Here is a 57671-nt window from a genome sequence, read left to right as displayed (position 1 = left end):
TCGAACAACAGCGGCCACAGGTAGCGGTGGCGCCATTGCCAGATCCCGCGGATGTTCTTGAACAGCACCTCGGCGCCCCCCTGGGCCCAGCGCAGGCGCTGCTTCCACAGGCCGCGCAGGGTTTCCGGCATGAGGATCCAGCACAGCGCCCGTGGCTCGTAGAAGATGCTCCAGTGATCGAGCTGCAGCTTCCAGCTGATGTCGATGTCTTCGGTGATCATGTCCGGGCTCCAGTAGCCGACCCGGTGCAGGGCCGAGCGGCGGAAGGCGACAATCACCCCGGAGACCGTGAAGATCCGCCCGAACACCCGCTGGGTACGCTTGATCAGGCCGATGATCGAGGAGAACTCGCCTACCTGGACCCGGCCCACCAGGGTCGAGCGGGTGCGAATCCGCGGGTTGCCGGTCACCGCGCCCAGGCGCGCATTCTCCAGCAGCGGCGCCACCAGGTAGGCCGCGGTGTTCGGCGCCAGCAGCGCGTCACCGTCGATACACACCAGGTATTCGCTGCGCGCCGCCACGGCGCCCATGCGCAGGGCCACGGCCTTGCCCTGGTTTTGTGCCAGGTGCACCACCCGCAGCCGCGGATCCTCCAGCGCCAGGGCGTCCAGCACTTGCGCGGTGTTGTCCTTGGAGCCGTCGTTGATCGCGATGACCTCGATATTCGGATAGTGCTGGGCCAGCGCCGCGTGGATGGTGTCGGCCGCGTTGTCGCCCTCGTTGTAGCAAGGGATCAGGATGCTGATCAGCGGCTCGCCCGCCAGCACCGGCGGCAGGGTGTCGTCCTTCCAGGGCCAGTGGCGTTCCCAGTGCAGCCAGAAGTACAGGCCGCCGGCGATCCACAGGCCGGACATGAACAGCGGGTAGAAGAACACGAAGTCCATCAGGAACTGGCCGGTCACCAGGAAGATCAGGCCCAGCGGCACACCGAGGACAATCGCCAGGACGAGCAGGGCTAGCAGTCGATCCAACATGATTTAGGGATTCCACTTGGTGGAGAGCGCGGGACGGATGGTCTTCAAGTCCGGCGAGTTCTCGAGAAAGTTATCCGGGTAATAGCCGAAGCTGGTCGCGCCCTGGCGCTTGAGCCGGCCCATCCAATCGGCCATCTGCGCGGCGTCGATATCGCTCGCCGGTTTTTGCGCCCAGTCCCGGGCCTGCAGTTCGAAGACGGTACGGTTGAGCGCGCCGGGGCGTGCCTTGACCGTGGCCACCAGTTGCTCCAGCCAGGCGCCGGAAGCCTTGCGCGGCTGGCCCTCCATCAACGGCATGGCCATCGGCGCGGTCCAGTCGTAATGGGCGAGGAAGTCGTCGAGGTTCTGGGCGAACCAGGCTTCGCTCTGCGGGTTGAGCATCGGTTCGGCGAACAGGTTGCGCGCGGTCAGCACCTGCGGCCCGCGGATCGCCTTGACCTTGGCGGTCAGCTCATGGGTGAAGTCGATCAGGTAGCGGCTCTTGAAGCGGGTCCAGCGCTGCAGGGTCGCCGGATCGGCGCGCAAGGCGGCGATCGAACCGGGCAGGCCGTTGGCGGCATAGGTACGTAGGGCTGCGGGGCTGGCGTCTTCGAAGTCGGAGAACACCGCGTCGTCGTGGTAGAGGATGCCGTCCACCGAGGTCAGGCGCGCCACGTCTTCGTAGATCTCACCGATGATGCGCCGCACCTGCGGGTCGAACGGCGACAGGCGCCGGTACTGGTCCGGGTCGACCGCGACCTGGCCGGTTTCCGGGTCCCAGCGGGTCACGCGCGGCAGGCTCGGGTCGAGGGCGAAACTCAGCACCGGCATCCAGGCGAACACCTTGACGTTGGCCCGGGTACGCAGTTGCCAGGCGACCCGGTCGAAGATATCGGCGCGCACCGGCAGGTGGCGGTTGGCGAAGTACAGCGAGTGCACCAGGCCATCGCCCTTGGGGTCGGCGAAGGCTTGCAGGAACACGGTGTTGACGCCCAGGTCGGCCATGCGCTGGACCAGCTTGCCGAGGTTGATTTCCTGCTGCTGCGGGTCCGGGTCGTAGACGTTGTCCAGGTCGACATGGGCCACGCGCATCGGGTTGCTGGCCTCGACGCCGACGATGCTGTTGGAGAAGTGGATGGCGTCCGGGTCCGAGGACACCAGGAAGCGCGGGCTGCTCATCAGGTTGTCGAGGGCATCGAGGCCGTCGTCGAGGGTCAGGGCCATGTCGTAGCCCTCCTCGCCCACCACCCGCAGCGCGGTGCCGTCGGCGGCGCCATAAGGCCAGACCCAGACCCGTGGACTGTAGCCGGTGGCGGCGCGGATTTTCTTCGAGATGGCGGCCACGTCGCTGCGCAGGCGCGCCTCGAATTCGGCTTCGCTTTCATAGCGCCCGGTGCTGGCGTCATAGCGCCGGGTGGCGGCGGCCGGTTGCAGGTTGCCCTGGGGGTTGGCCAGCACGCCCTTGTGGTTGGCATCGGTGTGGGCGGCGATTTCCACCAGGCCGGAACGGGAGATCTCGCGGACCTGCTCCCAGGTCAGGAAGTCCGAGCGCTGGCGCGGGGTGCCGGCAAAATCCACCGGCTGGTTCAGCGGGGTATCGACCCACGCCCCCACCGGCGCCAGCAGGGCATGCCAGTTGTAGCTGCGCAGCACCGGCAACACGCGGGTGTAGAAACTCGCATAACCGTCGTCGAAGCTCAGCAGCACGGCCTTGGCCGGCAGCTCGGGGCCGCCTTTGCGCGCCGCCATGATCTGGTCCACGGTGACCGGCTGGTAGCCGTTCTCGCGCAGCCAGGCCAGCTGTTCGATCAGGCGTTCGGTGCGCACGGCCACCACCGCCTGGTCGGGGTCGCGGTCTTCGACGTCGTGGTAGGCAATGCCCAGCACGTGGTTTTTCGGCCACGGGGTTTCGCTGGCGAGCACCGGGCGTTGCGCCGGCGCCAGGAAATCCGCGGCGGGCTGGGCGCAGGCGCTGAGAATCAGGGCTCCCAGCAGGAGGATGCAACGGGTCATCGGAGGCATCTTCGGACTCTTCTAGAAGCGGTAGGTAAGGTCGAGGAGCAGGCGCAGGTCGGTTTCCCGGTCGCCGTCGTAAGGCCGGTTGAGCACGCTCAGGGCGGCCCCGGCTTCGAACACGTCGTTCCAGGTCACGCGCTGGCCATAGCTGAGCAGGCCGATCGCCCCGGTGGAGTAATCGCGCTGGCTGTAGGTACCGGCGCCTACCTGGAACTGCTGGCTCCAGGAGGTTTCGTAGCGGTGATAGAGCACGTGGTTGACGTTCACCGTCGGCAGGACCGTGAAGTCCGACTTGGGGTTGAAGTACGGCGTGTCTTCCTTGCTGTTGCGGCTGGCGCCGACTTCCAGGCCCAGGTCGACCTGCACGTGAGGCGTGGCATAGACGCCCTCGCGACCGGTGAGCAGCGCTTCGAAACGGTTGTTGCCATCGCTGAAATGCGAAGGACTCAGGGCCAGTCGCCATTCCCGGCTCTCGTTGGCCCGCCAGCGCACGAAGCCGCTGCCGCCATTGGCGTAGATGTTGCTGTTCAGCGCCCGCAGCGGCGTGTTGGCCGACAGGTATTCCAGGCTGGCGCCGTACTGCCAGTGATCGTCGATGTCGCGGGCCAGGGACAGCCGCGCGCCCTGCTTGTCGTCGAAGCCGTAGGAGTGGTTGGAGACTTCCGCTTCCAGGGTCATGTCGCGGGTCCGGCGCTCCACGCCGATACGCTGCCAGCGGTGATGCCCGGTGCCTTCCTGGAAGTCGCCGGTGGCATAGCCGAGGCCGCCGAACAGGCGCCAGTCTTCATTGATTGGCGGGCTGTAGAGCACCGTCTCGATGCCGAAGTCCTTGCTCCCGGAAACCGCGCCGGCGCCGTTGTTGCCGCCGCCGTAGCTCTTGCCGCCATAGGTCTCGACCCGCAGCTCGGCCATGTCGTGCACTTGGCGCTGGCGGGCCAGGCGCTGCACCTGACGGTTGTCGGGATAACGCTGCACCACGTCGTCGGTCAGGGCATCGAGCTGACGCCACTCCTGCAGGTCCTGGGCGGTGTGGCCCTGGGCAACCTCGAGGCCGACATCGCGCGGCGCCATGCTCTCGGTTTCCTTGAGCAGGCCCTCGGCGCGCCGCGGCCAGTCCCGGGCCTGGTACAGGTTGGCCTGGGCCACGCGCAGGCCGATATTGCCCGGCGCCTGGTCCACCAGGCTGGCCAGGCGCTGCTCGCTGCCCGGCAGGTCGGCGCTGTAGGTGCCGGACTGCGCGGCGAGCTGCTGGGCGTCCATCCATTCATCGTTGGGGTTGCCCACCGGCAAGCCCTTGAGCTCGACCCGCGGCTTCTGGTTCCTGGCCAGGTCGTCGGCGACCTGTTGCGCTTCCTGCGGGCGATCGCTTTCCAGCAAGGCGTAATACAGCGCGGTGCTGTCTTCGACGCGGTCGCTGACATCGGCATCCGGCGCCGCCAGCACCTGGCGATAGAGGTCGCTGGCGATCTCTGGCTGGCGCTGGTCCAGATAGGCGGCCGCCACCCAACGCCGGGCGTAGGTGGGGATGGCCACGTCTTCGGCGCTCAGCTTGTGGTACTCGTCGATTACCTGGGCGGTGCGCGCCCGGGCCTTGAGCGCGCCCATGCGGTCGATGCGCCAGCGAGTCACGTCGTCCCTGGCCTCCGGGTCCGGGGTCCAGGTGGCGAGCAACTGGTCGTAATCGGCCAGGGCACGGTCGGCGATGACATAGCGCTCTTTCTCACTGCGGGTCGCCAGTTCGGCCAGGCGCACGCGCTCGGCGGCCAGGTCGCCTTGCAGACGACGTTCTATGACGGGATCGATCAGCCCCGGGCGCTGGCGGGCCAGGCGCAGGGCCGGCTCCGGCAGGCGGGCCCGTTGCAGGGCGAACACGTATTCGCGGGCGACTTCCGGCCGGGTGCCGGCGCGGACGAACGCCTGGTCGAACTCGAACAGCGCGTCATACGGCGAACCGGCGCGAGTCAGGGCGTAGCCCAGGGCCAGGCGGCGGGTGGCGTCGTCGGGCTTGGCCGCCACCAGCTCGCGGGCACGGCGCACGGCCTCCTCCGGCTTGCCGGCGTCGGCCTGGGTCAGGGCCAGGCCCAGTTGCAGGTCGGGGTTACGCGGGTCGCGTTCGAGGGCCAGGCGGTACACCTGGATCGCCGCGTCCCAGCGCTGCAGGTTGCGGTAGGCCCGGGCGGTGGCAGTCAGCGCCTGGATCGGCAGCACCCGGCCACGGGCCTGGGTTTCATAGACATTCACGACTTCGGCATCGAGGCCGGCCCAGCTGGCGATCTGCAGGTGATCGCTGACCAGCCCGGTGCTCAGCCGTTCGGCCGGCACCTGGCGCAAATGGCTCAGGGCTGGTGCATAGCTGCCAGCGCGGGCGTCGAGAATCAGGCGGTCGTACGCCGGGTCGGCGAGGGCCAGGGTCGGCCACAGCAATTGGCTGCATAACGTCAGGCGCAGCAGCGGTCGCAAACCATAAAGGCGAACAGGATGAACAATGAACCGCATTTCTTCAGCATCCTTACATGGCTAGCCGGGGTCTTGTGTCCCCCCGCCTGATACGTGCCAGGAAGCCGAATCAGATGACTCGGCCAGATTGGGGCGGAGTCTTCCATGCAAGGCTGATGCGGATGCGCAAATGCAATATTTCTTCAGATTCGTTTCTGCGCGAATCCGCGAACGACGTGGCCTGTAGCCATGTTCAAGGAGGCTCTGGGGGGGAACTCTCCAGCCAGCTACAGGCAAAAAAACGCCCGGCGACTCCGTGGTACGGAGGCCGGGCGTTTCTGGCTGAAAACCCCGTGGAGGGGTTTTGCGCGGTTTACTGGATGGTGACCGGACCCAGTTTGCTCATGACAAAACCGACGAACTGCTCAGGCGTCATTTTCTGGCCGTTGAAGTCCACTTCGTTGTTGGCATAACGCAGCTTGGAGACGATGTCGTTACCTTCCAGCTTGGCCAGCTGGGTGCCCAGCGCCATGCCGCTGACCATGTCGGCGGCCATGCTGCCCTGGTCGGCGATCGCCTTGGCGTCGGTCACGCCGTCCAGCTGCGCCTGCACCGATGCCATGTCGGCGATCATCGGCTTGGACAGCAGCAGGTTCAGGTCCAGCTGGGTGAGCAGTTGCTTGCTCAGTTCGGCCGGCGGCAGCTCCATGGATTGCGGCTTGTTCAGGTCCACCACCAGGCTCAGGCGGCTTTCGCCATTGGTGGTCTTGAACGAGAGGTTTTCCAGGGCGATATGCGGCTGGGCAGCCAGCAGCTTGTCCAGGTCAGCCTTGACCTGGGCCTGCTCGGCCTCGCTCAGGTTCAACTCGGGCGCTGGCTCGCCGGCGGCTTCGGCCGCGGCGACGGCGTCTTCGTAGGGTTGCAGCTTGTTCTGGTAGACCTGCATCAGCGACATGCCGGAGGCGATGTCGAGGTTCTTCATGCTCCAGGTCATTTGCGCCGAACCGACGGCTTTGCCGTTGAGGGCGACTTCGCCGATCTTGTAGTCGGCACGACCGGCCAGGTGGGCGCCGGTCTCGTCGGTGGCGCTCTTGATCTCAGAGTTCTTGAAGCTGAGCACCGACTGTTTCTCGCCGAACGTGGCCTTGGTGCTGGTCAGCTCCAGGGTGTTTTCGCCGACGTAGAAGCCATAGTTGCTCTTGGTCAGGTTGCTGGCCAGGGTCAGGCCGTTGAGCTCGACCTGCACCGGCGTCTGGTCTTCGGCGACGCTGTTGAGCTTGAGGCTGTCCATGTAGCCTTCGGCCTTGACCTTCTGCGCTTGGGCGCTGGTCGAGAGGTCCAGCTTCAGGCCGGAGAACTTGAGGGTCGACTTGTCGTCCAGGGCCGTCTCCAGCGGCAGCAACTCCAGGTTGCCGGTGGCGGAGCGGTCGTAACCCAGGTTGACCACGCCCTTGAGCGGGGAAACATCCTTGGTGGCGGCGAACCATTTCTCGGTCAGGGTGTTCTTTTCCAGCTCGTAGTGACTGGTGGCCATGACCGGCAGCCATTTCAGGGTCATCAGGCGCGAGAACGGCAGCGGGCCATGTTCGATGCGGTCGACGAACACCAGTTCGACGCCCTCGGCGCTGTCGCCGAACATCTCGCCCTGGCCCTTGAGGCGGTAGCGCGCGGTGCTGCTGAACAGGTTGCGCTCCAGCGATACCAGCTCCAGGCTGGCGGTACCGTTGGAACCGACCATGGCGGCCTGGAGTTCCTTGTTGGCGTCGGCGATAGAGGTTTGCAGCACCCCTTCCAGCTTGGTCCCGGTATACCAGGCGCCGCCGGCACTGATAGCGCCCACCGCGACGACGATTCCTAACAGTACGCCTGCTGATTTATTCATTATTTGACCCGATCGATCCGTTGTTGAAATGTGTGGTCGTCTTCCCTGAACCCGGCACGGGTTGTGGCTCGACTGTGCGTAAAACTGCCGAAGATTAGCACCGGCCAGGCCAGGCGGCCCAACCTTTCCATGTGAAAAGTAGTGAATGCGCAGGGCAGAAAGCTATAGCGCGTTTAGCCAGGTAAATCGCGGAGTCAGGATTTGCGGTTGCTCTGCAACCGGTCGCAGCCTCGCGGGCTCGGCAGCGGCTACGTAGGCGCCGCGTTCCTGTAGCCGCTGGCGCAGCCTGCGATCGGCGGCGCAGCCGTCGCTGGGCCAGACGGTGCGTTTCTTCAGGCAGATCGCGGACTCAGGGTTTGCGGTTGCTCTGCAACCGGTCGCAGCCTCGCGGGCTCGGCAGCGGCTACGTAGACGCCGCGTTCCTGTAGCCGCTGGCGCAGCCTGCGATCGGCGGCGCAGCCGTCGCTGGGCCAGACGGTGCGTTTCTTCAGGCAGATCGCGGACTCAGGGTTTGCGGTTGCTCTGCAACCGATCGCAGCCTCGCGGGCTCGGCAGCGGCTACGTAGGCGCCGCGTTCCTGTAGCCGCTGGCGCAGCCTGCGATCGGCGGCGCAGCCGTCGCTGGGCCAGACGGCGCGTTTCTTCAGGCAGATCGTGGATTCAGGGTTTACGGTTGCTCTGCAACCGGTCGCAGCCTCGCGGGCTCGGCAGCGGCTACGTAGGCGCCGCGTTCCTGTAGCCGCTGGCGCAGCCTGCGATCGGCGGCGCAGCCGTCGCTGGGCCAGACGGTGCGTTTCTTCAGGCAGATCGCGGACTCAGGGTTTGCGGTTGCTCTGCAACCGATCGCAGCCTCGCGGGCTCGGCAGCGGCTACGTAGACGCCGCGTTCCTGTAGCCGCTGGCGCAGCCTGCGATCGGCGGCGCAGCCGTCGCTGGGCCAGACGGTGCGTTTCTTCAGGCAGATCGCGGACTCAGGGTTTGCGGTTGCTCTGCAACCGATCGCAGCCTCGCGGGCTCGGCAGCGGCTACATGGCGACATGGCTACGTGGCGTGTTCGGAGTATTCGACCTCCAGCGCGTCGAGCTGGTGATCGAAGCTTTTCAGGCGCGCGGTCCAGGTGTAGACCAGCACTTCGAAATCGCGGTTGATCACCGCGCCGCCCGGGGTTTCCGAACGCGGGTCGCAGAAATCCAGTTGATAGCGTTCGCGGGCCATGGCGGCGGCGACATCGGACAGTTCGCGGGCATTGTTCAGCCAGTGGCGACCGTCGGCGGCCTGTTTATCCAGTAATACGCACTGTTTTTTCAGGGCTTCGAGGCTTTTTTCCAGGGGGGTACCGGTCAACTCGCCCATGACTTCCTGGAAGGTCCGCCCCGGCTGCCAGTAACTGCCCCAAAAGTAACGGTCGAACACCGTCTCGACCCGGCGCAGGGCGACTTTGGTGTCCCAGATCGCGACCAGGGTCTTGCCCTGCTCGAGCTGCCTTTTCTTGATTTTCTGGGTCTGGAACGACGTCCAGGCCACGAAGACGATGGCGCTCACCGCAATCAGCGCGCTGGCGCTGTCGAGAAAGATCATGGCCTTGTCGATCTGGTGCGCCAGCATGACACCGTAGAAATAAGTCGCAGAAAGCAGCACCAGTGCGACGATGGCGCACCAGAAGCCGAGAGCATAAGGGTTTTTCATTATTGGAATCCCCATGACCATCACGTGCCTGACCGCTGGCCGAGCACTGGACGCAAGGTGCTCAGCCAACTGTTCAAAGCATAGCAACGGCCTCAGGGTTTGGCGGGGTTCGAGGCTTGCGTTCGTCCGCTTTCCCAGCCACCGCCCAGGGCCAGGAACAGGTCGATCTGACTCATCGCCACCTGGGTGTTGGCCGCGGCCAGCTGGGCCCGTACGTCGGTATAGGTGCGGGTCGCCTGCAGGTCGGCGAGGAACGACTCGCGGCCGGCCTGGAAGAAGCGATGGGTCTGGTCGGCGGCCTGGCGCGCCGACTGCTCGGCCTCGGCCAGGGCGTCGCGACGCTGCAACTGGGCACTGTATTGGGCCAGGCCGGTCTGGGTTTCGCGGATGGCGTTGAGCACCACCCCGTCGAAATGCGCCAAGGCGCCCTGGCTGGCGGCTTCGGCCTGGTGAATGCGTTCGCGGGCGCCGTTGGCCGGTACCGTCCAGCTGATCAGCGGGCCGAAGCCCCAGCGGTTGGTGGAGGGTTTGCCGAGGTTGTCGACGATGCCCACGGTGCCGACGGTCGCGCCAATGCTGATGTCCGGGTACAGCGCGCCAGTGGCGATGCCGATATCGGCGGTGGCCGCGGCCAGGCGACGTTCGGCCTGGCGCACGTCGGGGCGGCGCTTGAGCAGGGTCGCGCCGTCACCCACCGGCAACAATTGCGCAATATGCGGCAGCTCGGCACAGCTGTCGGTGCCGGCCGGCAACTGGTTCAGCGGCTTGGCCAGGAGCATCGACAAGCGGAACAGGCCGGTCTGGCGCGCCGCTTCATAGCGCGGCAGTTCGGCGCGCAGGGACTTGAACTGGGTCTGGGAACGGGTGACCTGGGTTTCGTCGCCACGCCCGGCGTCGCGCAGGCGCTGGATCAGCGCGGTGCTCTGGGCCTGCAGGTCCAGGGAGTGCTCGGCGATCTCGCGCTCTTCATTGGCCGCGCAAACCTGGGTGTAAGCCCGCACTACGTCGGCCACCAGGGTGATGCGCGCGGTGTCGGCCGCGGCCTGGGTGGCATCGGCGTTGGCCTGGGCCGCCTCGATGCCGCGCTGCAGGGTGCCGAACAAATCGAACTGATAAGAGGTGCTGACGGACAGGTTACCGACGTTGGCCACCGGTACTTTCTCCGGCAGCAGGAAGGCTTCGCCGGACTCCTGCAGGCGCTCGACCCCGGCCTTGACCCCGCCGCTCCAGCCGCCGGCCGCCTGGGCCTCGTCGACCTGGGCGCGGGCCCGCGCCAGGTTGGCCGCCGCGACCCGCAGATCGGTGTTGGAGGCCATGGCCTGCTGCACCAGCTGGTCCAGGCGCGGGTCCTGGTACAAGCGCCACCAGTCTGCCGGGACCGGCGCCGAGACCACCTTGTCGCTCGATCCGGCCAGCTCGCCCTGTAAATCGCTGCGGTGCAACGCCGCGTCGTCCGGCAGGTGGTAGTCCGGGCCGACCATCTGGCAGGCCGACAGCAGCAGACCGAGCCCAGCCGTGGCCACACGCAGGGCGCTGTTCATTGCGCCGGCTCCGAGCGGATTGGCGCCTGATCGTCGATGATCGACACGGTGGCGGTGCGCCCGGCGATCATGCGGAAGTCTTCCGGCACCTCGTCGAAGGCAATGCGCACCGGAATCCGCTGGGCCAGGCGCACCCAGCTGAAGGCCGGGTTGACGTTGGGCAGCAGGTTGGAGCCGCTGCTGCGATCGCGGTCCTCGATGCCGGCGACGATGCTTTCGACATGCCCGCGCAGCCGCGCGCGATCGCCGACCACGCGGATATCGACGCTCTGGCCGATGTGAATGCCGTCGAGCTTGGTTTCCTCGAAATAACCGTCGATGTGGAAGGAGTTGCTGTCCACCACCGACAACACCGGACGCCCGGCGGTGACGAATTCCTGGGTCCGTGGTGCGCGGTCGTTGACGTAGCCGTCCACCGGGCTGCGGATCACCGAACGGTCGAGGTTCAGCTGGGCGCTGTCCACCGCCACCTGGGCCTCGGCCAGGGCCGACTGGGCACGGGCCACACGGGACTGGCTTTCTTCCAGTTGCTCGCGCGGCACCAGGTTGCCCAGGCCGAGGTTGCGCCTGGCCTCGCGCTGGGCCTGGGCCAGGGTTTCCTGGCGGTCGGCCAGGGACGCCTTGGCCTGGCGCAGGGCCAGGCTGAAACGGTCCTGGTCGATGCTGAACAGCACCTGGCCGCGCTTGACCAGCTGGTTGTCACGCACCTGCACCTGCTGGATCAGCCCGGAGACGTCCGGGGCGATCTGCACGATGTCGGCACGGATATGCCCGTCCCGGGTCCAGGGCGCGAACATGTAGTACATCACCATGCGCCAGACCACCACGACCGCGAAGCTCACCACCAGCAAGGTCAGGACCACACGGCCAATGGTCAATAAAGGTTTTTTCATGTCATCAGGTATCGACTGAGTGAGTCCACGGCGCCGAGCAGCAAAGCGTACAGACCAACGTTGAACAAAGCCCGGTGCCAGACCAGGCGATAAAAATGCAGGCGCGTCAGCAGCCCGTGGACCACCAGGTACAAGCCATAGGTAAGGCCCATCAGCACCAGCAGCGTGGGCAGGAACACCCCGCTGATATCCAGGTCACCGATCATAAAGGCGCTCCATCGATGCCATGGGGCAGCGGTTCCTCAAGCTCGCCACCGCCGACGAACTCCACACCGGGCAGCAGGGCCAGGCGCAGGCCGCTGAGGGCATGCAGCAGGTGCAAACGGGTTTCGCGGTCGTCCTGGCTGTGGGCATCCAGGGTGCGACGGGCGCGGTCCAGGGTCATCAGCAGGCCGCTCGGCGCCGGCAGGCGTTCGCCGGCCTTGAGGCAAGCCTTGAAGTAGGCGCCGACCTCGGCCACCACCTGGCGCAACAGCACCTGCGCGTTACCCTGGGCCCGCGGCGCATAGGCCAGCAGGTCCAGCAGGTTCAGGCCGACGCGCACTTCGCGCAGGGCGCCGCCGGTGTCCTGGCCGGTCATGGCCAGGCGCGGCAGGTGCTGCATCAGGCGGTCGAGCATCTGCACCCCCAGATGGCGGTGTTCGGCCAGGTTGGCGGGCTCGGTCATGCCGACGATGTCCTGCCAGCTGAAGCGGGTCATGCGCTTGGCCGCCAGTTCCGAGCCGAACGGCCGGGCGACCAGGGTCCAGACAAAGGCGAACAGCAGGCCCATGGGCCCGGCCAGGTTGGAGTTGGCGAAGCTCAGGAAGTCGGCGTCGTAGGCGCCCTGGATGCTGATGAAGGACGAGGTGTTGACGATGGTCAGCAGCATGCCCAGGTAAAAGCGCGGCTGCACCGTGAGGGTGCCGACGCAGATGAATGGCACGGCGAAGGCCAGCACCAGCATCGGGAAATCGTGCAGGTTGGGCAGGATCAGGAACAGGTAGAGGCTGGCGAACAGCACCGACATCGCGGTCCAGAAAAAGAACCGGTAGATCTGCGGCGCCGGGTCGTCCATCGAGGCGAAGAAGCTGCAGGCCACCGCCGCGAGGATCACCGCGCTGCCGCCGTCGGTCCAGCCCAGGAGAATCCACAGCACCGAGGCGACGATGATCGCCAGGACGGTGGAAGCCACCGAGTACAGCATCAGCCCACGGTCGAGGAATGGCGTCAGGCGGCCCAGGCGCCAGTGGCGATAGACCGCGCGCCAGATGTCCTGGCTTTCGCACTGGATGGCGTGTTGCAGGCTGCGGCAGTCCTGCCATAGGTCGATCCACTCGCCGAGGCGGTACAGGGCGTTGGAAAACAGCAGTTGGCGGCGGTCGTCGAGGGCTTCGGCGTCCGGTTGCAGCGCTTCGAGCTCACTGCGCAGGGCCTGCCAGCGCTCGACCGAGGCACCCTGGGCGGTGCTTTCCAGCCATTGCCCGGCCTGGGCCAGCAGCGGCGCGAACTGCTCCACCAGCTCCGGGGTGCGTCGCTCCAGGGCGTACAGCGCATCGTCCAGGGCGTCCACCACGGGCAGCAGGTGGATCATGCGCCCGCGCAACTCCTTGGTATTGCGCACGGTCTGCGGGCGCGCGCCCTCATGGGGCAACTGGCCGATCATCAGCTCCAGGCTGTTGAAGGTGGCGACCATGGACGCACGCAAGGCGCTGACTTCTTCGGGCTGCACGTTGCGGCTGAGAAAGCGCTGGCTGTAGGTGGAGGCATCGGCGAACCATTTGCCCGCCGAATCGACGAACACCGGCGCCAGCCGCCGTGGCCAGAACATACTGCCGATCACGGCCGCGCAGACGATGCCGAGGAAGATCTCCTCGGTGCGGGCCTCCGCCACGTCCCACACCCCCAGCGGGTTATCCACCACCGGCAGGGCGATCAGCGGCAGGCTGTAGCCGGCCAGCATCAGCGCATAGCTGTTGGCGGTGCGCAGGTGCAGGGAGAGGAACAGCAGGATCCCGGTCCACAGGGCGATGATCACCACCAGCAGATAGGGGCTTTGCACGAACATCGGCACGAACAGCACCGCCGCCGAGGCGCCGAGCAAGGTGCCGATTGCACGGTACAGCGCCTTGGAACTGGTGGGCCCGACGAACGGGCTGGAGACGATGTACACCGTGGCCATCGCCCAGTACGGACGCGGCATCTGCATGAGCATGGCGATGTACAGCGCGATCATCGACGCGGCAAAGGTGCGCACGCCGTAGAACCAGTCGCGCGCCGGCGGCACGCCGGTAAAGAATCCGCTCAAGAAGGCACCGCCGACGGCTGGGCAGCCGACTCGAAGGCGCGGATCACCTTCAGCGCCGTCTCAAGGTCCGCTGGTGTGATGCCTTCCAGCACCTCGCGACGCAGGCGCACCAGCTCGGCTTCCACCGACTGCACCAGCTCGCGGCCGGTGTCGGTCAGGCTCAGGCATTTGGCCCGGCGATCGTGGGGGTCCTCGGTACGGCAGGCGTAGCCGGCGCTGCACAGCTGGTCCAGCAGGCGCACCAGGGACGGGCTTTCCATCCCCGCCGCCTGCGCCACCGTCACCTGGCGCACGCCCTCGCCCAGGCGCCCGATCATCAGCAGGGGCACGGCGCAGGCTTCGGAGATTCCATAGTTGACCAGCGTGCTCTGGCAGATCCGCCGCCAATGTCGGGCGGCGACCACCATGCCACTACTGATATTCATCTGGAGTGATTCGAGAGAGTCGGGCAAAAGAAGGTTCGCACACTGTTAGTTTGCTAACTATCAATGGTGCATGGGGGGATAATCTCAGTCAAGTTTTGAAACAATTGAATGACCATTAACCGGAAAATACCTCAGCGCTTTCGTGCCCGCTCATACACGGCGCTGCGTTCACGTTTGCCCACGGCCACCACCGAAACCACCACCTGATCCTCGATCACTTGGTAAACCAGGCGATAGCCAGAGGCCTTGAGCTTGATCTTGTAGCAGTCCGCCATGCAGTGAAGGGCATCCGCGGGCACCCGTGGCATTTCCAGGCGCTCGGCCAGCTTCTTCTTGAATTGCTCGCGCAGGGTATGACCGAGCTTGTCCCATTCCTTACGTGCCGAAGGCAGAAACTGGAGCTTATAAGTCATCCAGATTTACCGGGACTGGGGTCTCGTGCCGACGGGCACGGACAATCTCCGCCAGTTCAAGATCGTCAAGACGCTCCATCATGGCTTCAAACACGTCGGCCGGGACCATATAGCCCATGACCCGATTGTGATTGAGCACCGCAACCGGACCACCGTGTGCGCCGCTCAGGACAGCCGAGGGGTTTTTTTTCAGTTCAGACACGCTGACAGCTTTATCAGCCAATACGCTTTGCATGATTAAGACCTCTAATTTGGTCTTAATTCTGGTCTATTTCCATGGCAACATCAATTCGCGCCTCAGACACCCCGCCCCTTCCTCAACAACACATCCAGCTGATCCACCACTTCCGCCCAGTCGGCGTCGTCGAGGATCTCGTTGCGCAGGAAATCCGCCTGGCTGCTGGTCCAGAAGAAGGCATCCGCCAGGTGCAGTTCCGGCTTGAGCGGCGAATGGGTGGCGATGAAACGGTCGATGCCCTCGGGGTCGTCGGGCAGGCCGAGTTGTTTGAACAGGGCGGGCAGGCTGTGGGATGGGGATTCCATGGGGGCTCCTGAACGGGTTGGGTGTTGGTTGAACCACTGCTGCGCAGTCGATCGCAAACAAGCTCGCTTCTACAGAAAACAAGCATTTTTGTAGGAGCGAGCTTGCTCGTGAAAGGTGGTTACATACGCCGACGGCGCTAGTAACTGACCTCGCACACCTCGGCATGAGGCACCATTTTCAGGTACTCGTCCATGCTCAGATGCACCAGGTTGTTGTGGTTGCCGGCTTCCAGGTAGATGTCTTTCTGCCGGGTCAGCAGCGGATCGATCACCACGTCCAGCCCATAGGATTCGCCCAGGGCCGGTACCGCGCCGCGTTCGCAATCGTTGAACAGATGCGCCAGGGTGCTTTCCCGGGTGATCTGCCATTCGTTGCTGCCGCGCACCTTGCTCAGGTCCAGGTGGCGGCTGGCCGGCAGCACGGCCATCAGGTAGTGGCCGTGACTGTCGTCGAGGATCACCGACTTGGCCACGCGCTCGGCGGGAACTCCCGCCACCCGGGCGGTCTCCAGGCTGCTCGACGAATGTGGATGAGCCACCACGTCAAAATCGCAATGCGCCTGTTCCAGGCTGCGTTGCACGGTTCTTGCCATACGCATGATGCACCTCGGTGTCCTGAACGGCTTTGCAGGACTATGGGTTAACGACTGTCACTCCCTTCACAAAGTCTAGGCCGCGCCGCCCTCGCCCACCGACGAACTTCCGAACGGCACGCGGGCGTGAGACTGCTCAAAATTTGCTCAATCCCACGCTCTACTAGACTCAAGGACAAGGCCAGCGAACGGCTGGCAACCGAGGCACATGACTCTCCAGGAGGGTCGGATGAACGAGCGTGGGTGGCGGGCGACACTGAAGGGGCTGCTGCTGGCTGTGCTGATCGGCCTGCCGACCGGGCACGCCCAGGCCGTGAAGCCAGTGGTGGTGCTCACCGTCAACGATGTGATCAGCCCCGCCAGCGCCGACTACGTGGTGCGCGGCCTGGACAAGGCCGCCGACGAGCACGCCCAACTGGTGGTGCTGGGCATCGACACCCCGGGCGGCCTCGACACCTCGATGCGCTCGATCATCAAGGCGATCCTCGCCAGCCCGGTGCCGGTGGCCAGTTTCGTCGCCCCCAGTGGCGCCCGCGCCGCCAGCGCCGGCACCTACATCCTGTATGCCAGCCACATCGCCGCCATGGCCCCGGGCACCAACCTCGGGGCCGCCACCCCGGTGCGGGTCGGCATGCCGGGGCAGCCCGACCCGGGCGGCAACCCGCCCGCCGCGCCACGCTCGGACAAGAACCCGGAACCGGACACCGACACCCTCAGCCACAAACAGATCAACGACGCCGCGGCCTATATCCGTGGCCTGGCGCAATTGCGCGGACGCAATGCCGAATGGGCGGAACAGGCCGTGCGCGAGGCCGTCAGCCTGCCGGCCCAGGAAGCCTTGAAGCTGAAGGTGGTCGACTATGTCGCCGATGACCTGAACGGCCTGCTCAGGCAACTCGACGGCAAGTTCCTCATCGCCGCCGGCCAGGCGGTGCAACTGCATACCCTGGGGGCGGCGGTGATCCATCACGACCCGGACTGGCGCACGCAGCTGCTGTCGGTCATCACCCACCCCAGTGTGGCGCTGATCCTGATGATGATCGGCATCTACGGGCTGTTCTTCGAGTTCGTCAACCCGGGCACCGCGGTGCCCGGCGTACTCGGCGGCATCTGCCTGCTGCTCGGTTTGTACGCCTTGCAACTGCTGCCGGTGAACTACGCCGGCGTGGCCCTGATCCTGCTGGGCATCGCCTTCATGGTCGCCGAAGCCTTTCTACCGACCTTCGGCGTCATCGGTTTCGGCGGCATCGTCTCCTTTGTCGTCGGCGCGGTGATCCTGATGGACACCGATGTCCCGGGCTATGGCATTCCCCTGCCGCTCATCATCGGCCTGGCGGTGGTCAGCGCGCTGCTCCTGGCGACGCTGGCGAGCATGGCGCTGCGCGCGCGACAGCGCCAGCAGGTGGCCGGCGACGCGGGGCTGGTGGGCAGTGTCACGGCGATCACCGCGGTGCAAGCGGGCAACCCTTACAACGGCTGGGTGCTGTTGCAGGGCGAACACTGGCAGGTCCTGAGCGCAACGCCGCTGCAAACCGGACAACAGGTACGGGTGGTGGCGCGCAAGGGGCTGCTTCTGGAAGTGACGACGGCCGAGGCCGCGCCGCGAGGAGGATGAAATGGGTCTGGAATTGGGTTTTGGCGCGCTGCTGGCGCTGCTGTTGGCGCTGGCGGTCTCGACGTTTCGCATCCTGCGCGAATACGAGCGCGGGGTGGTGTTCCAGCTCGGGCGCTTCTGGAGGGTCAAGGGGCCGGGGCTGGTCCTGCTGATTCCGGTCGTCCAGCAGATGGTCCGCGTCGACCTGCGCACCGTGGTACTCGACGTGCCGCCGCAGGATGTGATCACCCGCGACAACGTCTCGGTCAAGGTCAACGCCGTGCTGTATTTCCGCGTGCTGGACTCGCAGAAGGCGATCATCCAGGTCGAGGATTTCCTCATGGCCACCAGCCAACTGGCCCAGACCACCCTGCGCGCGGTGCTGGGCAAGCATGAGCTGGACGAACTGCTGGCCGAGCGCGAACGCCTGAACGCCGATATCCAGCAGGTGCTGGACGCCCAGACCGATGCCTGGGGCATCAAGGTGGCGAACGTCGAGATCAAGCATGTCGACCTCAACGAATCGATGATCCGCGCCATCGCCAAACAGGCCGAAGCCGAGCGGGAACGCCGGGCCAAGGTGATCCACGCCGAAGGCGAATTGCAGGCCTCGGAGAAACTCATGCAGGCCGCCGAAATGCTCGGCCGCCAGCCCGGCGCCATGCAACTGCGCTACATGCAGACCCTGGGCGCGATTGCCGGCGACAAGAGCTCGACCATCGTTTTCCCGCTACCCATCGAATTCCTCAAGGGCATGGCGGACTTGTCGCCGAAGAGCTGAGACGCGTTTGCGGGACTGCGCTGACCGCCCTGCTGCGCCACTGTTCCAGCGCCGCGTAAGGCGCCTGCGCCCATTGCTCCAGCTGCTCCCGCAGCCACGCTGAAGCCTGTTGCTGCTTGTCCTGGCGATCATCGACAAAGGCCTGCGCCGGCTGCTTGGCATGCTGGCCGATACGGGCGAAGGCCGCCCTGCGTTGCTCGGCGCCCAGGCCGAGAAAATCGCCCAGGTGGCCGTCCATGGCGGCGGGCAGCTGGCTGTAGTTCAGTGCCAGGCCATGGTGTTCGCGGCAGTGTTCCAGCCCCAGCTGCAACAAGCGCCCCAGGCGCCGGGCGACCCAACTTTCCCGGTCCTGGAAAGGCTCGCCGTCGTCCAGCGCGCTGGGCCCGATCAGGCCCGGCGTCATGTGCATGCCGGCCCGGCGCAGATGCGACACGGCGATTTCCAGCGGGTCGCGATACACAAACAGCCACGGCGTATCGGCGAAGCACTGGCGCAACAACGGCAGCTCGCCGATGTTCCAGGCATCGAGCTTGATCACCAGCCGCTGCTCAGTACCACGACGTACCTGCCCATAGGCCGACAGCAGGCCCACAAGCGCGGCAGCCTGCTCCTGTGGCGCCAGCGAGCCGCGCAGCAGGGCATCCAGCGGCGGCGGTTCGGACACCACGATATGGTCGTCCAGGCAGGCCAGCATCTGGCTGAGCAGGGTCGAGCCGCAGCGCGAGGCATGAAAGATAAAGGCGCTGGGAGCCAGGCCCGGGCTGCGTTGGCGCCATTCGGTCAGGGCAGACAAAGGCGTCTGGCGGCGGAACGCCTGATTGAACGGCAGGCGCAGGGCCTCTTCGACCGCCTCGCGGAAAAACGGCTGCGACAGCGGCCTGTCGCCGAACCAGCACCAGTCGACCCGCCACTCGTCACCCGGCTGCCAGAGGCGGATCGGCAACCAGCCGTGCAGGTTCAGGCCATCCATTGTTCATTCCACAGACGCCGCCCCTGGCGCATGGCCGAACGCAGGTCTTCGCGGGTGAACGCCAGGCCACGCTCGGCCGCCAGGGCCAGGGTGCGCTCGATAAAGGCTTCGCTGTCGGTCGGCGCCTGCAAGGCCTGGCACAGCGCGGTGTCCTCTTCAAGCAGTCGGCAAAACCGCGCGAAGTCCAGGGCCGCGCGGCCCAGGCCAGGCGCCGGGGTGGTCGGCAGGCCCTCGGCAATCGCCTGCTCCAGCCAAGGGTCGGGGCGACAGTCGAGTACCAGATGAATACGTGCCTGAGTGTCGTAGTTATCCACCCGATGCGGGCGCGACAGGTCGAGAAACCAGCACTCTCCCGCCAGCATCGGCATGCGCTGCCCGTCGAGCAGGAAATCCACCCGCGGCGGGCTGAGCAGGGGGATATGCAGGCGCAGGTCGGCGTCCGGGCCGCCCAGGTCGTAGTCGTGGTGTTCATGGATGCGCGCCCCCGGCCCCAACCGCAGCAGGCGCGCCGAGACGATCCGCAAGGGCAGCTGCCGCAATGCCTGTTGCCAGTCCGGGTCCTGCCGCCAGGGCTCGCGCTGCACCGGCAGGCCCTTGCCCGGCGCCAGCTCGGAGGGCGCGTCAAGCGCCGAGATCAAGGCCACGCCGCTCCAGTCGCCCTCGTAATAATCGCCGTTGAAGTGGCCCTGCCAGGCGCTCGCGTCGATTCGCGCCAGGGCGCGCAACAGCCGCGGCAGGTCCACGCTGACGGGCAGGCGGGCGAACGCCGGACGGCTCATGAGGCCGGCAGCACCTGGCGTTCGACCAGCCAGCCGAACAATTGCCCCAGGCAGTCCTCGACCGACTGAGCGCCGGTGTCCAGTTCCAGCGCCGCCCGTGGCGGCTCGTAGGGCGCCGAGATACCGGTGAACCCCGGCAACTCGCCGCTGCGGGCGCGGGCGTAATGGCCCTTGGGGTCGCGCTGCTCGCAGACCGCCAGCGAGGCGCTGCACCAGACTTCCAGGTAGTCCTCGCCCAGGCGCCGGGCGAACAGCTCACGCTGCTCGATCAGCGGGGCGATCATCGCCAGGATCACGATCTGCCCGTTGTCCACCAGCAGGGCTGCCAGCTCGCTGGCGCGACGGATATTTTCCCGGCGGTCGACCTCGGCGAACCCCAGGTCGCGGTTCAGGCCGCCGCGCAAGGCATCGCCGTCCAGCACCAGGCTCTGCCGACCGTGCTGGAACAGCCCGGCCTGCAGCGCCTGGGCCAGGGTCGACTTGCCCGCCGCCGGCAGGCCGGTCAACAGGATCGCCACACCGCGATGGCCATTGCGCGCCTCGCGCTGGGCCCGGCTGACGCTGGCCTGGGGGGCCTGCAGGTTATTGTCTTTGGGCATGGGCCACCGGCGTGCTGATGTTGCCCGCCGCCCAGTCGGCCTCGCGGCTGGCCAGCGCCGTGGCGATGGACTGCACCTGGGTCGATTGCACCTCGTCGGGCAGCGGGTCGAGGCCGGCGCTGGCGAAGATCTGCCCGTAGGCGTTGCGCAGGTCGGCATAGGCCAGGTCGCGCCGCAGGTCCGCCTGCAAGGTGTTCAGCTCGCCCTGGATCAGGTCCAGTTCGCCGATGCCGTTGGCCTGGTAGCGGTTGCGCAGCTGGCCGACGATCTGCCCGTCGATATCCGCCAGCTCCTGGCTGGTCTTGAACTGGCGCAAGGCGTCGCGGTAGTTGGCGTTGGCCACGTAGACCTGGGCCAGCACGGCAATCGACATGGCCTGGCGACGGGCCGCGGCGACGTCTTCACCGGCCTTGGCGGTGTCGATGGCCGCCGGCGCGGAGAGCACATTGAACAGGTTCCAGGTGACCTTCACCCCGTAGTCGGCCCACTTGTCGTTGACCAGGAACGAGTTGCTGTCGTAATGCCCGCCGGCGGAGAACTCCAGGCCCGGCAGCAGGCGCAGCATGGCCTTGCGGGTTTCCGCGGCGCTGATGCGGCTCTGGTAATCCTGCTCGCGCAGTTCCGGGCGGCTGGTCAGGGCCTCGTGCTCGAGGCGGGCCATATCGACCTTGAGTTCCGGCACCGGGTAATCGTCGCTGGTCGCCAGGGTCAGGTGGGTGGTCATCGGCAGGTTGATCAGGGTCGCCAGCTCGGTCTTGGCCAGGGACAACGCCCGGCGCTGCTCCTCCAACTGGCGCGTGGCCTCGATCAGCGAGCGCTGGTAGGCCAGGGCCTGCACCGGGTCGCCGATGCGTTGCTGGCTCATGCTCTGGCTGTTGTCGCGGGCCTGCTCGACCCGGCCCATCAGGCTGTCGATCTGCTTGAGCAGGCGTTCGGCCGCCACCGCCCGCCAATAGGCCGAGCGCACGTCCTGGACGATGGTGTTGATCACCTTGCGCCGACGCTCCTGGACGATCAGTCGCTGGTCGCCCTGCTGCTTGGCGTTGATGTAGCTGACGCCGAAGTCCAGCACATTCCAGACCATGGTCAGGTCGGCCACCCTGCGGTCCCGGTCCTGGGAGGTCGAAGGTTCCAGGGACTGGGTGCCGGTCTCCACGCTCTGGCTGCTGGAGGCGCTGACGTTGTTGCGCCCCACATAGCCGGCGGAGAGGGCCATGCGCGGCAGCATGTCGAAACTGGCGAGGTCCAGCTGGCGCTTGGCCAGGGCCTCTTCCATGATTTTCAAGCGGCCCTCGAGGTTGTACTTCACCGCCCGGGCCATGGCCTGGTGCAGGGTCAGCGGGCCGCTCAGCGGTTCCTGGTCCTTGTACATGCTCTGCAGGTCGCTCCTGGCGCGCTGCTCACTGGCACTGCGTTCGATCGGTTTACTGCTGACGGCACAACCGCTGACCATCAGCGCCAACAAGCTGACCCCGAACAACTTCTGACTTTTATTCATCCTTGTCTCGCCCCTGGGTGCCGCATCGTATTTATGTAGTGTTTCAGGCCTGCATTGCGCTGACGCCGGCCTGTTCGAACGCCTTGGCCAGATCGCGGATCGGCCGTTGTTCTGTGTCTTGCATCACTTGCAATTGCTGGGTCAGCGACGGTGCCCCGAACACCCCGCGCCCGCCCTGGGAAAGATCGCCAGTCTTGGCCTTGTCGCCGAAAGACTTCAGCGAACCGCCATCCTCGGCGGAGTCCTGGTCGAACAGCAGCGACAGCGTGCTTTGGCTGAACACCCCGCCATCGCCGCCACCGAAGCCGAGGAAGCCATGGCCATTGCCATCGCCCCCGGCATCGCTGCTGCCGAACACCTGGGCAATGAAGCTCGGCGCCAGGGCCCCGCGATTGATGAAAATATCCCCCAGCGGCCGGATGCCATCGCCCAGCACCCGCTGCTCGAACAACGGCGCGAAGGCCAGTGGCGAGCCCAGGTCGCCAACGGGTGGCGTGGTGACCGTGGGTTGCAACGGCACATAAGGCGGCAGCGGCGGAACCACCGGGTCGCTCGAACGGAATTCCGGATCGCCCACCGGCAGCTCCGTGGGTGGGTTGGCCGCCGGCACGGTGTTGATCGCGTAGTTGTTGGAGTCGGTGCTGCCAGCGCCGGTATTGCCGAAGGAGTCGCTCACCCCGCTGTTGTTCAGGGTGATCAGGTTGCTGGTGTCGCTGATATTGGCGGTTGGCGTCAGGGTCGCGGTCCAGGTCCGGCCGCCGTCGCTGCTGCCCAGGGCGCTCAGGGTGCCGTTGGCCACCGTCAGGTCCGAGTTGGTGAAGCCGCTCACCGCTTCGCTGAAGGTGATGGTCACGCTGCTGGTCTGGCCCACGCCGAGGCTGCTGTTGGCGACCACGATGGTCGCGGTCGGCCGCTGGGTATCGATCAGGTAATTGTTCGAATCCGTGCTGCCCAGCCCGGTATTGCCCGAGGCGTCGCTGACCCCGCTGTTGTTCAGGGTGATCAGGTTGCTCGTATCGCTGAGGTTGGTGTTCGGGGTGAAGGTCGCGGTCCAGGTGATGCCGCCATCGCTGCTGCTCAGCGCGCTCAAAGTGCCGTTGGCCACCGTCAGATCGCTGTTGTCGAAGCCGCTCACCGCCTTGCTGAAAGTGATGGTCACCAGGGACGTGTCGCCCACGGCCAGCATCGGGTTGGCGACCACCACGGTAGCGGTGGGGCGCACGGTATCGATGACGTAGTTGGCCGAGTCGGTGGTGCCGCTGCCGGTGTTGCCGACGGCGTCTATCACTCCGGCATTGTTCAGGGTGATCTGATTGCTGCTGTCGCTGATGTTGATGGCCGGGGTAAAGGTGGCGGTCCAGGTCACCCCGCCATCGCTGCTGCTCAGGGCCCCCAGGGTACCGTTGGCCACTGTCAGGTCCGAGTTGGTGAAGCCGCTGATCGCCTCGCTGAAGGTGATGGTGACCGTGGTGGTTTCACCCGCTTTCAGGGCCGTGTCGGCCAGCACGATGGTGGCGGTCGGCCGCCCGGTGTCGATGATGAAATTGTTCGAGTCGGTGCTGCCGCTGCCGGCGTTGCCCGCCGCGTCACTGACCCCGCTGTTGTTGAGGCTGATCAGGTTGGTCGCATCGCTGACGTTGACGTTCGGGGTGAAGGTCGCGGTCCAGGTGATACCACCGTCGCTGCTGCTGACCGCGCTCAGGGTGCCGTTGCTCACCGTCAGGTCGCTGTTGTCGAAACCATTGACCGCCTCGCTGAAGGTGATGGTCACCAGGCTGGTTTCGCCAATCGGCAGGATCGGGTTGGCCACCACTATGGTGGCGGTTGGGCGAGCCGTGTCGATGACATAGTTGTTCGAATCGGTGGTGCCGCTGCCCGTATTACCCGAGACATTGATCACGCCGCTGTTGTTCAGGGTGATGACGTTGCTGGTATCGCCGACACCCACAGTCGGCGTGAAGGTAGCGCTCCAGGTGACCCCACCATCGCTGCTGCTCACCGCGCTCAAGGTACCGTTGGCCACCGTCAGGTCGCTGTTGTCGAAACCACTGACCGCCTCACTGAAGGTGATGGTCACCAGCGAGGTTTCGCCAGCCTTCAGGGCCGTGTCGGCGATCACGAGGGTGGCCGTCGGCACTACGGTTTCGATGCTGTAGTTGGCTGAGCTGGTGGTCCCGGTACCGCTGTTGCCGGCCACGTCGGTGAAACCGGTGTTGTTCAGGGTGATCAGGTTGCTCAGGTCGGTGATGCCCGCCGTCGGGGTGAAGGTGGCGGTCCAGGTGATACCGCCGTTGCTGCTGCTCACTGCGCTCAAGGTCCCGTTGGCCACCGTCAGGTCGCTGTTGTCGAAACCGCTCACTGCTTCACTGAAGGTGATGGTCACCAGCGAGGTTTCGCCGGCCTTGAGGGTCGAGTCGGAGAGGACGATGGTGGCGGTCGGACGCAGGCTGTCGATGGCGTAGTTGTTGGAGTCGGTGGTGCCGCTGCCGGCGTTGCCCGCCCCATCCGTAATACCGGTGTTATCCAGGGTAATCAGGTTGCTGCTGTCGCTGATACTGGCAGTCGGGGTGAGGGTCGCCGTGTAGGTGATGTTGTCGCTGGTGCTCAAGCCGCTCAGCGTACCGTTGGCCACGGTCAGGTCAGCCAGGGTGAAGCCGGTCACCGCCTCGCTGAAGGTGATGGTCACGGTACTGGTCTGGCCCACGCCCAGGGCGCTGTCGGCGACCACTATGGTCGCGGTCGGGCGGACGGTGTCGATCGCATAGTTGTTGGAATCGGTGGTGCCGCTGCCGGCGTTGCCCGAGGCGTTGGTCACCCCGCTGTTATCCAGGGTGATGACGTTGCTGGTGTCAGTGATGCTCGACGTCGGGGTGAAGGTGGCGGTCCAGGTGATGCCGCCATCGCTGCTGCTGACCGCGCTCAAAGTGCCGTTGGCGACGGTCAGGTCGGCGTTGCTGAAGCCGCTCACTGCCTCGCTGAAGGTGATGGTCACCAGCGAGGTTTCACCGATCTTCAGGTTGTTATCCGCCACCACGATGGTCGCGGTCGGCAGGACGGTGTCGATGCTGTAGTTGTTGGAGTTGGTGGTGCCACTGCCGGTGTTGCCGGCCAGGTCGGCGATACCGGTGTTGTTCAGGGTGATCAGGTTGCTGGCATCGTTGATACCAACGGTCGGGGTGAAGGTGGCGGTCCAGGTGATGCCCCCGTCGCTGCTGCTCACCGCGCTCAAAGTGCCGTTGGCGATGCTCAGGTCGGCGTTGGTAAAACCGCTGACTGCTTCGCTGAAGGTGATGGTCACCAACGAGGTTTCACCGGCGCTGAGAGTACTGTCGGCGACCACGATGGTCGCGGTCGGGCGCACCGTATCGATGGCGTAGTTATTGGAATCGGTGGTGCCGCTGCCGGCGTTGCCGGCCAGGTCGGCGATGCCGGTGTTATCCAGGGTGATCAGGTTGCTGGTGTCGCTGATGCTGGCGCTCGGAGTGAAGGTCGCGGTCCAGGTGATGCCGCCATCGCTGCTGCTCACCGCGCTCAAAGTGCCGTTGGCGATGCTCAGGTCGGCGTTGGTGAAGCCGCTCACCGCTTCGCTGAAGGTGATGGTCACCAGCGAAGTTTCACCGATTCTCAGCGCGGTATCGGCAACCACTATGGTCGCGGTCGGCCGCACCGTATCGATCGCGTAGTTGTTGGAGTCGGTGGTGCCGCTACCGGCGTTGCCGGAGGCGTTGGTGACGCCGGTGTTGTCCAGGGTGATCAGGTTGGTGGCATCGGTGATGCTGGTGCTCGGGGTGAAGGTGGCGGTCCAGGTAATGCCGCCGTCGCTGCTGCTCACCGCGCTCAGGGTGCCGTTGGCGACGGTCAGGTCGGCGTTGCTGAAGCCGGTCACCGCCTCGCTGAAGGTGATGGTCACCAGTGAGGTTTCACCGATCTTCAGGTTGTTATCCGCCACCACGATGGTCGCGGTCGGCAGGACGGTGTCGATGCTGTAGTTGTTGGAGTTGGTGGTGCCACTGCCGGTGTTGCCGGCCAGGTCGGCGATACCGGTGTTGTTCAGGGTGATCAGGTTGCTGGCATCGTTGATACCAACGGTCGGGGTGAAGGTGGCGGTCCAGGTGATGCCGCCATCACTGCTGCTCACCGCGCTCAAAGTGCCGTTGGCAATACTCAGGTCGGCATTGGTGAAGCCGCTCACCGCTTCGCTGAAGGTGATGGTCACCAGGGAAGTTTCGCCCGCCGTGAGGGTGCTGTCGGCGACCACGATGGTCGCGGTCGGGCGCACCGTATCGATCGCATAGTTGTTGGAATCGGTGGTGCCGCTGCCGGCGTTGCCGGCCAGGTCGGCGATGCCGGTGTTGTCCAGGGTGATCAGGTTGGTCGTATCGGTGATGCTGGCGCTTGGGGTGAAAGTGCCGGTCCAGGTGATGCCGCCGTCGCTGCTGCTCACCGCGGTCAAGGTGCCGTTGGCGATGCTCAGGTCGGCGTTGGTGAAGCCGCTGACCGCCTCGCTGAAGGTGATGGTCACCAGCGAGGTTTCACCGACCCTCAAGGCGTTGTCCGCGACCACGATGGTCGCGGTCGGCCGTACGGTATCGATCGCATAGTTATTGGAGTCGGTGGTGCCGACCCCGGCGGTGCCCAGGCCATTGATGACCCCGGTGTTATCCAGGGTGATGACGTTGCTGGTATCGGTGATGCTCGAAGTCGGGGTGAAGGTGGCGGTCCAGGTAATGCCGCCGTCGCTGCTGCTCACCGCGGTCAGGGTGCCGTTGGCGATGGTCAGGTCGGCGTTGGTGAAGCCGGTCACCGCCTCGCTGAAGGTGATGGTCACCAGCGAGGTCTCGCCGATTTTCAGCGCGGTGTCCGCGACCACTATGGTCGCGGTGGGCGGTGGTGCATAGGCGGTATTGAGGATGCCGCCGTCGTTGTAGATGGTCGCCACCGACGTCGGCGAAGTACCGGTGCTGCCACCGCCCAGCGCTACGCCACCGGCGCCGCTGGCCGCCGCGTTGCCGCTCAGGGCGGCGAAGTTGGCGGCGGTGATCAGGAAGGTGCCCTTGTTCCAGACCGCGCCGACGCCGCGGCCGCCAATCCCGCCATTGCTGGCGTTGCTGCCTTGGCCGCCACCACCGCCACCGCCGCCGCCCGCGCCGATGTTGTTGCTGATGGTCGAGGTGCCGATCACCGTGAGGGTGCCGCTGGAGGCGTTGTAGATCCCGCCGGCGGCATTGCCGCCCGCGCCGCCGACCTTGTCCCAACCCGCGCCGCCGCCACCGCCGCCGATGGAAATCGTGCCGTTGGTGGCCGTGGCACCGTTGCCGCCGTTGCTGTAATAAGACACGCCCACGCCGCCGGCGCCGCCGGTGCTGGTACCGCCGCGACCGCCCATGTGGGTGGCGTCGTAGCCACCGCCATAACCGCCCACGCCACCGCTGCCAGCCTGGCCGCCCAGTGTGCCGGTGCCGGGGCCGGCGGAACCGCCGTGGCCGCCACCCTGGCCGCCCAGCCCGCCGCCACCACCACCGCCACCGCCGTAGAACGCGCCGGTGACACCACCCCCGCCACCGCCGCCCGAGGCCGCGTTGGAGGTCACGGTGACGTTGTTGAGGGTGAGGTTGCCGGCGTTGAAAATCCCCCCGGCCATGGCGCCGGTCGCGCCATACCCGCCGTTGCCGCCGTTACCCGAGACCAGGCCCCGGGTGATCACCAGGCCATCGAGGGTCACGGTACTGCCCGCGGTCACTTCAATGACCCGGGTGCGGTACTGGCCGTCGAGGATCACGTCCGCCGCGCCGTCGTTGTTCAGGTCGCCGTCGATGGTCACGTTCTTGTTGACCAGCAGTTCGGAGGTCAGCTGCACCGTCATGCCGCTGCTGAAGGTGACGATGTCGCCGTTCTGCGCCGACGCCAGTGCCGCCCGCAACGAACCCACGCCGGTGTTGGCGTTGTTGGTGGCGGTCCAGGTCGCCAGCCCCCACTGATAATCCTGCATGGCCTGGGTGGACAGCACGTTGGCGCTTTCGATGGTGCCGGTGGCGATCTCCAGTTCCCAGTCGCCCCCCAGGCCGGTGCGGTCGCTGGAGGCGGCCACGTCGCGACCGGTGAGTTGCGCCAGCGAGTCGACGAAACTCAGGCCGCGTTCGCCCTCGGCGGTGTAGCAGCCGTAGATCAGGATATCGCCGCCGGCGTTCATGTCCTGGCCGATGTCCGCCAGCACCGCGCTGCGCGCCTGGACGTTGTCGGCCGAGAGGTAGCTGTTGCCCAGCCACAGGTCGCCGGCATTGCCGTGGGCGATGATCTGCACCGAACTGACGCCCTGATGCTGGTCCAGGTAATCGGCGATCTGCTGCAGGCCATCCTGGTTCACCCCCAGTTGCACCACCTGGGTGCCGGGCGCCAGGCCCTGGAGCAGACTGTCGGCGTCCTTGACCCGCGAATCGACGAACACCACCGTCAGCCCCGGTACCGCGGTCGGGGTCGCGGCAGGCGCGGCATCGGCCTGGCCATGGGTGTCGTTGCTGACGCTCGGCTGATCGGCGGCGGTCGGCGTCTTGGCCACGTCCGTGGTGGTGTGGCTGTCCGGCTGGGCGACATCGGTCACCGTCGCCGCCACCGCACCGTCGAACAGCATGCGCGGCTCCAGCGGCATGATCATCGGAGAGGCCAGGGCATTCGCCCGCCCGGTGGCCCGCTGATTGACCTGCGACTTGCCTTTGCTCCACCACATGATGCTCACCCGGACTCGAACGTGCTGAAAGGTGCAAATGAAAACCGCGGTCAACGGACCGCGGCGTCGGATTTCATGCGAATGACATTGGCGGCGCTGGATGCCCCGTCTTTCCAGAAGGACAGCTCCGCATACTTCTCGAACAGGTCCGGCGGCAGGATGGTGCGCCGCGACTGCAGCGCCACCCGCGCCTTGACCTTGTGCAGGCCCGCGACCCCCAGCGCCTGGTCGAACTCGGGCGCGTCGTAGGCCAGGCGGTCGAAATCGTGTTCGAACCAGGGTTCGTCGATAAAGTCGTAGATCAGCCGCATCACCCGCTCCGGGGCCTGGCTCAGCAGGTCGTAGTCGACGATCAGCAGCGAATCGGCGTTTTCGCCGTAATAGGCCTCTTTCAAGGCGGTCCAGGCATACCCCACCAGACGGTTGTGCTGGGCCAGGGTTTCGCAGCGGCTGTAGACCGAATTACGCTCGACCGCATCGCCGAACAGCTTGGTGTTTTCGAAAGGGTTGGCCCGGTACAGCCGTTCCAGGCTGTCCATGACCCAGGCGACATTGCGCACACAGGCGATGGTCCTGGCCTTGGGAAACAGGTCCTTCAAGGCCGGCAGGCGCGCGCACCATTGGCGATTGGTGTCGAAGACAACAGGTTTATCGGCCTTGTCGGCGTAGTAGGAGTCGAACAGCCCGCGCAGCAGGCGGCGGCGCATATCGATGTCGATGACCGCGCCGAATTCGCTGCCGGCGCTGCATTGTTCGAGGATGCCGCTGAACAGCGCCCCCACCGGGCTGGTCATGCCGGCGTGAAAGCGCGGGTTCTGCAGCAGGATGGCCGACAGCAGGGTCGACCCTGAGCGCGGTAAACCGGAGATAAAGTGGAACTGCGGCAATCCCTTCACCCTAGCTATAAGTCCATTTGTAGGAAAAAGCGTAGTGCAAGGTCAGAAAACCAACTAGTGGTGCTTTGATATCAATTCGAAGCAAAAACCATAAAAAACGTGTGCTTTAAAAGCACTCGCTGCTCTGGGACTGGACGTGAACCGATTAAGCCACTACCGGCTCTGAATTCTGCCTTTCGTCATCGGCCGGTTCACAGGCCGATTTTTTGCGCAAAACCGCCCAAGGCCGCTATCCAGCAGGTTTCCCAGCCTGGGCGCACAGTGCTTGCACCGACGCCTGGCCCTGCGCCACGCCGCATATAACCAGCAACCGCGCCGTGACCCCGCCGGCGGTGAATTCGCCGGCTTTTCGCCATTGCACCGGCAGCGGGGCGAATTCGTCGGGTTGGTCGGCCGTGCCGATCAGCCAGACGCGACCACTGCCCACCGGCAACGCCGACAGCCGGTCGAGGTAAAGCCTGTCAGCCTGCTGCTCGACCAGGGTGCCGAAACCATAGGCGTTGGGCCGAGTGGAGACGCCGGCGGGCGTGGGCGGGGTGTAGAGCAGCGGCTGGGCGCCGGTACGGTTGTAGTAGACGTAGCTCAGGTACCACAGCAGGTCGCTGGTGACGATCCGGTCGCCGGCCACGTAGCGCTGGTTCACGTAGTCCACCAGCACGCTGATCTGATCGTTGCTATCCACCGTGGCGTTGTTGTTCAGGCCGACCCCCTCGGCCCCGGCGAACAGCAGCAGGACCGCCAGCGCCAGCGCGCGGGCATGCACCTGGGCATGCTCCAGCAGCCGGTCGATCGCCATCGCGAAAAGCAGCGGCAGGCCCAGGGCATAGGCCGTCAGGTAGCGCTCGATGAACACCGGCGTAACGAATGACACCGCAAACACCAGCAACAGCGGCAGCACGCTGTAGATCGCCAGCAGCCAGCTCCAGCGCCAGGGCGTGCGGTCGCGCCAGGCGAGCATTGCGACAACGCTCAGCACCAGCAGCGGCAGGCCCGCGAACAGCAGCGGGGAACGGCTTTCGCCATCGTCCTGGGTCAGCAATTGCCAGACCATCGAGGGCAATGAAAAAAACTCCACCGATGGCTCCCAGCCCACGTCGCCGCTGGCTTTCAGCTGGTCGATATGCTGCAGCAGGTCCACCAGCCCCGGCAGCCAGGGGGCGAACAGCATGACGATGGCGAGGTTGGCCAGCCACCAGCCCGGCTGGTTGATCGCCCGGCTCGCAGGCGTCGCTTGCAGGCGCAGCAGCAACAGGTACGCCCAGTGGGCGAGCACGCAGAGCGCGGTGAAATAGTGGGTGTAGAACGCCGCGCTCATCAGCAGCGTGTAATACACCAGGTAGCGCTGGCGTCGGGGCTGCCTGAGCCAGTACACCAGGGCCAGGGTGGCGCCGAGCAGCCACACCCCCAACAAGGCATACATGCGCACTTCCTGGCTGTAGCGCACGGCGGTGGGCAGCAGGGCCAGCAGGAACCCGGCGAGGATCGCCGCACGGCGGCTGGCGATCTGCGCCACCAGCCACACCCCCAGGCCGACACAGACGATCCCCGGCCAGGCGCTGAAACTGCGAATGGCAAAGATGCCGTCGCCAAACAGCGCGATCCAGCCGCGCAGCAGCATGAAGTACAGCGGCGGATGCACATCGTGGGCGGCATGCACCCAGAGTTCGCTCAGGCCGTAGCGGCTGAGCAGCAGGCTGGAGCCTTCATCGCCCCAGATGGCCGCGGCGGTCAGGTCGTAGAAACGGGTGGCCGCCGCCAGCAGCAAAATCGGCAGCAGCCAGTACGCCCGCAGCACCGCGACCAGGCGCTGTCCGTCGCTCGCCAGCCGATGGGCGATGCCCGGCCCGGCCGTATCCAGCAATTGCGGCTCTCTGCGAAACGCCATGAATGTCCCCTGCACCAACGTTTTACCAGCACAGCATCGCTGTTTATCCGGCCAGACATAAGGCACCCCATCACCCCAGGCGACTGGCGGAGCAGCGTCTACGCTAACCATTGCTGTCAACGAGCCCGCTTGGCGTTCTGACCGTATCGGTCAAGCTGTCAGGCCAGACACCAGGGATCGGCTCAGGGAGTTCCACTGATTAACCTGAAGGATAAAAAACTATGGAAGTGTTCATGGGCACCATTCAAGCTTTTTCCTTTAACTTCCCTCCCAACGGCTGGGCCTCGTGTTATGGCCAGACCCTGGGAATCTCGCAATACCAGGCGCTGTTTTCGCTGCTGGGCACCTACTACGGCGGCAACGGCACCACCAACTTCCAGCTGCCGAACCTGCAAGGGCGGCTGCCCATCGGCCAGGGTAACGGGCTGGGCCTGACGCCACGGGTGATCGGCGAGGTTTCCGGTACCGAAAACGTCACCCCGACCCTCAACAACCTGCCGTCCCACACCCATACCCTCGCCAGCGTGAGCGCCGCCACCACGCTGCAATTGGCCAATCCCGCCAGCAGCCCGGTCAGCGTGCCGACGGCCACCAACTCGTTCATCGGCACCTCCGGCGGCGGGCCGGGCACCGCGACCATCTATTCCGACGGGCTGGGCGCCACGCCGGTGCCCCTCCAGGGGGTCAGCACCACGATCTCCGGCACCATCTCGCCCGCCGGCAACGGCCTGCCGCTGGAAGTCATGAACCCGTTCCTGGTGATCAACTTCAGCGTGGCCTTGAACGGTCTGTTCCCATCGCGCAATTGAAGTTCGCGCCGGGGGACATTCCCCCGGCCCTTTTTCCAGCCAGGAGTGGCGCCATGCTGCATCTGCTGCAAAGTGAGCATTTCCAGCCTTTGCTGGGGCAAACCTGCAATCTGTTGCTACCGGACGGCAGCGTGTTGCCGGTCCATATCGAGTCCATCAAGGACACTCCCCAGGCCCGCATGCCGAACAGCCCGCGCATGCCCTTCTGCGTCGAGCTCAACAGCCTGGCGCCGACAGCGTTCGTCGACGGCCTGTGCGACCTGGAACTGCCCGGCGTCGGCCACCTGCAGGGCATGTTCGTGTCACGGGTGCCGGCCCTGGGCCGCGATCCGACGCTGGGCTATTTCTATATCGCCTTCAACTGAACCGAGCGTGCCTGGCGGCAGCGCCCCGGGCACCGGCTCGAACCCGCCGAATTACGCCGCTCAGCCGCGCGGGCCGGGGTACCACACCAGCCGCTCGGCCGCCGGGTTGGCTTCCTCGACCTGAAACCCCAGCGCCAGGTAATGCCGGCGCGCATGGGGGTTGCTGGCCCAGACCACCGTGGCCACCGGGCAGCGCACCTGCTCGGCGGCTTTCTGCACGCCCTGCAGCACCGTGCGCCCATAACCGCGACCGCGGGCGGCGGGAATGAACGCCAGGTACAGCACACGAATTTCATTGGCGCCGAAATCGGTGGTCAGGGCACCGATGGCGCTGCCGAGCTTTTCGATCACGTAGTGCATGGCGCCGGGGAAGTTCTCCCCCGCCCCCAGCTCCTGGACCTGGAACTGCTGGGCGATCACCTGCTCGATCTGCTCCTGTTCGCCATCGATCCATTGCAGATCGCTGCGCGCCGAACGGTAAAGGCTTTGCAGGAACGGTCCGTCGGTGGGCCGCGACGGACGTACCACCAGGCCATCGGACATGGCCGAATCCTTATGCAACATATGCGTTCTCCCTGAAAATTCCTTGTTTCAGAACCCGCTTTCCCTCACGCCCAGCGCCGCCAGGCGCCGCCAGGCCGTACCGAGCAGCGACTCGCCACGCCCCTGCAACACCACCACGCCGCGCAGCGGCTGGCTCGGGGTGACGCTGGCATCGAGCACCTTGAGCCGCGCGCCGTACTGCGCCTGGACCGGTTCGGCGCGGCGGCTTTCATCGCGGCGCACCGCAATCGGCCCATGGTGATCGGAGGTCAGCGCCTCCTGATCGATATACGCCACACCGTTGGTATCGACTTCGGTCAATTGCACCTCGAGCGCCGGGTGCATCGGGTCGTCGGCGATAAAGCGCCCCGTGGCGCCCGGCGCGACCCGCCACAGGTCGGCCTCGGCGAGAAAACCACGCAAGCGCGCCCCCGGCTCGACCACCCGGGCCAGCGGCTCCTTGGGCGAAACCCAGCGGCCCACCTGCAGTTGCGGCAGCAAGTCGCGCAGTTGGCCGGCCTCGGGTGCGCGCAGCAGCAGGCGCTCGCGTTGCGCCGACAGGCCGCGGTATTCGGCCACGGCCTCGGCCAGCTGCTGCTCGACGATCCCGGCATCGGCGGCGGTCTCGCTGCGCCCGGCGCGGCGGCGCATCTGCAATTGCTGGATCTCGATTTCCCGCCGGGCGATGGCCTGGCGCGAGGCCAGGTCCGGGGATTCGAGCTCAACCAAAACCTGGTCCTTGCTCACCGCCTGGCCGTCGCTGACATTGACCTGCCGGACCCGCGCCGCCACCGGCGCATGCAAGGCGCTGGCGCGTCCGGCTTCGAGCATCGCCGGCACCTCCACCGAGCCGCGCCAGGGCACCGCCACCAGCAGCAGCGCCGCCAACAACCCCAGGCCGCTGAGCAATACCCGTGGCGCGTGGGCCTGTTCGCGGTGCGTCCACCATTCGCGCCATTCCCGCACGATGGGCAAAAAGATGAACCAGACCAGTTCCACCAGCATCAGGAAGATGCCCAGCAGCTTGAAAAACAGGTGGTACACCGCCAGCGCAATCCCGAAAAACAGCACCGCGCGCCACAGCCACGAGCCATAACCCCACCACAGCAGACGCCGCTGCATGGCCGGCGACCAGGGCTCCGGCGCCGGCTGCCGGTAGCCGAACAAGGCCTCGCGCAGACGCCAGCGACAGAGGGCGAAGGCCCGCCCTTGCAGGTTGTCCACCTCCCAGAAATCGCTCAGCAGAAAATAGCCGTCGAAGCGCATGAAGGGGTTCAGGTTGATCACCAGGGTGGTGATCCAGGTGGCGCTGGCGAGCATGAAGGCCGCGGTGCGCGCCGGGCCGTCCGGCAGCAGCGACCAGGCCAGCAGGGCGATGCTGGCCAGCAGCAGCTCGGCCAGCACGCCGCCGGCGCCGATCAGCAAGCGCGCGCGACGGTCATTGACCCGCCAGGCATCACTGACGTCGGTGTAGAACATCGGCAGCAGCACCATGAACGCCACCCCCATGCTCTGCACCCGGCAACCGGCGCACTTGGCCATGAACGCGTGGCCGAACTCATGGCACAGCTTGGCGAAGAACAGCGCCACGCCGAACGCCAGGGCGCCACCGAGGCTGAACAGGTGGGGAAAGGTCGCCAGGAAGCGCTGCCAGTCCCGCGACACCAGAAACACTCCCAGCCCCAGGGTCAGGGGCAAGCCGTAGCGCAGCAGCCCCGGGCCGAACCGCGCCAGCCACGGCCAGGCACGATTGAGAAAGGCGTCCGGGCGCCACAGCGGAATACGAAAGAACAGGTATTGGTGCAGCAGCACCTGCCACAGGCTCTGGTGCTGCGCGGCGGCCTTGAGCTCATAGCTGGCGCGCTGCTGCGGATCGAGGGCGGTGATCAGGTCATGGCTGCGCAAGAAGCCCAGCAACTCTTCCAGTTCCGCGCCGCCCAGGGGCAGCCCCGGCTCGCGGTTGGCGGCGCGCAGCACCTGCCCGGCGTCCCCCAGGGACCAGTGCCTGAGCAAGCGCATCGCCGCTGCGCCGAGCTTGAAATAGCGGCCGCGCACCGGGTCGGCCAGGGTCCAGCGCGGCGAACCGTCCAGCGCCGGCGCCGCCGGCGACAGCTGCAAGTCCGCGCGCAGGCCCGGCAGGTTCATTACAGGCCCACGCTCTGCCGCAGACCGGCCAGCGGGCGGCGCAGCAGGTACAGCGCCAGCGGCGCGCGCTCACCGAAGAGCTTGGCCGTGCCGCGCAGGCCGATCCGCGGCGGCGGGTCGCGAAAACGTGCATCGAGGCGGTAGGCCAATTGCCCGCCCGGCGTCGGCTGCGCCTCGTAGGCCGCCCGTTCGAGGCTGGCCAGATGGCGCTGCAACGGGTCGCTGTCGAGAAACAGCGCCACCTGCGCGCCGGGCTCCAGGGCAATGGCATCGCCCACGGCCAGTTCGATGCGCAACTCGGCCTGGTTGGGGTCGGCGATTTCCATCAGGCGCTCGCCGGTCTGCACCGGTTTGCCGGTCCAGCGCTCGGCGTCGGCGAACACCGCGATGCCATCGCGTTCGGCCCGTACTTCGCTGCGCTTGAGCAATTCGCGGGCGTAATCGCGTTCGGCGCGTTTCTGTTCGACCCGGGCCGCCAGCAGGTCGATCTTCGAGCTGGATTCGGCATCGGCGAAGGCCCGCTGGGAATTGGCCTTCAGTTCCGCCTCGGCCACGCCCAAGGCGCGGGCGGCGACATCGGCCTGGGCATTGAGGGTGGTGTTTTCGAAACGCAGCAGCAGGTCGCCGGTCTTCACCGTCTGGTTAGGCTTGACCAGAAACTCGGCGATCACCCCGTCCAGCGGCGCCGCCACCACACGCCCGCCCAGCGGCACCACTTCGGCCGGCGCCAGCACCGACTGCCGCACCGGAATCAGCAAGCCCAGCAACACCACCGCCAACAGCGCCAGCCGGCGTTTGCGGTTCCAGCGCAGGCGCCACGGCTTGCGCGGTTGCAGCGCCAGCCAGGCGTGGCTGTAGGTGTCGCCCAGTTGTGCCAGCAATACTTGTTCGGAAGGGTTCCACGGATTGTCGCGGGCCAGCCACAGGCCACCAAAGAGCGCGCCCTGACGATCGATCAGCGGCAACCAGAACACCTGCGCCGCCGACAGGCTCTGCCAGTCGGCCCGTACCGGGGCGCTCAGTTGCTCGGCCGCGACCACTCGCGCCTGCTGCGCGAGTTCGAGCTTGAACAGTCGGGCCACCGCCTGCTCGACGAAAGCCACGAAGGGCGCATTCGGATCGAGCGCGCTGACGCCAGTCACCGCGCGGACCTTGCCGGCGATCACCAGCGCCGCGTGGCGATAGCCGAACAGTGCCTGGCTGTCGTTGACCAGGCTGTAGGCCAGTTGCTCGACCGTGCGCGCGGCGCGGGTCTGGCGCTCCAGGTCGAGGAACCGGGCGAAAACCTGCTCGGCGGCGCCCGCTACCGGCGCGTTCATTTGAGCTCCGCGAACCGCGCCGTGCCGCTCATGCCCGCCAACAGGCCCTCGGCGTTGGGTACGGCCGCCACCAGCAGCAGCGTCTGGCTGCCTTCGTCGATCCGCGCGCCGAGGCGCTTGACCGTGGCGGCCAGCGGCTTGCCAGTTTCATCGGGGACGAAGCTGAAGGTCTGCCCGGCCTTGAGCTTGCCCATCCAGCTCGACGGCACCAGCAGGTGGATTTCCAGGGAACGGTTGTCGACGATTTCCAGCAAGGGCGAGCCGGCCGTCACGCTTTCGTAGCGCTGTACCTTGCGCGCCACCACCTGCCCGTCGAACGGCGCGATCACGCTGCAACGCTTGACCTGCACCTGGTAGACCTGGGATTGCGCCTGGGTCTCGGAGACCTTGGCCGCGGCTCGCGCCACTTCGAAGCGGCCGACCGAGTTGAGCGAAGCCAGTTGGCGGTTGTGCGCCAGCTCTTCGTTGGCGCCACGGCTGGCGGCCTGGGCGGCATTGAGCTGGGCCTGGTAGGCCGAGCAATCGAAGCGCGCCAGCACCTCGCCTTTCTTGAAGGACTCGCCTTCGCTGTAGGGTAACTCGACAATGCGCCCGGACAGTTCGCCGGCCAGTACCGCCTGATCCTTGGCCCGCAACACACCGCGCGCTTCGCTGCCGCTGGCCACCGCGGCGCCGGCAGCGCTGTCACTGAGCAGCGGATCGTCTGGCGCAGGTGTCTGCGCCTGTGCAAGGCACGCCAGACAGGTCAATCCGAATCCCAATCCCAATCCATGAAATCGCCGCATAACCGTAACTCCCTGACGGATGGGCGGAGTCTAAGACAGCAAGCGCAAGCGTCAAGCAAGTGGCCACTATCTTTATCGATCCCGACAACGGCATCGAGCACCCGCCTGACAGCATAGATGCCTTGTCCGGCGCGGCGTGTATCGGGTCGTGTGGGTATTTTAGATGCCAGCGAATGCCTTCTGTATGATTTGCACCACACTTGGACCTTCGGCTCCCATAGTTTCGGATTAAGGACAATTCATGCGTATCGGTCTTTTGTCGTCTTTGACACTGGCGCTCGGCGCCCTCCTCTGCAATCAGGCCCAGGCCAGCTCCGACGATTCCTGTTACCCGCACTGGACCCTGCTCAAAAAAAACCTCGAAAGCTGTAGCAGCCTGCCGTTTCTCAACCCGGGCAACGACAGCCGAGTGAACCTGCGCCTGTTGCTGGCCGACAGTGGTGCCTTGCCCCTGGCGCCGAAAGCGCTGGACGCCGACGACCTGGCCGAAGGGTATGGGCCGGTGCCGTTTTCGGTGTCTCGCCTGAACCCGGCGCCCGACCCCGAAGCGGCGGATGCACCGGCAGCCAGCGCCGACACTGACCTCAACGGCCGCCTGGAAGCCTTGCAGGTGGTGCGCGAAGCTCCTCAGGCGGCCGGCGATGCCTTCCTGTCCGGCGAAGGCAGCCGCTGCCGCAGCAACTCGGACGCCAGCGCCCAGGTATTTGTCGACCAACTGATCGCCGCCGACCTGCCGGCCAGCGAACGCCAGGCACTGGCGCAGAGCCGGGTCAAGCTGCTCGCCGCCTGCAACTGGGACAGCCCGCAACTGGCCAGCCTGCTGCCGACCGATCTGCAGACACCGCTGGGCAAGGGTTTCGCCACTTATCTACAGGCCGCCGGCAACTTCTACAGCGGCCGCTTCAGCGAGGCTGGCGTGGCGTTCGCCACGCTCAAGGACAACCCGAATGCCTGGCTGAAAGAGACCGCGCTGTACATGAACGCCCGTACGCTCCTCAACAGCGCCCAGCAGAACGCCTTCGACGAATACGGCATGCCGGCGCTCGAGCATGTGGATAAGTCCACCCTGCAACAGGCCGAGGCCGGCTTCGACGCCTACCTGCAAACTTATCCACAGGGTGCCTACGTCGCCTCGGCCAAGGGCCTGCTGCGCCGGGTGCACTGGCTGGACGGCAATCCCGACAAACTCGCCGCCGACTACGCCTGGCAAATGACCCAGGCCAAGGACGAGCAGCGCAACCTGTCGCTGGACGATCTGGTGGAAGAAGTCGACACCAAGCTGCTGATGGTCAACCGCAACCCGGTCAGCACGCCCCTGCTGCTGGCGGTCAACGACCTGATGTGGATGCGCGAGCAAGCCGAAGGCCGGCTGACCCGCGCCGCCTTGCAGCAACAGAAGGCGGTCTTCGCCGGGCAACCGGCGCTGTACGACTACCTGCAAGCGGCCTTCGCCCTGTACGTCGACAACGACCCCGACGCCGCGCTGAAACTTCTGCCCGCCGAGCCTGCGGCCAAGCTCGACTACCTCGCCTTCAGCCAGCAGACCCTGCGCGGCCTGGCCCTGGAAGCGAAAAACGACGCCTCGGGCGCACAGGCCCTGTGGCTGCAACTGCTGCCCCTGGCCAAGCAACCGTTGCAACGGGAACAGCTGGAGCTGGCCCTGGCGATGAACTACGAGCGCAACCAGCAACTGGCCAAGGTGTTCGCCGCCGACTCGCCGATCCAAAGCCCGCAGGTGCGCTTCACCCTGCTGCGCCATGTGGCCGACGCCGGGTTGCTGCGCCAGCAGATCGGCCAGGCCGCCGACCCGGTGGAACGTAATACCGCGCAGTTCGTGCTGCTCTACAAGGACCTGCTGCGCGGCCAGTACGCGGCCTTTGCCAGCGACCTTGCGCAGCTTCCCGCCAGCGCCCCTGAAGACAAGCTTGGCTACAGCCTGGGTTACGTCTACAGCAACGGCCAGTCGCTCAAGCTGTTCCAGTGGAACGGCAAAGAGGCCGAGTCCGGCTACGTCTGCCCGAGCATCGCAGAAACCGCGGCGGCATTGGAGAAGGATGGGAAAAGCCCGCAAGGCTTGAACTGCCTCGGTGAGTTCATCCTGCGCAACGGCCTGGACGGCATGCCGCTGGACAGCCAGCCCGACAAGCAGTCCCTGGGCGGTACGCCGTCGGCCTTCAAGGGCGAACCGTTCTCCCGCCTCGAGGGCTACAAACAGGTGATCGCCAACAGCAAGGCGCCACGCGACGACCGTGCCTACGCCCTGTACCGCGCGATCAATTGCTTTGCGTCCTCGGGCAACAACCGCTGTGGCGGCAAAGATGTGGAGCCCGCGGTGCGCAAGGCCTGGTTCCGCCAGCTCAAAGGCACCTTCGCCGACACCCAGTGGGGCAAGTCGCTGCAGTACTACTGGTAAGCATGAGCCGCTTCTGGCGATGCCTGCTGCCGGTCTGGCTGTTGCTGGCCGGCGGTGCCCAGGCGGCGGTCGACGCCCGCGATCACGATGCCTTCTGGCTGTGGAGCGGCGTCGCTCCGCAGCCGGTGCTGAACCAGGCCAAGACCCTGTACATCCTGCAAGGGCAGATCAGCCGTTCGCGTCGCGACCCGAGCGGCAATGTGCACTTCATCGCCCAGGGCATGGCCGTTCCGCGCCTGCGCCAGGGCGAGGTCTGGGTGGTCTATCGCGCCCACACCCTGCACTGGCCGGAACCGGTCTACCGCCAGTTGCTGGGCCAGGTGCAGCGCTGGCAGCAGGCCGGCAACCCGGTGGTCGGCATCCAGATCGATTTCGACGCCCGCACCCGCTACCTCGACGAGTACGCCAGCTTCCTGCGCGACCTGCGCCAGCGCCTGCCTGCGCAGTACCGCCTGAGCATCACCGGCCTGATGGACTGGAGCAGCAACGCCAACCCCGAGGCCATCGCCGGGCTCAAGGGCGTCGTCGACGAAGTGGTGGTGCAGACCTACCAGGGCCGCCACAGCATCCCCAACTACGCCGCCTACCTGCCCCGCCTCGACCGCATGGGCCTGCCGTTCAAGGTGGGGTTGATCCAGGGCGGCGAATGGCAGGAGCCGGGCTATCTGCGAGACAGCCCGTGGTTCAGGGGGTATGTGGTGTTTTTGCAGAATCCGCGCTGAGGCGCCTTACCAGTCGTAGCTCAGGCTCGAAACCATGGTCCGGCCTTCGCCGTAATAGCAGTCGAATGTGCCGGCGCAACGGTCGACGTAGGTCTTGTTCTCCAGGTTCTTCACGTTGAGCGCCAGCTTCACGCCCTTCCATTGCAGCGGCGACATGCTCAAGTCGTAGGTGAGAGCGGCGTCGTACACGGTGTAGGAAGGAATCTGGAACGCCCCGGCGTAATAGTCGCCATAGCTGCCGCGCACATAACGCGCGCCCACACCCGCGCCAAGACCAGCCAGAGGCGTATCGCCCAGCAGCCTGTAGTTGACCCACAACGCCGCGGTCAGCGGTGGGTTGCCCGCCGGATGCCGGCCTTTGCGCCCATCGTTGTCCTTGGTGTACTTGATGTCGTTGCGCGACATCGAGGCAATCACGTCCAGCGCTTCAGTGAGGCTGGCCTTGCCTTCCAGCTCGATGCCCCGGGAACGCAGCGCGCCGCTCTGGGTGCTGAAACCCGGGTTGCCCAGGTCGCTCGTCAGCAGGTTTTCCTGCTCCAGCTCATAGGCCGAGATCTGCACGAAACTGCTCTGCCCCGGCGGCTGGTATTTCACCCCCACTTCATATTGCTTGCCGGTGGAAGGATCGAAGGGCTGGCCGCCGACGTTGGTGCCGCTTTGCGGCAGGAAGGATTCCGAATAGCTGACAAAAGGCGCCAGGCCATTTTCGAACAGGTAGACGATGCCCGCGCGCCCGGTGAACGCCTGGTCCTTGCTGTTGGTGTGGCCGCCATTCAACGGGGTCTTGTTGTCGACCTCGGCCCAGTCGTAGCGACCGCCGAGCACGAAGATCCACTGATCGAGCTTGATCTGGTCCTGCAGGTACAGGCCGGTCTGGGTGATGGTGTTGTCCCAGCGATAAGGGTTGCCGAAATTCAGCGACTGGCCGTAGGTCGGGGTGAACAGGTCGATGATCGGCGGGTTGAAGTCGTACTTGCCGTCGAACTTGGAGTTGAAGTGGTAGTAGTCGAGCCCGACGATCAGGGTGTGGTTGAAGGCCCCGGTGTCGAACTCGGCCTGGGCGATGTTATCCACGCCCAGCACCTTGTTGTGCTGCTTCCAGTCCACGCCGTAACGGGTGCTGTAGCGCTGGTCGTTGAGCCCGGTCTTGGGGTTGGTGACGAAGCGATAGCCGTGCAGCGGCGCGCGGTAACGGTCGTCGACATCCGCGTAGCGGGTGTTCTGCTTCAGGGTCCAGGTGTCGTTCAGGCGATGGGAAAACTCATAGCCCAGCACGAACTGCTCACGGTCATAGGCGTTGACCCCCGGCTCGCCGAGGAACAGGTCGCGATCGATCTTGCCGTTGGGGTTGGCGAACACCGTGCCCACGCTCGGCAGGCCCTGGGCCTCGGGCACATCGTTGTCTTTCTGGAATTGGGCGAAGAGCGTCAGGCTGGTGTCTTCGCTGGGCCGCCAGGTCAGGCTCGGGGCGATGAACTGACGCTTCTGCTCGACATAGTCGATCTCCGACTGGCTGTCGTTGACCACCCCGGTGAGGCGATAAAGAAACTGGCCTTGCTCATCCAGCGGGCCGCCCAGGTCGATGGCGGCGCTTTTGTAGTCGTAGTTGCCGGCCCGCAGCACGACTTTATGCAACGGCGTCTCGGTCGGGCGCTTGCTGACCATGTTGACGATGCCGCCCGGCTGATTCTGCCCGTACAACACCGACGCCGGGCCCTTGAGCACCTCGATGCGCTCCAGGGAAAAGGGTTCGATCTGCAGGGCGCCGCCGGTGCTGCCGCCGCCATAGGGCAGGTGCAAGCCGTCCAGGTACAGCGGGGTGGGCGAGAAGCCACGGGATGTCGGCTCATCGAAAATCTTCACTCGGTCGGCGAAGCCGCCGCCGGTCATGCCCGGCGTGTAGCGCAGGGCTTCGGTGACGCTCTGGGCCCCGCGAGCGCTGACTTCCGCGGCGGTGATCACGTTGATGGTCTGGGGGATCTCCACCAGCGCCGAGTCAGTCTTGCTCCCCGTGGCGCTGCGCTTGGCGACGATGCCCTGCACCGGCCCCCAGGCACTTTCCTCGACCTGTGCGGCACTGACCTGGGTCGCCCCCAGTTGCAGCGGGCCGTCCTGACTCACCGGCACCAGCAGCCAGCCACCACCCGCCTGCTGTGCCTGCAACCCGCTGCCGGCCAGCAAGCGCTGCAAGCCTTCGGCCACCGGATAACGCCCCTGCAAGCCAGGGCTGCGCTTGCCCGCGGTCATCTGGGCATCCACCGACAACAGAATGCCCGCCGCGCTGGCAAAGCGGTTCAGGGCCTGGTCGAGGTTGCCGGCCGCGATGTTGTACTGGCGCGACTCGCTCTGGCTGGCGGTTTCGGCCTGGGCCATGCCGGGCAGCACCGGCGCCACGGCCAGCAGGCCGGCGAACAGGCCACGGCGCACGGCGCTGGCCAGGGTTTGAGTGGTTGGTGTCGGTTGGTAAGGCATTCCGGAACTCCCCATGAGAATGCGTCTTGATCGGCTTTCAAGAGGTATCCCGAACGGGCTGAAAAAAACGACAAGGGGAAATCCGGATTATTTCAAACGCGAGCTTTCAGGCCCTTGGCTTGAGCGTCACCCAATAACGGGTGACCGCCTGCGCCCGTACCGGCAGCGAGCGCTCCAGCGCAGCGAGAATCGCGTCGCTGTCATCGAGGGGGAAGACCCCGGTCAACAGCAGGTCGGCGACCTCGGCGTCACAGCGCAGGACGCCCGGCCGATAGCGCGACAGCTCTTTGATGAACTGCCCCAGCGGCTGACGCTCGGCGATCAATCGCCCCTGGCTCCAGCTGCTGGCATTCGGCTCAGCCACCTGCAGCGCCGACACCGAGCCGGCGTCGAACCACAGGCTGTTGCCGGCCTGCAGGTGCAGCGCCGGCGCCTGTCGCGGGCTGATCCGCAACTCGCCCTCGTACAGGCTGACCCGAGTGCCGCCGTCGACTTCCCGCACGGTGAAACGGGTGCCCAGGGCCTGGATATCGCCGGCCGGGGTTTCCACGATCAACGGCCGCGAGCGGTCGCGGCCGCTGCTCAGCTGGATTTCCCCACTGATCAGACGGATGCGTCGCTCCCGGTCGCTGTACAGCAGATCGACGGCCGTGCCGCTGTTGAGGTCCAGCCGGGTGCCGTCGCTGAGGGTCAGGTGGCGGATCTCGCCGGTTGCCGTGCGCTGGCCGGCCCACGCGTTGCGCCAGGGCTGGCTGCCTTGCACCAGGTAGGCGCCGCCGCCGGCGACCAGCAGCAAGCCCAGCAGCTTCAGCGCCGAACGTCGTTGTGGATCGGGGATCTCGCGCAACACCGCGCGCGCACTGTCGGCCGGCACGCCACCCAGGGTCTGTTGCAGCTGCTGCAAACGCTGCCAGGCACGCTGGTGCTCGGGGTCGGCGGTTTGCCAGCGGGCAAAGGCCTGGCGCTGTTCGGCATCCAGCTCACCGCCCCAGTGCAGCATCAGCCATTCGCTGGCCTGCTCGACAATGGCCGGGGCGATGGGTGCGTCGCGGTGCCGGCTCATTCTTCGTAGACCACCTGATAACAGGCCTGGATGGCGCGGATCATGTACTTCTGCACCGAGCTGACGGTGACCCCGAGGCGCTCGGCGATCTGCGCGTAGGTCAGGCCCTCGAACTGCGACAGCACAAAGGCCTGGCGCACCTTGTCCGGCATGCGGTCGAGCATGGCGTCGACCTGCATCAGGGTTTCGAGAATCAACGCCCGGGTCTCCAGCGAAGGCGATTGCGGCTCGGGCAGATGGGCGATGCTTTCCAGATAAGCGCGCTCGATGCGCAGGCGCCGCCACTGGTCGATCACCAGGTTGCGGGCGATCTGCGCCAGGTAACTGCGGCTCTCCAGGTGCCCGGGAAAACGCCCCGATACCAGCAAGCGCAGGAACGTATCCTGCGCCACGTCCGCCGCATGCTCGCGATCGCCCAGGCGCTTGCGCAACCAGCCTTGCAGCCAGCCGTGATGGTCGCGATAGAGACGATGAAGCTGCACCTTGCCGTCAGTCGTTGCTTCCATGAATGGAACCGCACGTGATTGAGAGCAATTATCATTACACTTTTGCTGCCTTCCAGGCAAAGCGCATCTTCAGTGGGTGACGGCGGACTTGCGCGGATCGTGCCCGCCCAAGCGTAATCGGCAACAAGCGCTCATAGTCTTCCCCCGCCACGCCTTGCCCCCTTCGCTACGCCGGTGCAAAACGTTCAGTGCGGGAAATGGCGCAATGCCGAGCCAGGGCACAGAAACACTTTTGTTGCAGCCCGACATTGACGTCGATATCAGCCCGGCATAGATCAGCCGTACTCAACCCCGTACGCAGCGATTAAGTTCGCTGGCCGTTGGGGTGAAAAAACCGGCCATCAAGCCGGGGTACTGGTGAGGCGGCTCAAGGCTGTGCAGCCGCCAACGGATACACCGACTCCCAGCCTCCGCCCAGCGCCTTGTACAGGCCAACCATGGCCAGGGAAACGCCGGTCGAGCTTTCCACCAGTTGTTCCTGGGTGGCGAGCAAGGCGCCCTGGACGGTGAGGACGTTGACGAAGTCCACCACGCCTTCGACGTATTGCTGTTGCGCGGTGCGCAGGGCGATCTGGTTCTGCCGCACGGCTTCGGCGAGGCTGTCGCGGCGCAGCTGGCTGCTGTTGTAGCGGGTCAGCTGGTCGTCGATTTCATGCCAGGCGCGCAGCACGGTCTGCTGGTAGGCGACGGCCGCTTCCTGCTGCTGGGCTTCGCGCAGATGCAGCATGCCGCGCAGGCGGCCGCCGTCGAACAGCGGCAGGCTGAACTGCGGGCCGATGCCAAACTGGCGCGAGCCCCAGGAGCCGAAGTCCGACAGCTGCATGGCCTGGGAGCCGAAGTTGCCCGACAGGGTGATGCGCGGATAAAAGTCGCCCTGGGCCACGCCGATGCTGGCGGTGGCGGCATGCAGGCGGGCTTCGGCCTGGCGAATGTCCGGGCGGCGTTCGGCCAGTTGCGACGGCAGGCCGATGGCGACCTGGCGCGGGGTTTGCGGCACCGGCGCATCCGCCGCCAGCTGCGCATGCAGGGCCTGGGGCGGCTCGCCCATCAGCAGGCTCAGGGCGTTGATCAGTTGCGCCTGGCGCTGCTGCAAGGCCGGCAGTTGCGACTCGATAGTCGCCACCTGCGCGGCGGCTTCGGCCACGTCCAGGTCGGTGGCCACACCGTCGGCCAGCCGCAGCTGCGAGAGCTTGAGGCTGTGGCGGGCGACGTCGAGGTTCTGCTCGGTCACTGCCCGGGTGCTCTGCACGCCGCGCAGCTGGATGTAGTCCTGGGCGGTCTCGGCCAGCACCGCCAGCAGCACCCCGCGCCGGTCGTTCTCCGCGACTTCCAGGGTCGCGTCGGCGGCCTCGGTTTCGCGCCGCACGCGGCCCCAGAAATCCAGCTCCCAGGACGCCGAGAAGCCGGCGTCCCACAGGTTGAAGGCGGACTTGCCCGCGTGCCCCGACGGGTCGTTCAGGCCTTCGCCGCTGTTACGTTTGCGTGCGTAACCGCCGCTGGCGCTGCTGGTCGGATAACGCTCGGCGGTGACCACCTGGCGCGCCGCGCGGCTCTGTTGCAGGCGGCTGGTGGCCAGTTGCAGGTCGAGGTTGTCGGTCAGCACGCGCCGGCTCAACGCCGACAGCTGCGGATCGTTGAAGACCTCCCACCAGCGCTCGTCCAGGGGGCTGCTCACCACCTGGCTCGGCGCAGCCTTTTGCGGGGTGGCCCAGGCCTCGACCCGCGGCCCTTCGGGACGCTGGAAATCCGGGCCGACACTGCAGGCGGCCAGGGACAACAGGCTCAGGGCGAATACCGGCTGGAGCAGACGACTCATCGCTTCACCACCTCACGCGCGGAGCTGGCCTTGCCCAGGGTATCGACGCTCGCTTCCACCGACATCCCGACCCGCAGACGCTCGGCCATCGGCTGGCCGGGCTCCAGCAGGATCTTCACCGGAATGCGCTGCACCACCTTGGTGAAGTTGCCGGTGGCGTTGTCCGGCTTGACCGCGGCGAAGGTCACCCCGGTGGCCGGCGCCAGGCTCTCGACCCGGCCGTGCAGGGTTTCGCCGTCCAGGCTGTCGACCCGCACCTGCACCGGTTGCCCGGGGTGCATGTGGGCCAGCTGGGTTTCCTGGAAGTTGGCCACCACATAGGCCTGCTCCAGCGGCACCACGGCGAGGATCTTGCTGCCCGGCGTGACGTAGGCGCCGACCCGCACCGCGCGTTCGCCGACCATGCCGTCCACCGGCGCGACGATGCGCGTGTAGGACAGCTCGTAGCTGGCCATTTCCAGGGACGCCTGGGCGCGCTTCAGCCCGCCCTCGGCGGCATCGCGCTGGGCGGTGAGGATCTCCACCTGCTTGCGTTCCGCCGCCAGCGCCGCGGTGGCCGTGGCCAGCCGCGCGCTGGCCTGGTCGATGCGGGTCCGGGCCTGCTGGGCATTCTGCACCGTGCCGGCGCCGACCCCGGCCAGGTGGTTGTAGCGGTTCAGTTCATGTTCGGCGAAGGCCATTTCCGCCCGCGCGGCCACCACCGAGGCCTGGGCCTGGGCGATCACCGAGCTTTGCCGGTCGAGGGTGGCGCGGGCGTTCTGCAACTGCGCCTTGGCCACCAGGGTTTCGGCGTCCGCCGCCTGGGCCGCGGCGCGCAGGTCGCGATCGTCGATCAACGCCAGCAACTGGCCGGCCTTGACCCGCTGGTTGTCTTCCACCAGCACTTCCTTGATGAAACCCGCCACGCGCGGGGCCACCAGGGTGTAGTCGGCGCTCACGAAAGCGTCGTTGGTGGTCTGCTCGGTGGCCTTGCCGGTGACCAGGTACACCAGCACGCCCAGGACCGCGACCGCCGCCACGCTGACGGCGATTTTGTGTTTGATGTGGATCGTCATAAAAACCTTCTGTCTCAGTGAACGTTCAAGTCGGCGCGCGTGGCGGATAGATCCGCGTCGGCAGCCAGAAAATCAGCAGGATCAGGGCCGCCGCCACGCCAGCCATGACGTAGTAGAGGTCGGCGGAGGTCAGCACCACGGCCTGTCGGTGCAGGCGCTGGGCGAGGTTGCTGGCGTCGACGGCGCTCAGCGGCGAGTTGCCGAGGCTGTCCACCAGCATGGTCGAGTGAAAGTGCAGGCGGTGAGTGGTCAGGGCATCCAGCACGCCGGTGGCGATCACCGCCGCCAGGCCTTTCACGGTGTTGAACCAGGAGGACGCGAACGGCCCCTCGATCGGCTGGATACTGCCGGTGGAAAGCATCAGCAACGGCAGCACCGCCATCGGCTGGCCGAAGATCTGCAGCAATTGCAGCACGTAGAAATCGTCGCGAATCCACGCCGAGGTCAGCCGCGCGCCGCCCAGGCACGACAGCACCAGCATCATCAGGCCAATGCCCAGCACCCAGCGGCAGTCGACCCAGCGCAGGTTGCACAGGGCCGCCACCAGGGGCAACGCGAGTAGCTGCGGCAGGGCCATCACCAGCATCACCGGGGCGGTCTGCAACGGCCGGTAGCCCTGGACCTGGGCCAGGAAACTGGACGGAATGATGATCACCGCGGTCAGCACCACCAACACCCCGGCCAGGGTCAGCAGGGCGAACGACAGGTTGCGGATGCCGAGCATCTGCAACTTGAAGAACGGAATCGGCTGCGACCATTCGTTGATCAGAAACAGCACCAGCAACAACGCGCCCCCGCCCAGCAGCAGGCAGATCAGCGGCGAGCCGAACCAGTCCAGGCGATTGCCCTGGAGGATGCCGATCACCAGCATGCAGATCGCCGGGAACCCCAGCAGCAGGCCGCGCCAGTTGAAAGCCTTGAGGCGTTCCAGGCGCAGCGGGTCCTGGGGCAGGCCGTAGGCCACCGCGAGCATCGCCAGCAAGCACGGCGCCACCACCTGCCAGAACGCCCATTGCCAGCCGACGTATTCGGTCCACAGGGCGGCCAGCGGCGTGCCCAGGCTCGGGCCGAAGGTAGCGGTCAGGGCGTAGCCGGCCAGGCCGTAGAGCTTGACGTTGGCCGGCAGGAACCGCAGCGCCACGGTCATCAGCATCGGCGGCAACGCGCCGCCGGCCAGGCCCTGCACGGTGCGCAGCAGCAATAGGCTGTGGTAGTTCGGGGCGAACGGACAGAGCACGCCCAGCACGGTGAACAGGGCGATGGCGCAAAGGGTGAAACGGCGCAGCGAGAAGGTCACCGAGCACCAGGGGGCGAAGGCCATGGCCGCCACCGAGGTGGCGGTGTAACTGGCCACCAGCCAGGTGCCTTCGTCATAGCCGATGGCCAGGGCGCCACGGATGTCGGCCAGGGCGATCTTGGTCACCATTTCGTTGAGGCCCGACACCAGCACCGCCAGCAATACGCCGAGCAGGCCGATGATGATTCGCGGGCCGAAGACCGCGGGGCTGGCAGCTGCCGGTTTGCTGGCCACTTCAGCGGGTGCCGGCACAGCCACGGCGAGGGAACTCATGAAGGGAACGACTCCGATAGAAATACCGAAGCAGTGTAAAAAGCCCGACAGCTGACGAAAACTGACTTATCGGCAGCTTATAAGTGCATCAAACGCAACGATTGGATGACCTGTAGCCGCTGCCGAGCCCGCGAGGCTGCGATCGGCGGCGCAGCCGTCGCAAAACCAGGCAACCTGATCCAACAGGTCAATCGCGGGCACTGCCTGGAGAGGGCTAAGTCGGATGCCGCCGACCTCGTTCGCAGCCTCGCGTTGCTCGGCAGCGGCTACAGGGGGTGTGGATTCAAGGCTGGGCGGTGCGCCAGGTTTCGTTGCAGGAGGCGCGCAGGGTTTCGCGGAACCATTTGTGCGCCGGGTCCTTGTCGTAGCGCGGGTGCCAGGCCTGGGTCAGCACCAGGGTCGGCAGGGGAATCGGCAAGGCGAAGGAACGCAGGTGCAGGCCCAGGCGCGACACGCTGAGCAGGGTTTCCTTGGGCACCGGCAGGATCAGGTCCGAGTCCGGCAGCATGAACATCGCGGCATGGAAGCTCGGCGCGATCAGCGGCACCCGGCGCTGCAGGCCCAGGTCGCCGAGCGCCACATCGATCGGCCCGCGGGCGATGCCGCGCCGGGACATGCTGATGTGCGGGAAGGCGGCAAAACGCTCGGCGGTGATCTCCTCGTCGAGCAACGGATGATGCTCGCGCACCAGGCCGACAAAGGTGGTGGAGAACAGGTTCTGCACCTTCACTTCCGGGGTCAGCGGCCGGGTGTTGCTGATGCGCAGGTCGATCCGCCCTTCGCGCAGGGCCTCGTCGTCGCCATCGCCTTCCGGGACGAAACGCAGTTCGCAATGGGGCGCCTGGCGCTCCAGGGTGTCGATCAGGCGGCCGCCATAGACGCCGACGAAAAAGTCGTTGGCGCGCACATTGAAGCGTCGACGCAGGGTGCCGAGGTCGACCTGGTCGCCGGAACGGAACACCAGCGCCGCCTGTTCCACCAGGTCGCGGACCTGGCCGCGCAGCTCCAGGGCCTTGGGCGTGGGCACCAGGCCGCGGCCGGCGCGCACCAGGATCGGGTCGCCCAGCGCCTCGCGGATCCGCGTGAGGGTCCGGCTCATGGCCGCCGGGCTGAGGTTCATGCGCCGGGCCGCGCCGACCACGCTGCCCTCGTCGAGCAGGGCGTCGAGGGCGACCAGAAGGTTCATGTCCGGGAGTTGCATGCTGAGCACTCGTGGCTGATTGGGAATGAGTCAGGCGCAATGCTAGCAGGGTCATTTCAGCCAGGGACACCACTCTGTGTAGCCGCTGCCGCAGGCTGCGATCGAGGACGAAGTCCTCGCCAGACCTGCGCACGCGGTGTGCCAGACAGAACGCGCTGTCAGGTTTTGCGCCGGCTGCGCCGTCGATCGCAGCCTCGCAGGCTCGGCAGCGGCTACAGGATCGTGGAGGGCAGTTCAACCATGGACACCACGCTGTGTAGCCGCTGCCGCAGGCTGCGATCGAGGACGAAGTCCTCGCCAGACCTGCGCACGCGGTGTGCCAGACAGAACGCGCTGTCAGGTTTTGCGCCGGCTGCGCCGTCGATCGCAGCCTCGCGAGCTCGGCAGCGGCTACAGGATCGTGGAGGGCAGTTCAACCATGGACACCACTCTGTGTAGCCGCTGCCGCAGGCTGCGATCGAGGACGAAGTCCTCGCCAGATCTGCGCATGCGGTGTGCCAGACAAAATGTGCTGTCAGGTTTTGCGCCGGCTGCGCCGTCGATCGCAGCCTCGCAGGCTCGGCAGCGGCTACAGGTTCAGCGTTGCATGCCCCAGCGTTTCACGGTGACCCGCTCCAAGGTGTCGAACACCAGGTTCTCCACCAGCAGGCCGATCAGGATCACCACCGCCAGGCCGGCAAAGACTTTGTCGGTGTACAGCTCGTTGCGGTTCTGGAAGATGTACCAGCCCAGGCCGCCCTTGCCGCTGGTGGCGCCGAACACCAGTTCGGCGGCGATCAGGGTGCGCCAGGCGAAGGCCCAGCCGATTTTCAGGCCGGCGAGGATCGACGGCAGCGCCGCCGGGATCAGGATGAACAGCACGAAGCGCATGCCCTTGAGCCCGTAGTTGCGCCCGGCCATGCGCAGGGTTTCCGAGACCCCGAGAAAGCCGGCGTAGGTATTCAAGGCCAGGGCCCAGAGCACCGAATGCACCAGCACGAAGATCAGGCTGTTCTCCCCCAGGCCGAACCACAGCAGGGCCAGCGGCAACAGGGCGATGGCCGGCAACGGGTTGAACATCGAGGTCAGGGTGCTCAGCAGGTCGCGGCCCACCTGGGTCGACACCGCCAGGGTGGTCAGGGCAAAGGCCAGGGCGATGCCGATCAGGTACCCCTTGAGCAGCACGACCAGGGAGATGCCGACCTTGCCCAGCAGCTCGCCGCTGAGCAGGCCGTCGTACAGCGCGCTGGCGGTCTGCAAAAAGCTCGGTAGCAGCAGGTCGTTGTTCTGGTAGCGGGCCACGGCCTCCCAGAGCAGCGCCAGCACGATCAGGATCAGGCTCTTGCGCAGCCAGCCTTGTTGCCACAGGCGCTGGCCCAGCGGCAACTCACGCTCCAGCGGCACCGCCAGCAAGGGTTCGAGGGCAACTTCGTATTCCTGGCGAACAGGTGATGAATGGCTCATCGGGCGTTCCTCTTAAAGGCTCAATAAGCGATACGGATATCGGTGAAATCCAGCTCGCGCTCGGTTTCCGGCGACTGGCCTTCGTCGAACAGCAGCCGGTGGATACGCCGCGCCGTCTGCTGGAACGCCACGCCGCCGAGGCTTTGCAGGTCGTACTGATGGCTGTGGACTTCCGCCCGCACCCGCCCCGGGTGGGGCGACAGCAGCAGGATGCGATTGCCCACCACCAGCGCTTCCTCGATGGAGTGGGTGACGAACAGCAGGGTGAAGCGCACCTCCTCCCAGAGCAGCAGCAACTCCTCCTGCATCTTGCGCCGGGTCAAGGCATCGAGGGCGGCGAAGGGTTCGTCCATCAACAGGATCTTCGGCTGCATCGCCAGAGCGCGCGCAATAGCCACCCGCGCCTTCATGCCGCCGGACAGGGTGTGCGGGTAGGCGTCGGCAAACGCCGCCAGGCCGACCTTGTCCAGGTAGTGCAGCGCGCGCTCCTCGGCCTCGCGGCGGTTGAGGGTGTTCGACGCCAGCAGCGGGAACATCACGTTCTGTTTCACGGTTTTCCACGGCGGCAGTTGGTCGAACTCCTGGAACACCACAATCCGGTCCGGCCCCGGCTGGCTGACCCGCTGTCCTTGAAGGCGAATCTCGCCCTCGCAGGGCTGGATGAAGCCGGCGACCGCCTTGAGCAGGGTCGACTTGCCGCAGCCCGAGGGCCCGAGCAGGACGAAACGGTCGGCGGGATCGATTTCGAAACTGACCTGGTGGGTGGCCCGCACCACGCGCTGCGGGGTGCGATATTCCAGGCTGACCTGGTCGACCGCGAGCAGCGCCTGGGCCGCCGTGGTCGGGTTGCTGGCCGTGTGGCCTTGCAAGGGGGCGTTCATGGCGATCAGCTCCCTTGCAGCGGCGTGGTGTCCTGGAAGAAGTAGTCCTTCCACGATTGCGGCTTGTTCTTGATCGCGCCCACGCGGTAGAGGAATTCAGCCAGCGGGTAGGTGTTTTTCGGGGTGACGGTGAATTCGAACTGCGGGTTGTCGATGATCTTCAGCAAGGCTTCGCGGTCGATCTTGGCCTTGGTCACGCGGATGTAGGTATCCGCCGCCGCGCCCTTGTCCTTCTGGGCGAAGTCGGCGGCCTCGGCCAGCGCCTCGACGAAGGCCTTGTAGGTTTTCGGGTTTTCGGTACGAAATTTCTCGGTGGCGAACAGCACGGTCGGCGAGTTCGGGCCCAGCAGGTCGTAGGTGTTGAGCACCACGTGCACATTCGGGTTGGCCAGCGCCTGGTCCTGGAACGGCGGGTTGGAGAAGTGCCCGGTCAGCTCGGTGCCGCCGGCGATCAGCGCCGCCGTGGCGTCCGGGTGCGGAACGGCGATGGTGTACTTGTCCAGGCGATTGAATTCCTTGTCGCCCCATTGCTTGGCCGCCGCGTACTGCAGGAACCGCGACTGCACGGAAACCCCCACCGCCGGCACCGCGATGCGGTCCTTCTCGGTGAAGTCGGCGATGGTCTTGACCTTGGGATTGTTGCTCACCAGGTAGTAAGGGAAGTTGCCCAGCGACGCCACCGCCTTGACGTTCTGCTTGCCGTGGGTGCGGTCCCAGATGGTCAGCAGCGGGCCGACGCCGGCCCCGGCAATGTCGATGGAGCCGGAGAGCAAGGCGTCGTTGACCGCCGCGCCACCGGACAGCTGGGTCCAGTCGACCTTGATGTCGATGCCTTCTTCCTTGCCGTGTTTTTCGATCAGGTTCTGGTCGCGCACCACATTGAGCAGCAGATAGACGATGCCGAACTGTTCGGCGATGCGAATCTCGCCTTCGGCATGGGCCGCCGTCGGCGCGACCAGGCCAGCGGCCAGCAGGCTGAAGCCCAGGCCGATGGCGGCCGCCAGTTTGCCCAGGCGCGGGAGGCGTTGAGTAGGTTGGGACATGGTGTTTCTCCTGCCGTGGGTGGCCGATCAGTAAGGGGCGTCGCCCTGGATGGTGGTGCGATACAGCTTGCGGCGCAGGTGGCTGGGGCAACCGGCGGCCAGGTGGATCAGCGAGCGGTTGTCCCAGAACACCAGGTCATGGGGCTGCCATGGGTGGCGGTAGATGTTTTCCGGCAGCACGCTGTGGGCGTAGAGCTCGGCGAGCAGCTGGCGGCTCTCGTCTTCCGGCAGGCCGACGATGCGGGTGGTGAAGCCTTCGCTGACGAACAGCGCCTTGCGACCGTTTTCCGGATGGGTGCGCACGACCGGGTGCACCACTTCCCGGACCTGGGCCAGTTGCTCCGGGGTCAGGGTCGGGCGCCAGTTGCCCTCGAACTTGGTCTCGCTGTAGCGCGCGGTGTAGGAGTGCGCGGCAGAGCGGCCATCGACCGCCTTGCGCAACGCTTCGGGCAGGCTGTCCCAGGCTTTGTGCATGTCGGCGAACAAGGTGTCGCCGCCCTCGGCTGGCAGCTCCTGGGCGTGCAGCATCGAGCCCAGGCTCGGCAGTTCCTTGTAGGAGAGGTCGGAATGCCAGAACTTGCCAGCGTCCCCCAGGCCGATGGACTGGCCGTTTTCGATGATGTTGGAAACGATGAGGATTTCCGGGTGCCCGGCCAGCAGGAACTGCTTGAGCACATGGATTTGCAGCACGCCGAAACGGCGGCTGAAGGCGATCTGTTGTTCGGGGGTGATGCGCTGGTCGCGGAATACCACGACGTGATGATCCAGGTGCGCGCGGTGAATGCGCGCGAAGTCCTGGTCGTTGACCGGCCGGGCCAGGTCCAGGCCGACGATCTCGGCACCGACGGCGCCGCGGAACGGGCGGATATCAAAAGCTTGTGCGGCGATGGGCGCGGCACTTGGAGAGGGTACGGACATAAATCACTCCCACGCAGAGCACGCCCGGTGGCGCGCGCGTCGATCAGAAACTCACGGAGGTCCCGTGTGGGTTCATTTCGTGCGGCGCGCCGATTGGTCGGCAGGTACGCAGGGAGTCGACTTTATAGATATAAGAACTGAATTTTAAATACCGTTAACGAATAACGATATGGCGATTCGGCCGCAAGCCCCAAGGCCGGCACAAGCGCCTGTAGCCGCTGCCGCCAGGCTGCGATCGGCCCCGAAGGGGACGTGACGATTTCAATATCGCTGAAGGCCCTTCGGGCCTTATCGCAGCCTGGCGGCAGCGGCTACAAATGGCTCAACGCTCGTGCAGCGCCTCGGCACGGGCGCGGATGATCGGCTTGAGCAGGTAGCTGAGCACGCTCTTCTTGCCGGTGATGATGTCCACCGAGGCGACCATGCCGGGGATGATCAGCAAGGGCTTTTCATCGGTGCCCAGGTGGCTGCGGTCGGTGCGCAGCTTGATCACGTAGTAGGTGGTCTTCTTGTCTTCGTCGGTGATGGTGTCGGCGCCGATCTGTTCCAGCTTGGCCTTCAGGCCGCCGTAGATGGTGTAGTCATAGGCGGTGAACTTGACCACCGCTTCCTGCCCCGGGTGCAGGAAGGCGATGTCCTGCGGACGGATCTTCGCTTCCACCAGCAGGGTGTCGTCCAGCGGCACGATCTCCACCATGTCGCTGCCCGGCTGGATCACGCCGCCGATGGTGTTGACCATCAGTTGCTTGACGATGCCGCGCACCGGCGAGGTGACCAGGGTCCGGCTGACCCGGTCTTCCAGAGCCTTGCCGGTGGCGCTGGCCTTGTTCAGTTCGGTGCGCGCCTCGTTGAGCTGGGTCAGGGCTTCGCTGCGGAACTTGCCGCGGGTTTCGTCGACCTTGCGCTGGACTTCCTTGATCGCCGATTCGGCACGGGGAATCGCCAGGGTGGTGGCGTCCAGTTGCCCACGGGTCTCGACTTCGGCGCGCTTGAGCCGCAGCACTTCCACCGGCGACACCGCGCCCTGGGCCACCAGCGGCTCGGACATGGCGATTTCCTGGCGCTGCAGGCTCAGTTGCTGGCGGTACTGCGCCTGCTTGGAGGTGAACTCGCGCAGTTCCTGCTGCTTCTGGATCAGTTGTTCCTGCAGGCCGCCGACTTCGTCGTGCAACTGCTGGCGACGGCTTTCATACAGCGACTTTTCGCTGGCCGCCTGGCCAGGCACGGCGGCCATGGCATCGGCCGGGAAATTCAGTTCGCGGTTGTCGATCTCCGCGCTCAGGCGCTCGACCCGCAGCAGCATCGACAGGCGATCGGCCTCGGTCTCGCCGACGTTGGACTTGAAGCGCGTGTCGTCCAGGCGGATCAGCGGGGCGCCGGCTTCGACGATCTGCCCTTCCTTGACGAACAGTTCGGAGACGATACCGCCTTCCAGGTTCTGGATTTTCTGCACCTTGGACGACGGGATCGCCTTGCCCTCGCCCTTGGTCACTTCGTCGATCACCGCGAAGTTGGCCCACAGCAGCAGGAACAGGAAGAAGCCGATGATGCCCCAGATGGTCAGGCGGATAACCCGCGGCGCATCCTCGATCAGCGCCTTGTTGACCTCGGGCAGGGGTTGGTCGTGCAGCGATTCGGTGCCTTTGAAGTAGCGCAGGATCGAGTCTTTGAAACCGGATTTAAGCAACACTGATCTGCCCCTTCTTCAACGCTTCCATCACGACTGCTTTCGGCCCGTCGGCGAGGATCTGCCCGCGGTCGATCACCAGCAGGCGATCCACCAGCGACAGCAGCGAGGCACGGTGGGTGACCAGCACCACGGTCTTGGCTTCCACCACGGCTTGCAGGCGTTGTTTCAAGCGTTCTTCACCCGTGTTGTCCATGGCGCTGGTCGGTTCGTCGAGCAGCAGGATCGGCGGGTTGAGCAGCAGGGCCCGGGCCAGGGCGACGTTCTGCCGTTGGCCGCCGGAGAGGTTCTGCCCGCGCTCGCCGACCTGCAGTTCGTAACCCTGCGGGTGCAAGCGGGCGAACTCGTGGACGCCGGCCAGTTCGGCGGCCTGCAGCACCAGTTCGTCTTCGACGTAACGGGCGCCGGAGGTCAGGTTGTCACGCAGGGTGCCGGCCAGCAGCTGGATGTCCTGGGCCACATAACCGATGTTGTGGCGCAATTCGCTGACGTCGATCTGCCGGATGTCCACGCCGTCCACCAGCAAGGCGCCGGAGTCCGGGGCATACAGGCCCACCAGCAGCTTGGCCAGGGAGCTCTTGCCCGAGCCGCTGCGGCCGATGATGCCGATCTTCTCGCCCGGCTTGACCACCAGGTTGATGTTCTTCAACGCCGGGTTCTGCTGCCCCGGGTAGGTGAAATTCAGCTGCCGGCATTCGATGGCGCCCTGCAGCACGTTGCGGCTCAGGGGGCGCTCGTCGAAGTTGCGCTCCTGGGGCAGCTCCATCATCTGGTCGACCGAGGTCATGGTCACCCGCGCCTGCTGGTAGCGGGTCAGCAGGCCGGACAACGAGGCCAGCGGGCTGAGGGCGCGGCCGCTGAGCATGTAGCAGGCGATCAGCCCGCCCATGCTCAGGTTGCCGTCGATGATCTGGTACACGCCGAAGACGATCATGATCACCCCGGCCAGCTGCTGGATCAGCAGGGTGATGTTCATCGCCAGGCTGGAGAGCATCTTCACCCGCAGCTCGAGACGGCCCAGGGTGCCAATGGTCTGTTCCCACTGGTACTGGCGTTCGCTTTCAGCGTTGTTGACCTTCACCGCGTCCAGCCCGGCCAGGGTCTCGATCAGGCTCGACTGGCGCTCGGCGCCCAAGGCCATGGTTTTTTCCATGGTGGCGATCAGCGGTTTCTGCAGGGCATAGCCGATGCCCAGGGCAATCGGGAAGGCCAGCACCGGAATCCACACCAGGTGCCCGCCGAGGATCGCGATCACCAGGAAGATCAGCAGGGTGAACGGCAGGTCGATCAGGCTGGTTAGGGTCAGCGAGGCGAGGAAGTCGCGCAGGCTCTGGAACTCGTGGATGTTCTGGGCAAAGCTGCCGACCCGCGCCGGCCGGTACTTCATGGCCATGCCGACGATGCGCTCGAACAGCGTGGCCGAGATGATCAGGTCGGTCTTCTTGCCGGCCAGGTCCAGGCACAGGCTGCGCAGACTCTTGAGAATCAGGTCGAACAGGTAGGCGCCAGTGATGCCGATGGCC

At 65.9% G+C, this 57671-nt stretch carries 44 protein-coding genes (2 of these 44 cut by a window edge); 6 read left to right on the top strand and 38 right to left on the bottom strand.

The genetic code is table 11. The features are described from left to right. From pgaC to CXQ81_RS03080, 14 genes are all read right to left on the bottom strand, one after another. Positions 1-974 carry the 5' portion of a poly-beta-1,6-N-acetyl-D-glucosamine synthase gene (gene pgaC, locus CXQ81_RS03145; protein WP_101336445.1) on the bottom strand. It extends 376 nt beyond the left edge of the window, so the window shows 974 of its 1350 coding nt (coding positions 1-974); it begins with the start codon at positions 972-974; the stop codon falls past the left edge of the window. A 3-nt stretch (positions 975-977) separates the two neighbouring features. Beyond that, positions 978-2975, bottom strand: coding sequence for a poly-beta-1,6-N-acetyl-D-glucosamine N-deacetylase PgaB (gene pgaB, locus CXQ81_RS03140; RefSeq protein ID WP_101336444.1), 1998 nt, complete (start codon positions 2973-2975; stop codon positions 978-980). A 12-nt stretch (positions 2976-2987) separates the two neighbouring features. Beyond that, positions 2988-5465, bottom strand: a complete 2478-nt coding sequence (gene pgaA / locus CXQ81_RS03135) for a poly-beta-1,6 N-acetyl-D-glucosamine export porin PgaA (RefSeq protein WP_101336443.1) — start codon at positions 5463-5465, stop codon at positions 2988-2990. A gap of 313 nt (positions 5466-5778) precedes the next feature. Further along, positions 5779-7287 carry a YdgA family protein gene (locus CXQ81_RS03130; protein WP_101336442.1) on the bottom strand — a complete coding sequence of 503 codons (1509 nt, stop codon included), beginning with the start codon at positions 7285-7287 and terminating at the stop codon, positions 5779-5781. A 1039-nt stretch (positions 7288-8326) separates the two neighbouring features. Further along, positions 8327-8971, bottom strand: coding sequence for an NADH:ubiquinone oxidoreductase subunit N (locus CXQ81_RS03125; RefSeq protein WP_037004411.1), 645 nt, complete (start codon positions 8969-8971; stop codon positions 8327-8329). A 92-nt stretch (positions 8972-9063) separates the two neighbouring features. Next, positions 9064-10512: an efflux transporter outer membrane subunit gene (locus CXQ81_RS03120; protein ID WP_101336441.1), complete on the bottom strand. Its 1449-nt coding sequence runs from the start codon at positions 10510-10512 to the stop codon at positions 9064-9066. Continuing rightward, positions 10509-11405 carry an HlyD family secretion protein gene (locus CXQ81_RS03115; RefSeq protein WP_101336440.1) on the bottom strand — a complete coding sequence of 299 codons (897 nt, stop codon included), beginning with the start codon at positions 11403-11405 and terminating at the stop codon, positions 10509-10511. The genes CXQ81_RS03120 and CXQ81_RS03115 overlap by 4 nt, the downstream gene beginning before the upstream one ends. Further along, positions 11402-11611 carry a DUF1656 domain-containing protein gene (locus CXQ81_RS03110; protein WP_007932080.1) on the bottom strand — a complete coding sequence of 70 codons (210 nt, stop codon included), beginning with the start codon at positions 11609-11611 and terminating at the stop codon, positions 11402-11404. Before CXQ81_RS03110 ends, CXQ81_RS03115 begins: the two co-directional genes overlap by 4 nt. Continuing rightward, positions 11608-13692, bottom strand: a complete 2085-nt coding sequence (locus CXQ81_RS03105; protein ID WP_101336439.1) for an FUSC family protein — start codon at positions 13690-13692, stop codon at positions 11608-11610. Before CXQ81_RS03105 ends, CXQ81_RS03110 begins: the two co-directional genes overlap by 4 nt. Continuing rightward, on the bottom strand, positions 13689-14117 hold the full coding sequence (locus tag CXQ81_RS03100) for a MarR family winged helix-turn-helix transcriptional regulator (protein WP_085533251.1): 429 nt from the start codon (positions 14115-14117) through the stop codon (positions 13689-13691). The genes CXQ81_RS03105 and CXQ81_RS03100 overlap by 4 nt, the downstream gene beginning before the upstream one ends. Before the next feature lie 131 nt (positions 14118-14248). Beyond that, the gene (locus tag CXQ81_RS03095) at positions 14249-14530 is read right to left on the bottom strand and encodes a type II toxin-antitoxin system RelE/ParE family toxin (RefSeq protein WP_101336438.1); all 282 of its coding nucleotides are present in this window, start codon (positions 14528-14530) and stop codon (positions 14249-14251) included. Then, entirely contained in the window at positions 14520-14765 is a 246-nt protein-coding gene (locus CXQ81_RS03090) for a type II toxin-antitoxin system Phd/YefM family antitoxin (RefSeq protein ID WP_062824057.1), read from the bottom strand. The genes CXQ81_RS03095 and CXQ81_RS03090 overlap by 11 nt, the downstream gene beginning before the upstream one ends. A 62-nt stretch (positions 14766-14827) precedes the next feature. After that, positions 14828-15073, bottom strand: coding sequence for a DUF2789 domain-containing protein (locus CXQ81_RS03085; RefSeq protein WP_009041599.1), 246 nt, complete (start codon positions 15071-15073; stop codon positions 14828-14830). Between the two features lie 137 nt (positions 15074-15210). Then, a complete protein-coding gene (locus CXQ81_RS03080) occupies positions 15211-15672 on the bottom strand; it encodes an aminoacyl-tRNA deacylase (RefSeq protein WP_062824058.1) in 462 nt (153 codons plus the stop codon). 223 nt (positions 15673-15895) lie between these two features. On the opposite strand from CXQ81_RS03080, the gene CXQ81_RS03075 reads away from it, so the two are divergent. Together CXQ81_RS03075 and CXQ81_RS03070 are read left to right on the top strand one after the other, a co-directional pair. Further along, the gene (locus CXQ81_RS03075; RefSeq protein WP_101336437.1) at positions 15896-17281 is read left to right on the top strand and encodes a nodulation protein NfeD; all 1386 of its coding nucleotides are present in this window, start codon (positions 15896-15898) and stop codon (positions 17279-17281) included. 1 nt (position 17282) lies between these two features. Then, positions 17283-18041, top strand: a complete 759-nt coding sequence (locus CXQ81_RS03070; protein WP_007932057.1) for a slipin family protein — start codon at positions 17283-17285, stop codon at positions 18039-18041. On the opposite strand, the gene CXQ81_RS03065 is transcribed toward CXQ81_RS03070, so the two are convergent. From CXQ81_RS03065 to CXQ81_RS03035, 7 genes are all read right to left on the bottom strand, one after another. Continuing rightward, entirely contained in the window at positions 18007-19011 is a 1005-nt protein-coding gene (locus tag CXQ81_RS03065; protein WP_101336436.1) for a sulfotransferase family protein, read from the bottom strand. The two genes, CXQ81_RS03070 and CXQ81_RS03065, sit on opposite strands and share 35 nt — an antisense overlap. Then, a complete protein-coding gene (locus CXQ81_RS03060; protein ID WP_101336435.1) occupies positions 18999-19790 on the bottom strand; it encodes an aspartyl/asparaginyl beta-hydroxylase domain-containing protein in 792 nt (263 codons plus the stop codon). The genes CXQ81_RS03065 and CXQ81_RS03060 overlap by 13 nt, the downstream gene beginning before the upstream one ends. Continuing rightward, positions 19787-20389, bottom strand: a complete 603-nt coding sequence (gene cysC, locus CXQ81_RS03055; RefSeq protein ID WP_101336434.1) for an adenylyl-sulfate kinase — start codon at positions 20387-20389, stop codon at positions 19787-19789. Before cysC ends, CXQ81_RS03060 begins: the two co-directional genes overlap by 4 nt. Further along, a complete protein-coding gene (locus tag CXQ81_RS03050; protein WP_101336433.1) occupies positions 20373-21887 on the bottom strand; it encodes a TolC family protein in 1515 nt (504 codons plus the stop codon). The genes cysC and CXQ81_RS03050 overlap by 17 nt, the downstream gene beginning before the upstream one ends. A gap of 43 nt (positions 21888-21930) precedes the next feature. After that, positions 21931-28611, bottom strand: a complete 6681-nt coding sequence (locus CXQ81_RS03045; RefSeq protein ID WP_101339372.1) for an Ig-like domain-containing protein — start codon at positions 28609-28611, stop codon at positions 21931-21933. Positions 28612-28661: 50 nt separating this feature from the next. Continuing rightward, positions 28662-29507, bottom strand: a complete 846-nt coding sequence (locus tag CXQ81_RS03040; RefSeq protein WP_101336432.1) for a sulfotransferase — start codon at positions 29505-29507, stop codon at positions 28662-28664. A 229-nt stretch (positions 29508-29736) separates the two neighbouring features. Beyond that, positions 29737-31392: a glycosyltransferase family 39 protein gene (locus tag CXQ81_RS03035; RefSeq protein WP_101336431.1), complete on the bottom strand. Its 1656-nt coding sequence runs from the start codon at positions 31390-31392 to the stop codon at positions 29737-29739. Between the two features lie 221 nt (positions 31393-31613). On the opposite strand from CXQ81_RS03035, the gene CXQ81_RS03030 reads away from it, so the two are divergent. Continuing rightward, positions 31614-32201 carry a phage tail protein gene (locus CXQ81_RS03030; RefSeq protein ID WP_009041589.1) on the top strand — a complete coding sequence of 196 codons (588 nt, stop codon included), beginning with the start codon at positions 31614-31616 and terminating at the stop codon, positions 32199-32201. A 53-nt stretch (positions 32202-32254) separates the two neighbouring features. Beyond that, on the top strand, positions 32255-32566 hold the full coding sequence (locus CXQ81_RS03025) for a hypothetical protein (RefSeq protein WP_101336430.1): 312 nt from the start codon (positions 32255-32257) through the stop codon (positions 32564-32566). A 60-nt stretch (positions 32567-32626) separates the two neighbouring features. Here CXQ81_RS03025 and CXQ81_RS03020 read toward each other — a convergent pair whose 3' ends face one another. From CXQ81_RS03020 to CXQ81_RS03005, 4 genes are read right to left on the bottom strand one after another with little or no spacing between them, the layout of a single operon-like run. Further along, positions 32627-33130: a GNAT family N-acetyltransferase gene (locus CXQ81_RS03020; RefSeq protein WP_101336429.1), complete on the bottom strand. Its 504-nt coding sequence runs from the start codon at positions 33128-33130 to the stop codon at positions 32627-32629. Between the two features lie 27 nt (positions 33131-33157). Beyond that, the gene (locus CXQ81_RS03015; RefSeq protein WP_101336428.1) at positions 33158-35254 is read right to left on the bottom strand and encodes a biotin/lipoyl-binding protein; all 2097 of its coding nucleotides are present in this window, start codon (positions 35252-35254) and stop codon (positions 33158-33160) included. After that, positions 35254-36573 carry an efflux RND transporter periplasmic adaptor subunit gene (locus CXQ81_RS03010; protein WP_101336427.1) on the bottom strand — a complete coding sequence of 440 codons (1320 nt, stop codon included), beginning with the start codon at positions 36571-36573 and terminating at the stop codon, positions 35254-35256. Before CXQ81_RS03010 ends, CXQ81_RS03015 begins: the two co-directional genes overlap by 1 nt. Beyond that, positions 36570-37358, bottom strand: coding sequence for an efflux RND transporter periplasmic adaptor subunit (locus CXQ81_RS03005; RefSeq protein ID WP_007928634.1), 789 nt, complete (start codon positions 37356-37358; stop codon positions 36570-36572). The genes CXQ81_RS03010 and CXQ81_RS03005 overlap by 4 nt, the downstream gene beginning before the upstream one ends. A gap of 241 nt (positions 37359-37599) precedes the next feature. Here CXQ81_RS03005 and CXQ81_RS03000 point away from each other — a divergent pair, with 241 nt between their 5' ends. Continuing rightward, positions 37600-39771 (top strand): outer membrane assembly lipoprotein YfiO, encoded by a 2172-nt coding sequence (locus tag CXQ81_RS03000; protein ID WP_101336426.1) that lies wholly within the window; start codon positions 37600-37602, stop codon positions 39769-39771. 2 nt (positions 39772-39773) lie between these two features. Continuing rightward, on the top strand, positions 39774-40493 hold the full coding sequence (locus tag CXQ81_RS02995; protein ID WP_101336425.1) for a DUF3142 domain-containing protein: 720 nt from the start codon (positions 39774-39776) through the stop codon (positions 40491-40493). 6 nt (positions 40494-40499) lie between these two features. Here the strand turns inward: CXQ81_RS02995 and CXQ81_RS02990 are convergent, their stop codons facing one another. From CXQ81_RS02990 to CXQ81_RS02930, 13 genes are all read right to left on the bottom strand, one after another. After that, the gene (locus CXQ81_RS02990; protein ID WP_053259178.1) at positions 40500-42965 is read right to left on the bottom strand and encodes a TonB-dependent siderophore receptor; all 2466 of its coding nucleotides are present in this window, start codon (positions 42963-42965) and stop codon (positions 40500-40502) included. A 106-nt stretch (positions 42966-43071) separates the two neighbouring features. Further along, positions 43072-44028 (bottom strand): FecR domain-containing protein, encoded by a 957-nt coding sequence (locus CXQ81_RS02985; RefSeq protein ID WP_101336424.1) that lies wholly within the window; start codon positions 44026-44028, stop codon positions 43072-43074. Continuing rightward, entirely contained in the window at positions 44025-44534 is a 510-nt protein-coding gene (locus tag CXQ81_RS02980; RefSeq protein ID WP_053259176.1) for a sigma-70 family RNA polymerase sigma factor, read from the bottom strand. Before CXQ81_RS02980 ends, CXQ81_RS02985 begins: the two co-directional genes overlap by 4 nt. Positions 44535-44901: 367 nt before the next feature. Beyond that, positions 44902-46350, bottom strand: a complete 1449-nt coding sequence (locus CXQ81_RS02975) for an efflux transporter outer membrane subunit (protein ID WP_101336423.1) — start codon at positions 46348-46350, stop codon at positions 44902-44904. Further along, positions 46347-47405: an HlyD family secretion protein gene (locus tag CXQ81_RS02970; RefSeq protein ID WP_101336422.1), complete on the bottom strand. Its 1059-nt coding sequence runs from the start codon at positions 47403-47405 to the stop codon at positions 46347-46349. Before CXQ81_RS02970 ends, CXQ81_RS02975 begins: the two co-directional genes overlap by 4 nt. 25 nt (positions 47406-47430) lie before the next feature. Continuing rightward, complete coding sequence (locus CXQ81_RS02965) at positions 47431-48975, bottom strand: MFS transporter (RefSeq protein ID WP_101336421.1); 1545 nt, start codon at positions 48973-48975, stop codon at positions 47431-47433. Positions 48976-49258: 283 nt separating this feature from the next. Next, a complete protein-coding gene (locus CXQ81_RS02960) occupies positions 49259-50176 on the bottom strand; it encodes a LysR family transcriptional regulator (RefSeq protein WP_101336420.1) in 918 nt (305 codons plus the stop codon). A 576-nt stretch (positions 50177-50752) separates the two neighbouring features. Beyond that, positions 50753-51619: an ABC transporter permease gene (locus CXQ81_RS02955; RefSeq protein ID WP_007928653.1), complete on the bottom strand. Its 867-nt coding sequence runs from the start codon at positions 51617-51619 to the stop codon at positions 50753-50755. A gap of 20 nt (positions 51620-51639) precedes the next feature. Beyond that, positions 51640-52500 (bottom strand): ABC transporter ATP-binding protein, encoded by an 861-nt coding sequence (locus CXQ81_RS02950; RefSeq protein ID WP_101336419.1) that lies wholly within the window; start codon positions 52498-52500, stop codon positions 51640-51642. Positions 52501-52505: 5 nt separating this feature from the next. Beyond that, entirely contained in the window at positions 52506-53543 is a 1038-nt protein-coding gene (locus CXQ81_RS02945) for an ABC transporter substrate-binding protein (RefSeq protein WP_053259170.1), read from the bottom strand. Positions 53544-53570: 27 nt separating this feature from the next. Beyond that, the gene (locus CXQ81_RS02940) at positions 53571-54461 is read right to left on the bottom strand and encodes a TauD/TfdA family dioxygenase (protein ID WP_101336418.1); all 891 of its coding nucleotides are present in this window, start codon (positions 54459-54461) and stop codon (positions 53571-53573) included. 322 nt (positions 54462-54783) lie between these two features. Beyond that, positions 54784-56151, bottom strand: coding sequence for an HlyD family type I secretion periplasmic adaptor subunit (locus tag CXQ81_RS02935; RefSeq protein WP_007928658.1), 1368 nt, complete (start codon positions 56149-56151; stop codon positions 54784-54786). Continuing rightward, positions 56141-57671, bottom strand: partial view of a type I secretion system permease/ATPase gene (locus CXQ81_RS02930; RefSeq protein ID WP_037035296.1) — the 3' portion only. 626 nt of this gene lie beyond the right edge of the window; only the last 1531 of its 2157 coding nucleotides appear in the window; the start codon falls outside the window, past its right edge — the gene reads right to left on this strand; it ends in the stop codon at positions 56141-56143. The genes CXQ81_RS02935 and CXQ81_RS02930 overlap by 11 nt, the downstream gene beginning before the upstream one ends.

It is taken from the genome of Pseudomonas sp. 09C 129, from assembly GCF_002843625.1.
Lineage (GTDB): Bacteria > Pseudomonadota > Gammaproteobacteria > Pseudomonadales > Pseudomonadaceae > Aquipseudomonas > Aquipseudomonas chlororaphis.
Note: the sequence above shows the minus strand (reverse complement) of the source record. Positions and strands in the feature narration are given on the sequence as shown.

Coding starts and splice junctions, on each gene's coding strand:
- CXQ81_RS02985 (WP_101336424.1), bottom strand. CDS start 44,028: ATGAGCCGGCACCGCGACGCACCCATCGCCCCGGCCATTGTCGAGCAG.
- cysC (WP_101336434.1), bottom strand. CDS start 20,389: ATGCCCAAAGACAATAACCTGCAGGCCCCCCAGGCCAGCGTCAGCCGG.
- CXQ81_RS03045 (WP_101339372.1), bottom strand. CDS start 28,611: ATGTGGTGGAGCAAAGGCAAGTCGCAGGTCAATCAGCGGGCCACCGGG.
- CXQ81_RS02970 (WP_101336422.1), bottom strand. CDS start 47,405: ATGACGATCCACATCAAACACAAAATCGCCGTCAGCGTGGCGGCGGTC.
- CXQ81_RS03060 (WP_101336435.1), bottom strand. CDS start 19,790: ATGAGCCGTCCGGCGTTCGCCCGCCTGCCCGTCAGCGTGGACCTGCCG.
- CXQ81_RS02975 (WP_101336423.1), bottom strand. CDS start 46,350: ATGAGTCGTCTGCTCCAGCCGGTATTCGCCCTGAGCCTGTTGTCCCTG.
- CXQ81_RS02940 (WP_101336418.1), bottom strand. CDS start 54,461: ATGTCCGTACCCTCTCCAAGTGCCGCGCCCATCGCCGCACAAGCTTTT.
- CXQ81_RS03035 (WP_101336431.1), bottom strand. CDS start 31,392: ATGGCGTTTCGCAGAGAGCCGCAATTGCTGGATACGGCCGGGCCGGGC.
- CXQ81_RS03095 (WP_101336438.1), bottom strand. CDS start 14,530: ATGACTTATAAGCTCCAGTTTCTGCCTTCGGCACGTAAGGAATGGGAC.
- CXQ81_RS03110 (WP_007932080.1), bottom strand. CDS start 11,611: ATGATCGGTGACCTGGATATCAGCGGGGTGTTCCTGCCCACGCTGCTG.
- CXQ81_RS03030 (WP_009041589.1), top strand. CDS start 31,614: ATGGAAGTGTTCATGGGCACCATTCAAGCTTTTTCCTTTAACTTCCCT.
- CXQ81_RS03120 (WP_101336441.1), bottom strand. CDS start 10,512: ATGAACAGCGCCCTGCGTGTGGCCACGGCTGGGCTCGGTCTGCTGCTG.
- CXQ81_RS03070 (WP_007932057.1), top strand. CDS start 17,283: ATGGGTCTGGAATTGGGTTTTGGCGCGCTGCTGGCGCTGCTGTTGGCG.
- CXQ81_RS03125 (WP_037004411.1), bottom strand. CDS start 8,971: ATGAAAAACCCTTATGCTCTCGGCTTCTGGTGCGCCATCGTCGCACTG.
- CXQ81_RS02955 (WP_007928653.1), bottom strand. CDS start 51,619: ATGAGCCATTCATCACCTGTTCGCCAGGAATACGAAGTTGCCCTCGAA.
- CXQ81_RS02960 (WP_101336420.1), bottom strand. CDS start 50,176: ATGCAACTCCCGGACATGAACCTTCTGGTCGCCCTCGACGCCCTGCTC.
- CXQ81_RS03010 (WP_101336427.1), bottom strand. CDS start 36,573: ATGAACGCGCCGGTAGCGGGCGCCGCCGAGCAGGTTTTCGCCCGGTTC.
- CXQ81_RS02950 (WP_101336419.1), bottom strand. CDS start 52,500: ATGAACGCCCCCTTGCAAGGCCACACGGCCAGCAACCCGACCACGGCG.
- CXQ81_RS03050 (WP_101336433.1), bottom strand. CDS start 21,887: ATGAATAAAAGTCAGAAGTTGTTCGGGGTCAGCTTGTTGGCGCTGATG.
- CXQ81_RS03020 (WP_101336429.1), bottom strand. CDS start 33,130: ATGTTGCATAAGGATTCGGCCATGTCCGATGGCCTGGTGGTACGTCCG.
- CXQ81_RS03085 (WP_009041599.1), bottom strand. CDS start 15,073: ATGGAATCCCCATCCCACAGCCTGCCCGCCCTGTTCAAACAACTCGGC.
- CXQ81_RS03005 (WP_007928634.1), bottom strand. CDS start 37,358: ATGCGGCGATTTCATGGATTGGGATTGGGATTCGGATTGACCTGTCTG.
- CXQ81_RS02990 (WP_053259178.1), bottom strand. CDS start 42,965: ATGCCTTACCAACCGACACCAACCACTCAAACCCTGGCCAGCGCCGTG.
- CXQ81_RS03065 (WP_101336436.1), bottom strand. CDS start 19,011: ATGGATGGCCTGAACCTGCACGGCTGGTTGCCGATCCGCCTCTGGCAG.
- CXQ81_RS03115 (WP_101336440.1), bottom strand. CDS start 11,405: ATGAAAAAACCTTTATTGACCATTGGCCGTGTGGTCCTGACCTTGCTG.
- CXQ81_RS02980 (WP_053259176.1), bottom strand. CDS start 44,534: ATGGAAGCAACGACTGACGGCAAGGTGCAGCTTCATCGTCTCTATCGC.
- CXQ81_RS03015 (WP_101336428.1), bottom strand. CDS start 35,254: ATGAACCTGCCGGGCCTGCGCGCGGACTTGCAGCTGTCGCCGGCGGCG.
- CXQ81_RS03130 (WP_101336442.1), bottom strand. CDS start 7,287: ATGAATAAATCAGCAGGCGTACTGTTAGGAATCGTCGTCGCGGTGGGC.
- CXQ81_RS02995 (WP_101336425.1), top strand. CDS start 39,774: ATGAGCCGCTTCTGGCGATGCCTGCTGCCGGTCTGGCTGTTGCTGGCC.
- CXQ81_RS03080 (WP_062824058.1), bottom strand. CDS start 15,672: ATGCGTATGGCAAGAACCGTGCAACGCAGCCTGGAACAGGCGCATTGC.
- pgaA (WP_101336443.1), bottom strand. CDS start 5,465: ATGCGGTTCATTGTTCATCCTGTTCGCCTTTATGGTTTGCGACCGCTG.
- CXQ81_RS03000 (WP_101336426.1), top strand. CDS start 37,600: ATGCGTATCGGTCTTTTGTCGTCTTTGACACTGGCGCTCGGCGCCCTC.
- pgaB (WP_101336444.1), bottom strand. CDS start 2,975: ATGCCTCCGATGACCCGTTGCATCCTCCTGCTGGGAGCCCTGATTCTC.
- CXQ81_RS02965 (WP_101336421.1), bottom strand. CDS start 48,975: ATGAGTTCCCTCGCCGTGGCTGTGCCGGCACCCGCTGAAGTGGCCAGC.
- CXQ81_RS02945 (WP_053259170.1), bottom strand. CDS start 53,543: ATGTCCCAACCTACTCAACGCCTCCCGCGCCTGGGCAAACTGGCGGCC.
- CXQ81_RS03100 (WP_085533251.1), bottom strand. CDS start 14,117: ATGAATATCAGTAGTGGCATGGTGGTCGCCGCCCGACATTGGCGGCGG.
- CXQ81_RS03025 (WP_101336430.1), top strand. CDS start 32,255: ATGCTGCATCTGCTGCAAAGTGAGCATTTCCAGCCTTTGCTGGGGCAA.
- CXQ81_RS03090 (WP_062824057.1), bottom strand. CDS start 14,765: ATGCAAAGCGTATTGGCTGATAAAGCTGTCAGCGTGTCTGAACTGAAA.
- CXQ81_RS03075 (WP_101336437.1), top strand. CDS start 15,896: ATGAACGAGCGTGGGTGGCGGGCGACACTGAAGGGGCTGCTGCTGGCT.